Raw genomic sequence first — 45,902 nt, forward strand, 5'->3', positions numbered from 1 at the left:
GTCCGGGTTGGAATCTGGGTCCGGGTTGGAATCTGGGTCCGGGTTGGAATCTGGGTCCGGGTTGGAATCTGGGTCCGGGTTGGAATCTGGGTCCGGGTTGGAATCTGGGTCCGGATCCCCGTCCGGGTCCGCGTCTGGATTCCCGTCCGGGTCCGGGTCCGGGTCCGGGCCCGGGTCCGGGTCCGGGTCCGGGTCCGGGTCCGGGTCCGGGTCTGATTGGGGCACGGGATTCGGGTCTGGGCTGCGGTCCGGGTCTGGGCTGGGGTCAGAGTCTGGTTCCGCACTGGCGTCTTCATCTGAGCCGGCGTCCGGGTCAGGGCTGGGGTCGCGGTCCGGGTCTCGACCTGCGCAGCGACCTGCGCAGCGGTCTGGGTCTGCGTCTGCGTCTGGTTTCGGGGTCAGGTCCGACTCGGGGCTGGGGTCCGAGGCCGGGCTTGGGCTGGGGTCTGACTCTGGTTCCAGGTCTGTCGTTTCGGATTCGGAGTTTGCTTCGCAGCCTACGGGTGATCTTTCCGTGCCAGGCCAGCCTGGTCCGGGGTTGCCGGTGTCTCGTCCTGCTTCTGGGTTCGGTGGTGGTGCGGTGCCCTGGGGGTCGGCGGGCGTCGCACCCGTCGTGGTCGGTGACGCGGGGTTCGGGTCTCGGCGGCGGGAATCAGTGGCCGAATTCCCTGAGGCCGAGGTGTCGTTCGGCCTGCCTGACGTTGGGCGCGGGTTCGCTGATCGGGAGGACATCGCGGACGCCGGGCGGCATGCCGCCAGATCTTCCGCGACAGCTCCTCCGCCACGTTCTCCTTCTCGTCCCTCTCCTGTTGCGGGCGCGACTCCCCCAGACGCCGGGTCGGCTCCTCCAGTTGCCGAGTCAGCTCCGTCAGGCGCCGGATCAACTCCCCGCGCCGCAGAATCGACTCCGCCAGGCGCCGGATCCACTCCCCCCGCCGCAGAATCGACTCCCCCAGGCGCCGGGTCGGCTTTCGCAGCGCGGGAACTCGGTGACGATGACCACCCGCCGGCCGGTTCGTGGTTCGGCGGGGAGCACGACGAACCGAAGTGAGGCACTGCGTGCGGGCGGGCCTGCTCTCCCAGGCCCGCCCGCGCCCCACTCACCCGCTTCCGCTCACATCCTCGACACGCCCGGGTCTCCCACAGTCGCTTGGATTCGAGGCTCCCGCTTGCCCGCTCCGCTCACGACCAGCTCACCGATCCCCGGGCCGTAGCCGAAAGGCCGGGGCCGGGACTCGAGCCGGGCGGCCGTGGCCGGAGCCGAGAGGCCGGAGCCGAGAAGCCGGAGCCGGGGGCTGAAGCAAGGCGGCCGGGGCCGGAGCCGGAGCCGAGCGGCCAGGTGCTGGGGGCGGGGGTCGAGGCCGGGCCCCGCTGCCTCTCGCATCCTGCCTTCTCGGCGTCCGTTGCCTTCCTTGGTCCGCTTGCCGCGCATCCGCCTGGATCGGTCGCCACCGCGCGCTGCCGCTGACCGATCATTAGACCGGCCTGGTCATCACATCAGCCCGGTCATCAGATCGGCCCGGTCATTCGATCAGCCCGGTCAGCCGGTTCTGGCGAGGATCGCGGCGGTCAGCTGGTCGATACCGATCAGGTTGAACTCGTTGCCCAGCGATCGCATCATTGAGTTCTCGCTCGGCCTGTACACGCCGCGGTCGTAGTACGCGGCGCCCTCGAAGGTGCCGATCACGCCGCCGTCCGGGGTCGGTTTGCCCAGGTAGCTGAACCATTTGAGCCGCTGGGCGCGCATCGTCGCCTCGTTGGCCACCGAGGTGTTGGGGTCGCCCGGTTCGCCGTCGGGGTAGGCGGTCGGGTCGCCGCCGTACTCGTCTGCCAGGCCGCCGATCGAGTGGCCCAGCTCGTGCACCACGATGTCGCCGGAGAGTGTGTTGCCGCCGCTGGACACCGTCACGCTGCCGCCCGAGCCGCCGTAGGTGGTGCTGTTGACCAGGATGAGGGCCTGGTCGGCGCCCGGCGCCAGTTGGGCGTACTGCTCGGCCACCGTTTCGTCGACGCAGACCAACCGGTCCAGGCCTCCGCACCAGAACTCGCCGTCGAGGGCGGTGTCCTTCTCGACGCCGAGGGTCGGATCGTTGTCCGATCCGGACTGAGCGGAGATCGCGTTGACCTGCCACACGTTGAAGCTGCTCTTCAGCGTGCGGAACGGCTCCACCGCACTGAGCTGGGCCCAGCGGGTGAGGACCTGGCTGTGGAACAGCTCCTGCTCCGCGGCGGTGTAGCCGTCACCGACGAAGACGAGGTCATAACGGCTGCCCGGCGTGCCGGTCTGCTGAATGGTCACCACCTCGGCCGTGACGTCGACGGATTTGTTGGTCCGCGGGAGGTCGGCCACCCGGATGCTCTCCTTCCGGATCGAACCGTCAGGCGAGAACACCTCCCGCGCCTCCGTCCTGGTGTCCGCGGATGCTGGCAGCTGCACCACCCCGTAGATCACCGCGGTCATCGCGACGGCTGCCGCCACCAAAGCCGCCCTTCGGCTTCGCACTGGAATCACGGGCGCCTCCTCGATCTCGGCAACGGAGGACCAGGCTACATCTACCTTTATCTATACTTTGGGCCGGACCAGACCGCTCTCGTACGCAAGCACGACCGCCTGTACGCGGTCCCGCAGCTCGAGCTTTCCCAGGATTCGGCCGACATGTGTTTTCACGGTGGTCTCGGCGACGTGCAACCGCTCACTGATCTCGGCATTCGACCAGCCTTGAGCGACCAGCAGAAACACCTCCCGTTCGCGGTCAGTGAGGGTCGCCAGCCGCTTCGCGGAGCTGTGCACCGCCGGGACCGCGGGCACCAGTTGCCCGGCGAAGCGATCGAGCAGCCGCCGGGTGACCCGGGGCGCAACGATGGCATTGCCGGCGGCGATGGACCGGATCGCCGAGAGCAGCTCGACGGGTGGGGCGTTCTTCAGCAGGAAGCCGCTGGCCCCGGCCTGTAGCGCCGCGAAGGCGTTCTCGTCGGTGTCGAACGTGGTCAGCACGAGCACCCGAGCCCGGCTTCCCGACGCCACCAGCTCCTCGGTGGCGGCAACGCCGTCCATGACGGGCATCCAGATGTCCATCACCACGACATCCGCGTCGACATCCCGCAATATCCGCAAGGCCTCGGCCCCGTCGGCGGCTTCACCGACGACCTCCATGTCGTCCTGCGCGGACAGAATCGACCGGAAACCGCGCCGCACGAGCTCCTGGTCGTCGACGACAACGACTCTGATCACCCGCCACCGCCCCGGGCACTGCCTGCGCCGTCCACCGTGTCGCCCCCGTTCATGCTGTGCTCTTTGCCGTCATCGTTCCACTCGACGCCCGTGGGATGGTCGCCACCACGCTCCAGCCGCCGTCCGAACGTGGTCCGGCCTCCAAGGTGCCACCGTGCATGGCGGCCCGTTCCCGCATCCCGGCCAGGCCATGACCCGGCCGGGCCGTGACCGCCTCCGTGACTGGTTGCGTCCCGCCTCCGTCGTCGCTCACCTCGACGCGTAGAGAGTTGGGCGTGAAGGCAAGACGCAGGGTCACCGCGGCGTCGGATCCGGCGTGCCGCAATGTATTGGTCAGCGACTCCTGAATGATCCGGTACGCCGCGATCTCCTGCGCCCTGCTGAGGGGGCCCGGTGCGCCGGTGGTCTCGCGCACCACGCGCAGGCCGGACCGTGCCACAAGTCCGTCGATCTCCCTGAGCCCGATCGCTCTGCGCTCTGTCCCGTCGTCGTTCGCGCGATCCGCCTCGGCCAGCAAACCGTCGAATGCGGCGCCGGGACCTGTGGCATCCGGCCGACGCTCGAGCCTTCGAGCCAAGGCGGCCCACGATCGGTCACTCGAATACGCCACGGGCTCGACTGCTGCTTCGGGTGCCGGCAGCGACGCTCCTCGTAACAGCCGGATCACCCGGCCCATGTCGTCGAGTGCTTCGCGGCCGGTCGAGGCGATCGTCGCCAGGGCTTCGCGGGCAGGAGTCTCGGACGCTTCGAGCGTGAAGCCGGCGGCATCGGCCTGGACGATCATCACGCTGAGGCTGTGCGCCACGACGTCGTGGATCTCCCGGGCGATGGCTGCCCGTTCCTCGGCCACCGCGAGCAGGGCCAGGTGATCGCGCTCCCGTTCGAGGGTGGCAGCACGCTCCTCGAGCGTCTGCACGTAAAGCCGTCGGGTGCGTACCCCGTAGGCGGTGACCCACGTCGCCACCGTCACCGCGCCCACGACCCAGAACACCACCCAGAAGTTGCCGGAACGGTCGTTCTCCACGAGTGCGGCGACCAGCACCGCGACGCCCGCACCGGCGCCGGCAACCGCTCCCCAACGGAGTTCGGGCCGGTAGAGCACTACGGCGTACATGGCGATCAGTACAGCGATGTCGAACATCCGCACGTAGCTGCTCATCAACAGGTGCAGCGGCGCCAGCAGATAGACCACGGTCACCACGACCATCGGCAGGTGCCGCCGCCAGATCAGCGCGAGCGCCATGGCCAGACCGCAGATCTTGATCGGCCACGGCAGGCGGTACTCGATGATGGTCAGGGCAGCGACGAACGCCGCCACGGCTCCGTCGAACAGCCAGGGTCGGATCCACGCGCCGATGCGCCACACGACCACCACGATAGAAGGCCTCATGCGTCCGCCATGGCGCCGACGACGGAAGCTCGGGCCGCTCGGCGTGAAGGCAGCACCGCCGCACCAGCTCCGGCCACTGCTGCGATGACCACAAAGCTCAGGAGTTGGCCGCCCGGAACGGTCAGCAGTGCATCGGTGGGCCCGAAGGCCGCCTCCGATGCCAGCCAGCCGTAGAGCACACCGAACGCCACCCCGGCGACCGCGCCAGCTGCCGCCATCAGCAGGGCCTCGATGAGCAGTGTCGCGCGCAGCTGACCTCGGGTCAGTCCGAGTGCCCGGACAAGGGCCGACTCCCTGGTGCGTTCGAGGACGGAGAGAGACAGCGTGTTGGTGATGCCGACCAAGGCGATGACCAGTGCGAAGCCCAGCAGAACCGCGATGATTCCGACGATCTGGCGGATCGCGGCGCCGCGCTCGGCCCGGACCGAGGCGAGGTCGTCGACCTGCACCAGGGGATGCGCGGCCAGGGCGGCATCGATGCGTTGCCGCGCTGCCGGAGCATCGATGCCAGGTGAGGACCTGACCAGGATCAGGCTGTCGTCCCGCTGCGACGGGTAGAGCGCCGCGAAGTCGGTGGGCCACAGGATCACGTCGCCGACAAGGCTGGAGGACTGCACCAGCGCCGCGATGCGCACCGTCTGCTTCCGCCCTGCCGCCGTGACCGGCAGGTCGTCACCGACCTTGCCCTGTCCCGTCGCCACCAGCGCTGTCCCGGGTCCGAAGTCGGTCAGCCGTCCAGCTGTCACCTCAGGCCGGTACGCCGTACCGACCGTTGCGCTGTCCATGCCGGCAACTGTCACTGTGTCGCCGGCAACCCGCCCGTCGGACTGTTTGACCTCGGCGACGAGATCGAATGCCCGGTCACCGACGAGGCCCGCACCGACCGCCGGCGAGATCCCCCGCTGCCCGGCGGCCGGGGTGAGCAGATAGTCGACCGGGTACGCCTCGTTGAGCTGAGCCTCCGCCGTGCGGTCCACCGTGGCGGCGATGGTGCTTCCGCCGGCCATCAGCCCCACACCGACGAGCAGCGCAGCCGTGGTGGCGGCCGTACGACCGGGGTTGCGCCGGGCGTTGGCGACAGCCAGCCGTGCGGGCACCCCGAACAGGCGGCCCGGGAGCCACCCCAGCGCGGCGACGAGCCGGCCGATGACGAGGGGCGAGATCAGCAGCAAGGCCAGGAAGTTGCCGATGCCGCCGGCCACCACCAGGATCATCGCCGGTTCGGGCTGATCCAGTCGCAGCCCGGCCACCGTCGCCAGTGTGCCGGCCATCGCCACCAGAGCTGCCGCGACGATCAGCACGCGCCGCGATCGCCCTGGGGCCGGCGCCACCATCCGCAAGGCCGCGACCGGCGGGACGCGGGTTGCCCGTACCGCGGGAACCACAGCGGAGACCATGGTCACGATCGGCCCCAGGAGGAGCGACACGAGCACCGGGTAGGGCGTGAGGACGAGGCCGCCGGCCGGCAGCTGAGTGGCCAGAGCCGCCGAGCCCTCCAGCAGCCCCCACGCCACCGCGTATCCGAGCAGGATGCCCAGCACCGCCCCGGCGGTGCCCACCAGAGCAGAGTCGGCCAGCAGAGACCGCAGGATCTGACCTCGTCGCGCGCCGACACAACGCAGCAACGCCGTCTCGCGCTGCCGCTGGGCGACCAGAATTCCGAACGTGTTCGCGATGACGAATCCGGCCACCAGTACTGCCACTGCGGCGAACAGGTACAAGCCGATCGTCAGGCCGTTGATCTGAGCGAACGCCTGCTGGGCGAGATCGTGCCGGAACTGATCGCCGGAGCGGGCCGATCCCGCTGCGGGCACCGGCAGGCGATCGCGGACTGTCTTCGGATCGGCTCCGGTGCTGACGGTGGCCACCACGTTCCGGTAGCCGGTGGCGTCGGTGAGCCGGGTGAGCGCGGCACGGGTGACGACGGTGGTGGAGACGTCCCCGGTGATCGTGACGATGCCGACGATGCGCAGCGTGCGGCGCTGCTCTGAGGCGTCTACGACGACGGCGGCCTCACCGATCCGGTAGCCCGTGGTTTCAGCGGTCTTGCTGTCTATCGCCGCCTCATCGTCAGCGGCGGGCAGGGATCCCTCGGCGAGGTCGTACGACCGCAGGCCGGGATCGTCGCCGACATCGATGCCGTAGCCGGGAGTGCCGAAGGTAGCCACCAGGCGGCCATTGCGGTCGAGCAGTGGTAGCCGCTCCCGCATGCGGCCGGTGGCCGACGCAACGCCATCGGTGCGGCGCACGGCATCGAGATCGGCCGGGGTGAGCCGGCCGCCCGGCGTGGCGGAGACCACCACGTCGACGTTGCGCGCCGCCCGGGCGAACTGGTCGACCAGGGCGCTCTCGGCGCTGTCACTGAAGATCATCGTGCCGGCCACGAAGGCGACGGCGAGCACGATGGCCAGCCCGGTCGGCACCAGCCGGCGCGGGCGCGGTCCGGTCCGCCGCACGTCAGGCCCCCAGCCGCTGGAGCCGGTCGGCGACACCGTCCGGGGTGGGCGCCCGGAGGTCGTCGACGATGCGCCCGTCGGCCAGCACGACGACACGGTCCGCGTATCCGGCGGCCACCGGGTCGTGGGTCACCATCACGACGGTCTGACCCCATTCCCGGACGCTGCGTCGCAACAGATCGAGCACACCGGCGCCGGTCCGGGTGTCCAGGCTGCCGGTCGGCTCGTCAGCGAAAACCACGTCCGGACGGCTCATCAGGGCCCGCGCACAGGCGACCCGCTGCTGCTGGCCGCCGGACAGCTGGGCCGGGTAGTGGTGCAGCCGATCGGCCAGACCGAGGTCGGCCGCGACCTGCGCGAGGCGCTGACGCTCCGGGCGACGCCCGGCAAGCTCGCCGGGCAGCAGGATGTTCTGCTCCGCGGTCAGGGTCGGTAGCAGATTGAACGCCTGGAAGACGAACCCGATGCGGTCGCGGCGGAGCACCGTCAGGTCGCGGTCGGCCAGGCCGGTCAGCTCGACGCCGCCGATCAGGATCGAGCCGGACGTCGCGGTGTCGAGTCCCGCCAGCAGGTGCATCAGGGTGGACTTGCCGGAGCCCGACGGGCCCACGATCGCGGTGAACTGCCCCGCGGGGAACGTGACGTTCACCCGGTCGACGGCTGTCACCGCGGTCTCGCCCTCGCCGTACACCTTGACGAGTTCGTCCGCCCGCACGGCGTGCGTGGTGGTCATCTCGGCCTCCTGTTCCTGTGGTCGGAGGCGAATCTATGGACGAACGGGCATCGGCCGCGTCGTCAGCAGGAACGGTCTTGGCGTACTCCTCAAGGAGGACACGAGCGCTGCGCGTCCTCCTGAAGTCCACGGCGGGATCGTCGCGCGGGCGGACGACACGGGACGCGTACGAGTCGAAGCTGAGCGGGTGCAGTTGCCGCCGTCCGGCTGTCCGGGAGTGACATCTGTGCCGCATGAGGCCCAGCAGACTGAAACATTCTCGCTAATGAGGGAGAAATGACCGCTAGCCTGAGCGAATGGTGCAGCCCGGACAAATGGCGCCACCTGCAGAGGAGCCTGTGGGGGACAGCTCGCTCGTCTTCCGAGCCGGGCCGCTGCTCTGTGCCCTTCGCCTCGACGAGGTCATCGAGACCATGCGGCCTCTGGCCACCCATCCCCTCGCCGGCACTCCCGCGTTCGTGAAGGGCATCTGCATCATGCGGGGCATCCCCACTCTGGTGATCGATGTGGCCCGGCTGCTCGGCGGGACCGACGCCGAGGTGTCGCGTTTCGTCGCGGTGCGCACCGAGCGTGGACCGGTGGCGTTCGCGACCGGGGAGATCCACGGCGTACGGCCGGTCAGCGCGGGCACCGAAGGGCGCCATGAGGCTCTGCTCGGGGACGCGCCCGCTCGTCTCATCGCCGCGGTCGGCACGATCGACGCCGCGCCGGTGCTGCTGTTGCAGAGCATGCGGCTCGTGCCGGATGAGGTCTGGGCTGCCGCAGCTTCCCTGGCGGTGCCCTCATGACCGCTTCCGCTGAGGTGACCATGTTCCGCGGCCTGCTCGCCACGAAGCTCGGCTGGATGTTCGACGAGAACGACACGCCTCAGCTGGCCGAGGTGCTCGGCAAGCGGTCGGAGACGCACGGGCTCAGCCGCTCCCGGTATCTGGGCCGGCTGGCACGGGAGGACTGGGACGACGAGCTGACGACGCTGGCCGAGGACCTCACGATCAACGAGACCTACTTCTATCGCCACGGTGAGCAGTTCCGGGTCCTCGCCGAGGTGGCGCTGCCCGAGCGGATCGAGGCCCGCTCGACCCAGCGCGTGCTGCGGATGCTGTCGGTGGGCTGCTCCTCCGGCGAAGAGGCGTACACGATGGCGATCGTGGCGCGGGAGACGCAGCCGGGCCCGGACTGGATCATCTCGGTGCAGGGGCTGGACGCCAACGCCGCCGTGCTGCACCGGGCGCGGACCGGCCGGTATTCGGCCTGGTCGTTGCGCGAGACACCGGACGCGATCCGGCACCGCTACTTCCACGCGAACGACGGCGACTTCGAGCTGGACGCCGGCATCCGATCGGCCGTGCGCTTCCAGCAGCACAACGTCGCGAATGACGACGAGGTGCTGTGGCGGCCGGACCAGTACGACGTGGTGTTCTGCCGCAACCTGCTGATGTACCTGACACCGCAGGTGCGGGAGTCCCTGATTCAGCGGATGACCAGCGCGCTGTCGCCGGGCGGGTACCTGTTCCTCGGGCACACCGACTCGCTCGGCAGCCGCCCCGACGGGCTCGAACCGCAGCACACTCACCACACGTTCTACTACCGCCGGCGACAGCACTCGGCTCCCCTCGCCGGCACAATCCCGACGCTCGCCGCGCCGGCTCGCGCCCACGCGCCCGTGCCACCCAGGCCGGTCGAGTCCAGCGCCCATGACCGTGCGATGCGGTTGCTGCTCGACGAGCGCTTCACCGAGGCCCTGCAGCTGCTCGAGACCGAGCCGACGGACGGGCGCGCTCCGCGTGACGCCCTGCTGCACGGCGCGCTCCTGGCACACGCCGGCCGCCTCGAAGAAGCCGAGATGTCGTGCCGGCGCCTGCTCGACGTCGACGGGCTCTACGCGGACGCCCATCATCAGCTCGCGGTGTGCCTGGAGGGCGGGGCTGCCGTGGATGTGGCGATCGGCCACTACCGGCTCGCCGCATACCTGGATCCGGACTTCGCGATGCCCCGGCTACGGCTCGGTCTGCTCGCCCGGCGCCGGGGCGAGAACCGGATCGCCGTGGCCGAGCTGGACCGGGCGCTGGGGCTGCTCCGCCGGGAACGCGACGAACGGATCGCGCTGTTCGGCGGCGGATTCGGCCGGGTCGCCCTGACCACCCTCTGCCGTGCGGAACTCGACGCGTGCGGGGCGTACCGATGAGTCCCAGCGACGTGAAGAACCGGCTCGCCGCGTTGCGCGACGACTTCGACCGTTCCTTCACGGAGCCGGCGCGCCAGCACGACGCGGAGTACGCCGAGCTGCTGGCCGTCCGGGCCGGTGGCCGCCCGTACGCGTTGCGCCTCTCGCAGGCCTCCGGCGTGCACTCCGACCGGCCTATCACCCCGTTGCCAGGACCGCAGGCGGCGCTGCTGGGCGTCGCCGGGTTCAGTGGCGCGATAGTGCCCGTCTACGACCTCGCGGCCTTACTGGGGCATCCCGCGCCGGACCGTCCGCGGTGGCTCGTGGTCGCGGCCGGCGCACCGCCGCTCGCTCTGGCGTTCCACGATCTCGACGGTCACGTCCGGGTGCCGACCTCGATCATCGTCGACGAGGCCGACGGCGGCACCGGACGCGACGTGTTGCGCGGCATGGTCCCGCTGCCGGGCGGCATCCGGCCGATCGTGGACCTGCTGTCGGCCCGGGCGGCCGTTCATCAGCTGACCGGACACACCACGTACAACACCGAGGAGCGGTGACGGGCATGGCCAAACGTACATTCGGCAACAAGCTCGGGCTCGGATTCGGGCTGACCGTGGCTCTGACCCTGATCATGGGCGCGTCCTCGGTGGCCGCGCTGTCCATCGTCGTGGACGCGAAGGACGATGCGATCCGGGAAGCCGTCGACGATCTGGGCAGCGCCGAGCACCTGACGACCAAGGCGGAGAGCCGGATCAGCGACTATCGGGCGTACCTGCTCAACGCCAACCAGGAATACCTGGACATGACCAACCGCGACCGGGAGGAGTTCCTCGCCCTGGTGGTGAAGTTGCGCGGCACGCTCACCGACCCGGGCGCGAGGTCCTTGCTGGAGGCCGTGGCGACCGCCGAGGCCGAGCATGCGGCGGTCCTGCAGCCGGTGATCGAGAAGCGTAAGACGATCACCAACCTGGAGAACATCGGGCAGCTCAACGCCGCCGCGGTCGCGCCGGCCCGCAAGTCTCTGCAGGAGTCCATCGCCGCCCTGACCGTCAAGGTCCGCGCCGACGTGGAGAGCGCCCGCCGCGACTCCTCGGCCCGGGCCACCCAGGGCATCGTGCTGATCATCGTGCTGGGTCTGCTGGCCATGGCCTGCGGTTCCTACATCGCCTGGCGGCTCAATCGCGACCTGCGTCGTGAGGTCGGCGCCGCCGTCGGGCACATCCAGAGCTCGTCGGCCGAGCTCGAGGCCGCCGCCGCCCAGCAGGCGACCGGCGGGCGCGACCAGGCCAGCGCGATGAGTGAGATCACCACGACCATCAGCGAACTGCTCATCACGTCGCGGCAGATCGCCGAGAGCGCCCAGCGGGTGTCGAAGATCGCGGAGGACACGGCGGAGGCGGCGCAGACCGGCGACGCCACGATCGACCAGACCCGGGCCTCCATCTCCGCCATCCGCTCCCAGGTGGACCAGATCGTGCAGCACATGCTGGCGCTGGGTGAGAAGTCCCAGCAGATCGGCGGCGTCGTCGACCTGGTGTCCGAACTCGCCGAGCAGACCAACATCCTGGCCATCAACGCGACCATCGAGGCCAGCGGCGCCGGTGAGTGGGGGCGTCGGTTCGCCGTGGTGGCCGAGGAGATCCGCAAACTCGCGGACCGCACCGCCGGGTCGGCCAAGGAGATCCGCGCGCTGATCGACGATGTCCGCGGGGCGGTGAACACCACGGTGATGGCCACGGAGATCGGAGCCAAGAGCGTGGATGCGGGCTCGCGACAGTTCGACGACGCCACCAGCTCGTTCCGGCGCATCGCCCAGCTCGTCGCCACGACCAACGACGCGACCCGCGAGATCGAGCTGTCGACGAAGCAGCAGACCACGGCGGTCGAACAGGTCAATGTGGCTGCCTCGGACACCGCTCGGGTGACTCGGGAAACGGAGGCGAGTGCCGTGCAGACCAAGCAGACTGCCGCGCACTTGTCGAATCTGTCCGGTGACCTGCTCGACCTGGTCGGCACCGGTCGGCGCTGATGAGCCAGGATCCGCTGCGGTACTTCCGGGTCGAGGCCCGTGAACTGATCGATCAGATCAGCGCGGGCGTCCTCGACCTGGACCAGCAGCCCGGGCCGGACCTGGTCGCCCGGCTGCTGCGCTTCGCGCACACCCTGAAGGGCGCCGCCCGGGTGGTACGCCAGCAGGAGATCGCCGACCGGGCACATGCCTTCGAAGAAGTGCTCGTGCCCCACCGCAGCGCCGGCGAGCCACTGCCCGCGGACCAGATGCGGGAGCTGCTGCGCCTCAACGACGAGATCGAGGAACGAGTCGCCGCGCTGGAGCCGCAGCGACCTCAGGCGCAGCCGCCTTTGCGGTTCCCGCCGGGAATGACCCCAGGGGGAGCGAGCCCCTCCCCCAGCCTGCGAGGGCCCGGCGATCGGGGCACAGGACGGGATGACGGCGATCCAGGACGCCCGGTCGGAGGCCGAGCTGACGACACCGGGGTCGCCGGCCGCCTGGCGGACAAGGACGTCGGAGCGCTCAGCGGGTCACCACACGCCGGCGACCACCGGTCCGGTGAGGAGCCCGGAGTCCACCATGGACATGACCAACAGAGCGGCCCTTCGCAAGGCGACGCACCGCAGGCCGACAGTGGGCAAGCAGATCTCGACAGGTCTGAGGCCGAGAGCCGCCAGGCGGTCGATCTGGCCGGAGGCGGCGGCGAAGGCGGGATCAGCACGGCCACAGCGTCCGAATCACACCCCACGCCGGCCAACGGACCGGATGACCACCCGCCGAACGCAGGCGATGGCACCGCCTTCGCCGCGGAGGCCGGGCCGGCGACAGGCATTCCTGGCGGTGCCGGAGCCGAAGGAACGGCGAAGAGCGAGGAAGCCGCCAAGACCCCCTCGCATCCCGACGCCGCGCCGGCCGCCCGCGGTGCGACGGCCGATGTCGATGAGCTTCTCGATGCCGTCGGGGAGGCCCATGCTCGCTTCGCTCCGTTGCGTACCGGGGGGCATGCCCTTGATCAGTTGACCCGTTCCGCGGAGGCCCTGGCCGACCAGTTGCGCGTCGGTCGCACCGCCGCGCACACCGATGCCGCCCGGGTCGTCGCCGCCCGTCTCGCCGCGGACCTCGGTGCGCTCGGCAGGCGGATCACCGACACCGTCGAGCAGGTCGAGCGGGAGCTGGACGAGGTGCGGGGCCGGGCCGAGCGGCTACGGCTCGTGTCCGCCTCGAGCATCTTCACCGGTCTGCACCGCGCGGTTCGCGACGCCGCTGACGCCCAGGGCAAGCGTGTGCGGTTCGAGGGCCGGGGCGGTGACCTGCGGCTGGATCCGCAGGTGCTGACGCTGGCCAACAACGCTCTGCTGCACGTCGTTCGCAACTCGGTCGCGCACGGCATCGAGCCTGACGCGGACCGGCTGGCGGCCGGCAAACCCGTCGAGGGCCGGGTGGTCGTGGAGGTCGAGCGGCGCGGACGGTACGTGGCCTTCCGGTGCACAGACGACGGCCGCGGCTTTGATCTCGCGGCGGTCCGGCGCACCGCGGAGGCCCGAGGGCTGCTGATGCGCGGTGGTACGCCGCCCGACGAGCAGACGCTGGTCGAGCTGGTTCTGCGCGGCGGCATCAGCACCTCCCCGACGGTGACCGAGGTGGCCGGCCGGGGCATCGGGCTCGATGTCGCCCGGGACGTCGCCGACCAGCTCGGGGGCGATGTGACCGTACGGACGGAGGCAGGCCGGGGCGCCGCGGTCGAGTTGGTGCTGCCGCTCGCGCTGATGTCGATGCACGGGCTGATCCTGGAGGCGGCCGGAACCATCGCCACGGTGCCGCTCGACTCCGTACGCACATGCGTACGGTTGCTGCCGGAGCAGGCCACAGCCGCGGCCGTCACCGGGAAGATGGCGCACGACGGCGAGGCCGTGCCGTTCCTTCCGCTGGCCCGAGCGCTGTACGCAGGCACGACAGTGCCGGAGGGCGGCGGGCCCACCGTCGCCGTCATCGTGGGCACCGACGATCAGGCCGTGGCCGTCGGCGTCGACCGGCTCGCCGGCACCTCCACGCTGGTCGTACGGCCGCTGCCCGATCTCGCCCCCGCGGCACCGGTGATCGGCGGCGTGTCGATGGACCTCGACGGCAATCCGCGGCTCGTGCTGGACGCCCAGGGGCTCATCGCGGAGACCTACCGGCTCGGCGCGGGAGGCACCGCGCCTGCCGAGCCGGCCCGGCGGCTGCCGATTCTCGTCGTCGACGACTCCCTCACCACCCGGATGCTCGAACGCAGCATCCTGGAGTCGGCCGGGTACGAGGTCGACCTCGCCGCGTCCGGCGAGGAAGGCCTGGACATGGCCCGGTCCCGTCGTTACGGGCTTTACCTCACCGACATCGACATGCCGGGCATCGACGGGTTCACCTTCGTCGCCGAGACGCGCGCGGATCCGGAGCTGTCCGAGGTGCCCGCGATCCTGGTGAGTTCCCGGGCCAGCGCCGAGGACCGGCAGCACGGCGTTGCCGTCGGAGCCAGCGCGTACGTGGTCAAGGGCGAGTTCAACCAGGAGGAGCTGCTCGCGCACATCCGCCGGTTGGTGCCGGCATGAGCACGGCAACCCGGCGCGGGGACGGCCTCGGCCGGCGCACCGGGAGCAGGGACATTCGTCGGCGGGCCATGCGAAAGGGGAGCCACGCATGATCCGCGTTCTGGTGGTCGAGGATTCGTCGACCATGCGCCACGCTCTGCGCGAGGCGCTCGCCACCGATCCCGACCTGCAGGTGGTCGGCGAGGCCCTCGACGGCGGCCAGGCCGTCGAACTGGTCGGGCGCCTACGGCCCGACGTGGTCACCATGGACATGATGCTGCCCACGATGAGCGGGCTCGTCGCCACCGAGCACATCATGGCCGAGTTCCCCACGCCGATCCTGGTCGTCTCCTCCGCCGACCGGCAGGAGCTGTTCAGCACCTACAACGCGCTCGCCGCAGGCGCGGTGGACGTCCTGGAGAAGCCGCGCGGGGACGATTCCGACGCCGGGTGGGCACGGCGGCTGTGCTCGACCGTACGGCTGGTGTCACGGATCCGCGTCATCACGCACCCGCGGGCGCGCCTCGACGGTCGCAGCCGTACCGCACCTGAGCCGGCCGTGCGCCCGCCGACCGCTCCCCCGCTGCTCACCGCCGATGAGCCGCGCATCAAAGTGGTCGCTCTCGGGGCCTCTACCGGCGGTCCCGGGGCCCTGACCGAGTTGCTCCGCACGCTGCCGGCCGGTTTCGCGCCGCCGGTGCTGTGCGTGCAGCACATCGCGGCCAGTGAGCCGTTCGCCGTGGCTTTCTCCGACTGGCTCGCCGGGCAGACCGGGCGCAACGTCAGCTATGCCGTGAACGGGATGTCCATGCGGGCGCTCAACGGACGGATCCTGCTGGCGCCACCGGACCGGCACCTGCTGGTCCGCGATGGTCACTTGTGGCTCAGCGAGGGGCCACCCCGGCACTCCTGCCGGCCGTCGGTCGACGTGCTTTTCGAGTCCGTTGCCGCCGAGTTCGGCGCGACCGCGGCCGGCTGTCTGCTCACCGGCATGGGAAGGGACGGCGCCCTCGGCCTCCTGCAGATGCGCGCGCGGGGCGGGCACACGTTCGCCCAGGACGAGGGCAGCTGCGTGGTCTACGGCATGCCGCGGGAGGCAGCGCTGCTCGGCGCGGCCGGCTTCATCATGCCGCCCTCGCGGATAGCCGGGCGCCTCGGCGAGCTGTCGTCCGACGTGGGGGTGCGGCGATGAGCCATCCGACCCACGAGGCGGCCGGCCGGCTCGCCCAGCCGTCCACGTCCGCAACCACCGTTCATCAAGCCGATCGCAGCACTGAAGTGCGCCGCGAGACCGGCATCGGGCCGCCGGTGGACAAGCACACGGTGCTGATTGTCGATGACAGTCTCACCGTACGGATGGATCTGCACGAGGCTTTCGAAGCCGACGGCTTCCGGTCGATTCTGTGCGCCAACGGCGCCGAGGCGCGGGCGGCGTTCGCCGGCGCGCATTTTGATGTCGCGGTGCTCGATGTGCTGCTGCCCGATGCCGACGGGGTCGAGCTGCTGCGGGAGTTGCGCGCCCATCCCGGCCGGGAAGGCACGGTCACCGTGCTGCTCTCCAGCGAGGCCGAGGTCGCCGACCGGCTGCACGGGCTGCGGACCGGGGCTGACGAGTACGTCGGCAAGCCCTACGACGCCGGCTATGTCGTGGCGCGGGCCCGGCAGTTGCTCGGCGAGGACCCGTTCCGCATCGACGACCGCACAACGGTGCTGGTCATCGACGACAGCATCACCTTCCGGGAGAAGTTGCGGGAGCTCCTGGAGCCCGAGGGGTACGCCGTCATCACCGCCAACTCCGGTGAGGAGGGCCTGCGCACGGCGGCCGACCGCAGGCCGCAGGCTGTCATCGTGGACGGGGTCATGCCGGGCATCGACGGCGCGACCGTGATCCGGAGGCTGCGGCTCGATCCGGCGCTGCGGGACATTCCGTGCCTGTTGATGACGGCCTCGGACGACTACGCGACCGAGGTGCAGATGCTGGAGGCGGGCGCCGACGCGTTCGTCCGCAAGCAGCAGGACCTCGCCGTCGTGCTCGCCAAGCTCGCCGCCGTGCTGCGGACGAGCGCCGAGCAGCTGCCCATCGAGGTCACCGGCAGCCTGCACGGGCCGGGCAAGGTCCTCACCGTGACATCGGACCGGCAGCGACTGCCCGCGCTGGGCGACGCGCTGCGCGACGACGGGTACGACGTGGTGCCCGCCGGCACCGCCGACGATGCGCTGGATCTGCTGGCGGCGCAACCGGTCGACTGCATCGTGCTGGGTCTCGACGGCACCGGTGCCGACGCCCGCGAGATCTGCCGCCGCATCAAGGAGGTACCGCAGATCGGCGACACCCCCGTCATCATGATCGGGGACCACGACGACGCCATGCTCGACTGCCTGGCCGCGGGGGCCGACGACTACGTGCGGTCCGCCGACGGGCCGGAGACGTTGCGGGCCCACGTACGCGGGCAGATCCGCCGCAAGCAGTCCCTCGACGAGAGCCGGCGTATCCGCGAGGAGTTGATGCGCCGCGAACTCGACGCGGCCGGGGAACGGGCTGCCCGGCAGCTCGCGGAGACCAGGGCCGCGCTGGTCGAGGAGCTGGAGTGGCGCAACCGCGAGCTGGAGGCGTTCAGCGGATCGGTCTCCCACGACCTGCGCGGCCCGTTGCAGGTGATCAGCAGTTTCGCGGAGACCATCCTGGACGAGGACGACGAGCCGCTGACCGAGCAGGTCCGCCACCGGGTGCAACGCATCCACGCCGCGGCCGGACGGATGGCGGACCTGGTCGAATCGCTGCTGATCCTGGCCCGGGCCAGCCGTGGCGAGCTGCGCCGGGAACGCTTCGATCTGACTGCGACGGCCTGGCAGGTGATCGGCGAAGTCACGGCCAGGGAACCGGGCCGGGAGATCCGGTTCACGGTCGCGGACGACATGATCGCCGACGGCGACGAGGGTCTGGTCCGGGTCATCCTGGAAAACTTGATCAACAACGCCTGCAAGTTCACCCGGCGGGTGACCGAGCCCGTGATCGAGGTCGGCTGGAGCGGGCCGGGTGACAACCCGAGTTACCACATTCGCGACAACGGGGCGGGCTTCCCGGCCGGGAAGGCGATCGAGCTGTTCCGGCCGTTCGCCCGGCTGCACACCGCGGCCGAGTTCCCGGGCACCGGCATCGGACTGACGACCGTGCACCGGGCCGTGGAACGCCACGGCGGCGAGATCCACGCCGAGGGAGAGAACGGGCGGGGCGCGACGTTCTGGTTCACCCTCCCGCCGGCCCACCGATGAGAGTGCCGGCCCGCCGATGAAGCGTCAGTCCGCCGATGAGGGCGCTGGCCCGCTGATGAGGCGCTGGCCCGCCGGATAGAGGCGCTGGCCCGCCGATGAGGCGCTGGCCCGCCGATGAGGCGCTGGCCCGCCGGATAGAGGCGCTGGCCCGCCGATGAGTTCAGCTCAGGCCGAACCAGGGCAGGCAGGGCGGGAGCCCGTCGACGGTCACCTCGGGCCGGGCGCGCGAGTGGGCTGCCGCGGGCGAGCTGCCGGGTCGCGCGACCCGCCAAGTGTCCACGGTGAGCCGGAAGTTCCGCAGCTCGGCCACCTCGCCGCCGGGGACGACGATGAGCCCGACCCCGTTCTCGGCGTAGCCGATGCGGCGCGACACCCCCAGCGACGCCGCGTTGCCGGCCACCGCCGACGACACCGCCGCGACCGCGCCCAGGTGGTCGAAGGCCAGGCCGAGCACCGCCGTCCGCATCGCCACCCCGAGTCCACGCCCGCGCACGCCCGGGACGAGCCACGACGCTGAATCCACGGTCCGTAGCGCGGGGAAGTTGTCGGCCTCCAACGTCTGCACCCCGACAAGCTCGTTCCGGTACGTGACCGCGAAATGCAGTACCCAGGCCGAGGGTGACCACGTGCCGAGGGACTTCCAGTAGCCCTGGTAGAAGAGCCGGCGCTGGTTCGCCTCGGCGCTCAGGCCCGGGAAGAGCTCGAGGCGCGGGTCCTGGTCGAAGTCGGGGGGCAGGATCGCGGCGAGCGCCGGCAGGTCCGCCTCGCGGACGGGCCGCAAGGAGACCTCGCGGCAGCTCAGCCGCAGCTCGGCAAGTGGCCAGTCACTCACGCCGACCCCACTCCATTCATCAAGCATCCAGCAGACGCCAACGCCGTGGTTCCAATCGAGCCAGGACCACCCAGCCGAGCCGGGACCGCCCAGCCAAGCTAGGACACCGAGCCGGGCCAGGACCACCCGGCCGAGCCGGGGCTTCCCGGCCTGGCCACCACCTCGCCCGGCCTCGCGGCGATCCCAGCCGGAAAGCAACACGAAGACCACGTTTCAGGTTAGTGCGCACTGGCGTCGACCCGGCCCGCCGCTACCACCCGCCGCAGCCGGCCGGCTCAGCCGACGCTCCCACACCGGGCTGTGGCCGCTCCCGAACGACGCCGCCCACTCCTCCCGGAGCCGGAAGGCCGGAAGCCGAGCACCTACGACCCAGCGCACCTCTGCGTTCCGCGCAGCTCGGCCGCCACGACGGACGTGTCCAAGTAGCCACTGACGCGACGACGCCCAGCAATCGCAGATCGGCCCAGAACCCCGCCCGGCGCGTCGCTCACGGCGTCAATCCGGTGTGGCGGACCACCTCCGCCTGACACTCACTCAAGGGCAGGGTCGTATCGACGATCAGCCGCTCATCGGTACGCCGCTCATAGGCGTCCGGCGTCAGCGGAACAAGCACATCCGCCTCCCGTTCGGCGATCCGGTCGAGCCGGGCCAGGTCCGGGCAGGTCGTCTCGATCACAACGTGCCGGGCCCGCACCGACCGAGCCAGGTCACGCCAGCCGCGGCGGGCCGCGTCCACCGGGTTCACCGCGTCCGCGATCACCGTGAGCCCGCGCCGGAGGTGGCTTGCCGCCACGTCGTGGGCGACCGAGTACGCCGCCACCCCGGTCTGGTCCGCCGTCAGCCCGTTGCGCCGCATCGCGCCCTCGATCTCGTCGATGCGCAGCCATACCGCGCCGCTGCGGTCCGCGAGGTGAGCGGCCAGTGTGGACTTGCCGGTACCCGGGAGCCCGCCGAACTCGATCAGCGTTCCATTCGTCATACAGCGTGTATAGTGACTCGCTATACACGGCGTCAAGCAATCGGGGGTTCGACGATGCGGCGAGCTGCTGCCACCGCGGCGACCCGGCAGGCGGTCATCGCCGCTGCCCGCGAATTGCTCGCCACTGTGCCCTGGCGGGAGTTCACCCTCGAGGCCGTCGCCACCCGGGCCGGGGTCACCCGGGTCACCGTCTACAACCAGGTGCGCAACAAGGCCGGGCTGCTCGACGCGGTGCTCACCGAGCTGACCAGCCGGGCCGGCATGGATCAGCTGCTGACGGCGTCGCGTGAGCTGGGCCCCGGCGAGGCGCTGGCCTTTGTCGTGGAGCAGACCTGTCGCTTCTGGCACGGCGAACGCGCGGTGCTGCGGCCGCTCTTCGGGCTGGCCGTTGTCGACGGCGGCATCGCCGCGCATCTGGCCGGGCGCGAGGACCGGCGGCGCGAGCAGTTCCGGCGGTTGCTGCCCGGGCAGAGCGAGGCCGTGCTGGCCGGGGTGGTGGCGGCGACGTCGTTCCCGGCGTACGACGCGCTCGGGGTGGTGGGTGACGATCCGGCGCAGGCCGCGGGGCTGGTCCTGCGAATGGTGCACGGCCTAGTGTCGAACGGGTGATCGCACGCATGTGGCGTGGCTGGGTCGCCACCGACCGGGCCGCCGAATACGTCGCCTACATCGAGGAGACCGGCATGGCCGCCTACCGCGGCACGCCGGGCAACGTCGACGCGCAGATGTGGACCCGGGACCTGGGTGACGGCCGCACCGAGGTCGTCACGCTGAGCTGGTGGGAGTCCATCGAGGTGATCCAGGGCTTCGCGGGGTCGGACATCTCCCGGGCCGTCTTCTATCCCGAGGACGACGACTTCCTGATCGGCCGCGAGGACACGGTCGCCCACTACACGGTGGCCTAGGGACCCGGCCGCAGGATGCGCTGCAGCCATCCGACCCGCGCGGCCCGGGCCTCGCGGGAGAGCTGCGCCTCCGGGACCAGGTGGTCGAACGCGTGGAACCCGCCCGCCCACACGTGCAGGTCGGCCCGGCCTCCGGACGCCCAGATCCGCTGGGCGAAAGCGACGTCCTCGCCCAGGAATATGTCGGCCGTGCCCACGTCGATGAAGGCCGGAGGCAGGCCCGACAGATCGCTCGCGCGCGCCGGCGCCGCATAGGGCGAGACGTCGGGACCGCCACGGGCGGTCCCGAGCAGGGCGGTCCAGCCGGTCAGGTTCGAGACCGAGCTCCACGTGTCGTACGGGCGCACCGGCGCGTCCACCCTCCGGTCGTCCAGCATCGGGCACATCAGCAGCAGCCCAGCCAGCTCCGCACCGCCACGGTCGCGGTGCAACAGCGCTGTCCCGGCCGCCAGTCCCCCACCGGCGCTGGTGCCGGCCAGCACCACTCGGCGGTCGATGCCGAGCTCGTCGCGGTGGGCCATCGTCCAGGTGAGCGCGGCGTGGCAATCCTCGACGCCGGCCGGGTACGGGTGCTCGGGCGCCAGCCGATACGCCACGGAGACGAGCACGACGCCGGCCTGCTCGACCCAGTCCAGGACGCCGGGCAGGTCACTCCGCTCATCTCCGGCGATCATCCCGCCGCCGTGCAGGTAGACGACCCCGGGCAGCGGCCCCTGCGCACCGGCGGGCCGGGCGATCAGGACGCTGGTCTCCCCCGCTTGCCGGGTCTCCAGCGTGATCCGGCCCTCCCGCGACAACAACTCGTCGGTGGGCCGCAGCTCGGCGCCGAGCGCCCGCCGGGCCGGCAACACGTCGAGGGTCAACGGCCGCGGAGCCGCTGCCATGATCGTCGGCAGCGGCTCACGCAGCTCGGGATCCACCGCCGCAAGATCCCCACCGAGGCCCTGGAAACCGCCGGCCGGGGAGGTAGTGGCGGCCGCGCGATCAAGCGGCACAGTTGCGGCGGGAAGCTCCGCGGGCTGATCGGTCACGCCAGAAATCTATCCGCCGGGTACGACGAGAACGATGCCACGAACGCCCGAAGACCGGCCGATGAAGCGGACCGGCGCAGCGGGAGGGAGGGAGGGAGGCCAGGACGAGGGCCACCCCCGGCGTCAACCACCGCCGGGAGCGACCCCTCATCCCACCGGCTCAGCCGTCGGTCGCCAGCGCAGCGACCGGACTGACCCGCGAAGCCCGCCGAGCCGGCAGCACCCCCGCCAGCGCCGTGAACACCACCAGCGTCACGAACACCGCCGCCAGCTGCCACACCGGCAGGGCCAGCGGCGCGTTCACCCCCAGCGCCTTGATCGACAGCCAGGCGTACGGCACGCCCAGGACCAGACCGATCGTCGCGCCGATCACTCCGTAGAGGCTTGATTCCGCGGTGAGCATCGCTCGCAGGCCGCCGCGGGACAGGCCCACCGCCCGCAGCAGACCCGATTCGCGGACCCGTTCCACCACCGACAGCGCCGTTGTCGTGCCCACGCCGACCACCGCGATCAGCACCGTCAGCCCGACCAGGCCGATCGCCACCGCCAGCACGCCGTTCAGGATCAGGTTGAACTGGTCCCGCTGGTCGGCCAGGACCGTGACGCCGAGACCCGTCCGGCCCTGGACCAGCTGCTGCATGGCCTTCTGCCCGGCGGTACGCCCGTCCTCGCCCGTTTTCGCCGCGTCGGCGAGCAGTCCGGAGTAGGTCGCCGGCGCTCCGAGCTTGCTCAGGTCGGCCGGGTCCAGCAGCAGGTACGACTGCAGCGGCCCGGTGTCCGGCAGGATCGCCGCGACCGTCACCTGGAGCTTCTTCTTGCCGCTGGTCAGCGTCGTGGTGTCGCCGACCGCCAGTCCGGACATGTCCGTGACGAAGCCGGAGATCGCCACCGCGCCTGGCTTGATACCGGCCAGCGTGCCGGCCGACACGTCGATGTCCTTCAGCGTCGGCAACGCGTCCATGTCGAGGTCGGTGGCCTCCAGCTGAGACTCCGTACCGCCGATCTTGACCGAGTCGAGGCGCCGGTACGGCGTCACGTGGGCCAGGTCGGGGCTGGCTTTCGCCTGCTCGACCAGGGCAGCCGGGACCCGCTCGTCGGCGCTGGCCGCGAGTTCGTAGTCGGCGGGTACGGCCGAGGCCATCTCGCGGTCGGCGAGCACCCGGACCGAGGCCCCGGTCACGACGACACCGGCGATCAGGGTGACGCCGAGTGCCACCACGACCGACACCGCTGCCGCCCGCCGGGGCGCTCCACCCACTCCACCGACCGCGAGCCGGCCGACAGCGCCGAGCCGGCGCAGGGGCCAGCCCACCGTGGCCAGTACCGGGCGGACCAGGACCGGGCCCAGCGCCATCAGGGCGAAGAAGGCCAGCGCGCCGGAGATGACGACGGTCAGCAGCATCGGCTCCGGCGTGTAGTTCTTCGCGTCGCGGTCCGGCAGGTTGGTGATCACGTACGCCGCCGCGCCGGCCGCCATCAGCGTCAGCAGCAGCCCGAACGCCCAGCGCAGCTTGCCGATGTCGCGCCGGCCGCCGGTGGTGCTCGCCGAGCGCAGCGCCTCCAGCGGGGCGACCTTCGCGGCCGAGAACGCCGGGGCCAGCACGGCCAGCACGGTGATCAGCACGGACAGCACGATCACCCCGGCCGCGGGCAGCACTGGGACACCGGGCGAGGACACGGCGACGTCGAAGCCGCGCAGCACCGGCGGCAGAATGTGGCCGACGGCCAGGGCGCCCAGCACGCCGACCAGGCCGGCGACGAATCCGGTGAGGGCACCTTCGGCGGCCAGCGCCCGGCTGATCGAGCCGCGCCCGGCGCCGACCGCCCGCAGCAGGGCCAGCTGGCGCATCCGCTGGGCGAACACGATGCGGAACGTGGAGGTGGCGACCAGCCCGGCGGCGACCACGGCGATGGCCACGAACATCCCGACCACGGCGAACAGCTCGTTGAGGTCGGAGGCCGCCCGGTTCGCCTCGTCGGCGCGCACGTCCGCGCCGGCGCGGACCAGCGCGCGTTCGGCGCCCTCCGGCGGCGCCGGCATGCTCTGCACGATCCGGTCGAGCTCCGTACGGACGGCGGTGGCGTCGGTTCCCGGGGCCAGGCGCAGGTCCACCTTGAACAAGGTGGCGTCGGGGCTCAGCGCCAGGATGGTGGCCGTCGGGGCGTACGCGGTGAAGCCGTAGTCGTCGCGGGCGTCGGCCAGACCGGTGACCGTGAGCCGCACGGGCTTGCCGGGTTTGCCGTCGTCGTCCCAGCTGGTGATCAGCGAGACGGTGCTGCCCACGGGCAGGCCCATCCGGTCCGCCGTGCGCGGGGTCACCGCGATCTCGCCCGGTGCGGACGGGTACCGGCCCTGGGTGACGTGGGCGACGGCCAGGGGTCCGCTGCCCGGGTCGGCCGTGATGTTGAGGTAGTCGCTGCCGGTCTGGCCGCCGAACTCCGTCCGCCCGGCCGCCTCGGCGACGCCGGGCACCGCCTGGAGCCGGGCCAGGTCGGCGCGGGTGATGGTCGGCAGGTTGCCGGTGCCGGATTCCCCGCCGACGACGAGGTCGACGGCGGCGGGCGTGCCGCTGAGACCGTCGAGCATGGTGCGCTCGGTGATCTGCTGGGCCAGCACGGTGGCGTAGACCACGAAGGACGCCACGAGCATGGCCAGGCCGGTGAGCAGCAGCCGGGCCGGGCGCCGGGAGACGCCGGCCAGCTGGGTACGGAGCACGTTCATCGGTACGTCCCCAGGTGCTGCAGGGCGTCGGCGATCGAGGCGCGGTCGGGGCGGTCCAGTTCGCCGGCCACCTTGCCGTCGGCGAGCAGCACGACCCGGTCGGCGTACGCGGCGGCGCCCGGATCGTGGGTGACCATGACGATGGTCTGACCGAGTTCGCGCACGGAGTTGCGCAGGAACGACAGCACCTCGGCGCCGGAGCGGGAGTCCAGGTTGCCGGTCGGCTCGTCGGCGAAGACGACCTCGGGGCGCGAGACCAGCGCCCGGGCCAGCGCGACCCGCTGCTGCTGTCCGCCGGAGAGTTCGCTGGGCCGGTGGGTGAGCCGCCCGTTGAGCCCCAGCACGTCGGCGAGGTGGGCGAACAGCCCGGATTCGGCCCGCCGGCCGGCCAGGTCCAGCGGCAGGGTGATGTTCTGCTCGGCGGTGAGCTGCGGGAGCAGGTTGAAGGACTGGAAGACGAAGCCGATCCGCTCGCGGCGGACCCGGGTGAGAACCTTGTCGCTGAGCACGGTCAGGTCGGTGCCGCCCAGCAGCGCCCGGCCCGAGGTGGCCGTGTCGAGCCCGGCCAGGCAGTGCATCAGCGTGGACTTGCCGGAGCCGGACGGTCCCATGATGGCGGTGAACTGGGCACGGGCGAAGCCGACCGTCACACCGTCGAGCGCGCGGACGGCCGTCTCCCCGCTGCCGTACACCTTGACCAGGTCCACGGCCGCGACGGCGGTCATGCCGTCGCCCGGGCCGGCCATCGATGTCGTCGGCGCGGCGGCCGGGGAGTGCGTTCTCATCAGGGATCCTCCAGGGGTTAATGAAGCTGGGAGCAGCCTGAGGGTCGGCGGGCACCGCGCACATCAGCCCGCAGCGGGGATCGGCGGCCGCGGCGGATCTGTCTTTCGGCCGATGGAGACGCGTTGAGCAGCGGTTACGCTGGGTCACGATGTTGACGCGACCGAACCTGATCCGCCGGGGCGCCCAGCTCGCCACCCTGCTGCTGATGGCGATGCTCGGGCTGATCGACCTGGCCACCGGCGTGTCCGAGGGCGGGCCGGTCCTGGGCCTCGTGCTGTTCATCGGCGCCGTGTCGACGGCCTCCGTCTGGCTGCCCGCCCACCGGCAGGGCTCGGCCCGGCTGCCCAAGGCGGCCATGCTGCTGGCCGGGTTCTCCCTGCTGCTGACGATCGGGATCGGGGGTGCGTCCGGCGGGGTCGGGGGCAGCTTCGGCCTGGCCGAGTCGGTCGGGCTGCTCGCGGTCCTGTTCGTGGTGTGCCGCCGGGGCGACAGCCGGTGGGCGGTCGGCGCGGTGCTGCTGCTCGGCATGGCCATCGGGTTCATGCCGCTGCGGGCCGGCACCGACGCCGACTACGTCATCGCCGGTCTGGCCCTGGGACTGGTCGCGACCGCGGTCATCGCCCTGGCGGTCTATCTGCGCATCATCGAGTCGACCCGGGTACGCGCGATGGACTCGGTCCGCGCCGAGCAGCGCGCCGAGTTCGCCCGGGACCTGCACGACTTCATCGCCCACCACGTCACCGGCATCGTCGTGCAGGCGCAGGGCGCGCGGTTCATCGCCGAGCAGGACCCCAAGCGGGTGCTGCTGGCGCTGGAGCAGATCGAGGCGGCCGGCGCCGAGACGATGGCCTCGATGCGCCGCATGGTCGGGGTGCTGCGCGATCCGCACGCCCGGCCGGACGCGCCGCTGGCGCCGCTGGCCGGGGTGGACGAGCTGGCGCCGCTGCTGGATCAGTTCAGCAACGCGGGTGAGGTGCTCGCCCGGTTGCACGTGGACGGCAGCACGGCGGGGCTCCCGGTGGAGGTGTCCACGTCGGCGTACCGGGTGGTGATGGAGGCGCTGACCAACATCCGCCGGCACGCCAAGGACGCGCGGGTCGCGGACGTGTGGGTGCGCCGTACCCCCGACTGGTTGCTCGTCCGGGTGGCGAACGACGGCGCGGCGCCGCGTGCCGCGATGCCGCGCGAGGCGCCGGGGTACGGTCTCGTGGGCCTGACCGAACGGGTCCGCGCGGTCGGCGGGCGCATCACCGCCGGGCCGGGCATCGACGGCGGCTGGGTCGTCGACGCGGCCCTGCCGCTCGACCAGGAGGTGACGCGGTGATCCGCGTGATGATCGCCGACGACCAGGCGATGGTACGGACCGGCTTCGGCATGATCATCGGCGCGCAGCCCGACATGGAGCTGATCGGCGAGGCCGCGGACGGCGTCGAGGCGGTGGCGATGGCCCGCCGGCTCAAGCCCGACGTGGCGCTCTTCGACATCCGGATGCCCCGGATGGACGGTCTGGAGGCCCTGCGGCTGCTGGCCGGCCCGGGCGTCGCGGATCCGATCAAGGTGGTCGTCGTGACGACCTTCGACCTCGACGAGTACGTGCACCAGGCGCTGCGCAACGGCGCGGCCGGCTTCCTGCTGAAGGACTCGGGACCGGCGCTGCTGGTGGAGGCGGTGCGCGCGGCGGTGTCCGGGGACGCGCTGATCAGCCCGTCGATCACCGTACGGCTGCTGGAGCACCTGTCCCCGCCCGCCCCGACCGGCGACGACGGCGGGCTGTCCCCGCGCGAGCTGGACGTGGTCAAGCTGGCCGCCCGCGGGCTGACCAATGCCGAGATCGCGACGCAGCTGTTCATCTCGGTCGGCACCGTCAAGACGCACCTGGGCAGCGTGCAGACCAAGCTGGGGGCGCGCAACCGGGTGGAGATCGCCGCCTGGGCGTGGGAACGCCGCCTGGTCGGCTGAGCGGCCCTACGCCACCACCTGCCGCACCAGTGTCTCGACGAAGTCCGCGGTGACCGGCTGCCCGGTGACCAGCACGCGGTAGTAGACGGGGCCGACGAGGCGATCGACGGCCGCGTCGAGGTCCGTGTCCGCGGGCAGCTCACCGCGGGCGATCGCGCGTTCCAGCGGGCGGCGGTCGCGCGCCCGCTGGTGGGTGAGGTGCTCGGCGCGCAGCCGGGCCGCCAGTCCGGGGTCGTGCATCGCCTGCCCGGTGAGCGCCCGGAAGACCGCGCCGGCGTCCGAGTGGGTCAGGTAGTGCGCGAGGTTCTCCAGGTGCGCGCGCAGGTCAGCGGCCAGGTCGCCGGTGTCCGCCGGTTCCAGGTCCTGCGCGGCGTCGGCGGCGAACGCGTCGAACAGCACGTCGGTCTTCGAGGGCCACCAGCGGTAGATGGTCTGTTTGGCCACGCCGGCGCGGGCCGCGATCCCCTCGATGGTGAGCTGGGCGAAGCCCTTCTCGGCGAGCAGGTCGTCCGCTGCCTGCAGGACGCTCAGCCGAGCCTCCTCGACCCGCCCCGCCACGGTGGTCGAGTTCGGCACCTCCTACGGGGTGTCCACGATCTACCTGGCCGCCGGGGTCACCGACAACGGCAGCGGGCACGTTTTCAGCACCGAGCTGAGCGCCACCAAGGTGGCGGCGGCCCGGGCCAACCTGGCCGAGGCCGGGCTCGAGCGGGCCGTGACGATCCTGCGTGGCGACGCCCTCCAGACGCTGGCCGCGGTGCCCGGTCAGGTCGGCTTCCTGCTGCTGGACGGCTGGAAGGACCTCTGCCTGCCGGTGCTGCGGCTGCTCGAGCCACGGCTCGCTCCGGGCGCTTCGGTGGTCGCCGACGACACCACGATGACCAGCATGGCGCCCTATCTGGCCTACGTCCGCGACCCGGCGAACGGCTACGCGACCGTGGGCTTCCCGGTCGAGGACGGGATGGAGCTCAGCTGCCGGACGTGGTGATCCAGTAGCGGCGCAGCCGGCCGATCTCGGTGTCGCGGATGTCCTCCAGCTCGCCGCCGTTGCGTTCGATCGTGCGGCGGGAACCCTCGTTGGCCACGTTGCAGGTGACCAGGACGCGGGTCAGGCCGAGCTTGGCCGCGTGCGGCAGGACCTCGCCCAGTGCGAACGACGCCAGGCCGCGGCGGCGCGCCGACGGCCGTACGCCGTAGCCGATGTGCCCGCCGGCCCGCCGCAGGAAGTCGTTGAGCTCGTGGCGCAGGGCGATCGCGCCGAGCACCTCGTCGTCCTCGACGATCCACCAGTACGTGCAGTGGACCAGGCCCTCCGGCTGGGCCACGGCCGGGTCGGAGTCGCGCAGCAGCCGGCGCACCCAGGCGGCGAAGCCGTCCGGGGTGTCCACGTCGTCCTCCGGCCGCAGGCCCGCACCGTCCTGGTGGGCGCCGCCCCACTCGTCGCGCGAGCGCAGCCACGATTCGCGGAGCCGGGCGGTGGGTGCGATGAGTTCGGCCATGCCGGCGACAGTATCGGCCGGGCGCTCAGGCCGGAAAGGCATTACGGGCGTCGCCCGGCTCCAGGCGCTCGAGCAGCCGCCGGGCCATGGCGCCGAGCTGGTCCAGCTCCTCCGCCGTCAGCGCGTCGAGCACCAGCGTGCGGACGGCTTCCACGTGTCCCGGCGCGCTGGCCAGCACCTTCTCCCAGCCGGCGTCGGTGAGCACCGCGTTGGTGTAGCGGCCGTCCGACGGGCAAGCCTTGCGCTCGATCCAGCCGCGGGCCTCCAGGCGCTTGACCACGTGCGAGAGCCGGGACAGCGAGCCGTTGGCCAGCGCGGCCAGGGCGCTCATCCGGCGGGTCCGCCCGGGGGCCTCGGAGAGGTTGGCCAGCACGAGGTATTCGAAGTGGCTCAGGCCTGAGTCGCGTTGCATCTGGGCGTCCAGGGCGGCGGGGAGCTTCAGCAGCAGGCCACCCACGGGCAGCCAGGCTCGCAGCTCGTCGGGGCTGAGCCAGCGCGGCGGTTCGGCGGTCACCGGCCCATCGTACTGCTGATTTGAAGCTTCAATCAGGGCCGGACAGCACACCTAGGCGGCCAGGGCGAGCATCGCTTGGATCTGCGGCTGACGCCGGGTGGTCATCGTCTCGGCGAGGGCCTTGGCCGGCGGGTACTGCCCACCGGTCACTTCCATCCGGGTCACCTCGACGCAGTTGTGCAGGTGACCCAGGAGCAGGCTGACCGCCGTACGGTCGAAGTCGGCGCCGCGGGCCGCGGTGAGCTCGGCGATGTCGGTGGGCCGCAGCGAATGCAGGTCGCCGTGCCCGGCGTGGGCGCCGGCGGCCGGGTCGGCCGACGGCGGCTGCTGCCAGCCGGTCAGCCAGCGGCCCATGGTGGCCGCCTCGCTCTGCCACTGGCCGCCCAGTTCGTTGATCAGCGTGCGCACCTCGGGGTTCGTCGCCCGCGGCCCGGCCAGCGCGACGACCTGCTCGCCCTGGCGGATGTAGTCGAGGCTCATCTGCAGGAACATCACGTCGGTGCTGTTGAACGCCGGCGGTGGCGGCTGGGCCGGATCGGCGGCACAGCCGGCCAGCGTGATCAGCATCAGCAGGGCGGTGGCCAGACGACGCATGGGGACACCTCCTCCGGTGCCGGACGGACGGGTCCACGCCGGTGGCCGTGGACCCGTCCGCGGGGCGTGGATCAGATGCGGGACCAGAGAGCCGGTACGTTCGGCGGCTCCCAGCCGGCCAGCGCGGTGTGCGCCTGCCGGCAGCTGTACGACGCCCCGCCGTAGGTGACGACGTTGCCGGGCGAGTACGCCGTGCCGGCCCGCCAGGTGCCACCGGCCGGCGGCTGGGTCGTCGGCGGCGGCGTGGTGGGCTGGGTGGGCGGCGGCGTGGTCGGCGGCGGCGTGGTGGGCGGCGGGTTGCCGCCTCCGCCACCGATGTTCACGTCCACACAGGAGTAGAACGCGTTGACCGTGTCGGCGATGTTCCACCGGGCCAGCACGGTCTGCCGGCCGGTGAAGCCGCCCATGCTGACGGTGTGCGACTTGGTGGCGCCGGGCTGCGCGCCGCCGTCGTTGAAGGAGGCCAGCCGGGTGCCGCCGATGAAGTACTCCCACGTGCTGGTGGAGTGCCGGGCGGTGAGCACCCAGTTGAACGTCACGGACGAGCCGACGCTGGCGGCCGGCCAGTTGCGGCTGTTGTCGTTGAGAACGGCGAAGCGGCTGCCACCGCCGTTGCACTGCGTCGAGCCCTTGGGCGCCTCGACGCTCTGCGGCTCGTAGACGATGTCACCGCAGTTGGCCACCGCGCCGCGGGCGCAGTTGGCCTGGCGGCTGGGCGGTGAGGAGATGTAGCCGTGCGCCGAGGCCGGTGCGACGGCGACGAACAGTGAGGCGCCGACCGTGGCGACGGTCAGCAGCGGCAGAGTGGTTCTTCTTCTCATGAAGCGCTCCTCTTCATGGGGGGCGGCAGGCCGGAGTTTGGGGGAACCCGGCCTGCCGCGGGCACGCCGGTACCGCGCCGGAGAACCCGGTCGGTATCGACATTGCCCGATGGATGGAAGCTCCGTCGGCGATACGCCCAACGTAATTTAAAGCTTGTTAACAGTAAAGAGAGCCAACGAAGTTTTTCGATACCCATCTATGTGGGAGCGCTCTCCGGCCGTCAGCCGGCGCGCGCGATGCAGATCCGGGCCTGCAGACGCGGCCCGGCCTCGTAGAACATGTACGGCGTCCCGCCGTCGGTGCCGAACGACGGCGCGGCGGCGCGGCCGTTGTCCGAGGCGACCGGGCTGTAGAAGACCCCCAGATGGTTCTCCCGGTCGAAGGCGTCGCCGACCTCCGTGATCCGCATCCTGCCGTCGTTGCCGTGGTACGCCACGTACGTCGTGTCGTTGCGCTTGACCAGGGCCGGCGCGGCGATGTCGGTGAGGCCGTCGCCCTCCGGGTTGACCAGCGGCGCGGGACTGAACTGCCACTGGTCCCAGCCGTTGGGTGACCAGCCGTAGAAGATCCGCCGCCCGCTCTTGACGCCCATGAACACCATGACGTACTTGTTGCCACGCCCGGGCAGGGTGTGCTCGAAGACCCGGGCGTACGAGGTCTCCGACGTGCCCGGCACCAGCCGCGTGCTCAGGATCGGCGTCTCGTCCCGGAAATTGATGCCGTCCGCGGAACGGGCCACCCGGGTGGTGGTGTTCTCGCCGTGGAAGTAGCAGAAGAACTGCCGGGTGGCGGCGTCCCAGATGACGTGCGGGGACGACACATGGCTGACCGTGGTACCGGGCAGGACATTGTCGATCAACGGGTTGGCGGAGTATTCGGTGAACGGCCCGGCGAGCGAGTTCGCGTACGCGACACAGATGCCGCCCGGCTTCTCGTGCGGCGCGTAATAGAGGTAGTACCGCGCCCGCGCGCCGCTGATCTTGTCGTAGACCCCACGGATGCAGGGGAAGATGAACTCGCCCGTCGGGTTGTAGTTCAGCGGCAACGTCAGCGCGTCACGAAGGTAGGTGTAGGTGGGCATGCCGGCGGGCAGGGCGGCCCGGGCCGCGGCGGGGGCGACGGCGGTGCCCGCCAGCCCGGCAGCGGCACCTTTCAACAGCGTGCGTCGATTCATGTCCGTGACGCTAAGCGGCGATCGACTGCTAATAGAACCACTGATAGTCAGGTAATTCGTATCAGCATCGATCCAACTCCTCAGACATCCGCCCGGGCCGCCGATGTCGAAGACGTGCGGAACATCCATGACGTCATCGACGGCCGCGCCGTTACCCCGGTCTTCCAGCCGCTGGTGGACATCGCCACCCGGCGGGTGCTCGGCTACGAGGCCCTCAGCCGTGGCCCGGCCGGCAGCCCCTGGGAGTCGCCGGTCACCCTGTTCGCCGCGGCCCGGGCGGCCGGACGCGACAACGAGCTCGACTGGGTGTGCCGGGCGTCGGCGTACCGGGCCGCGCTGGACGCCGGCCTGGCGCAGACCCTGTTCGTCAACATGGAACCGACGGCGTGGCACACGCCCTGCCCCGACGACCTGGCCCCGGTGGTGGCCCGGGCGCAGAGCCGGTTGCGGGTGGTCACCGAGATGACCGAGCGGGCGATCGCGGCGGACCCGGCCGGGCTGCTGTCCGCCACGGCGAGCTGCCGGGCGGCGGGCTGGGGCGTGGCCCTGGACGACGTGGGCGCCGACCCGATGTCGCTGGCGCTGATGCCGTTCGTGCATCCGGACGTCGTCAAGCTGGACATGAGCCTGCTGCACGCTCCGCGGGATCCGCACACCTCGCACGTGGTGGCCGCCGTCGCGGCGTACGCCGAGGCCAGCGGGGCCACCATCCTGGCCGAGGGGGTGGAGACGGCGGAGCACGAGGCGATCGCCCGCACGATGGGCGCGACCGTCGGCCAGGGCTGGCTGTACGGGCGTCCCGGTCGCCTGCCACCGGTCCCCGCGCCGCCGGGCGCCCACCTGCCGTTGCTGCGGCCGGTGACGACCGGCTCGACCGGCGCGACGCCGTACGAGATCGTCGCGGCCCAGCGCCCCACCGTGGTCTCGACCAAGTCGACACTGATGCCGATGAGCAAGCACATGGAGGCCCTGGCCCGCGACAGCCACCAGCCGCCCGTGCTGCTCGCCTGCTTCCAGGAGGCCCGGCACTTCACCCGCGCGACCGCCCGCCGGTACGCGGCGATCGCCGAGCGCAGCCCGATGGTCGCGGCGCTGGGCACCGGCCTGAGCGACGAACCGGCGCCCGGCGTCCGCGGCGCCCACTTCGCCGCCGGTGACGCGCTGCACGGCGAGTGGAACGTGCTGGTGGTCGGCCCGCACCAGGCGGCGGCGCTGGTCGCCCGGGACCTCGGTGACACCGGGCCCGAGGCGGACCGGCGGTTCGTGTTCGCCACGACGTACGACCGGGCGCTGGTGATCGCGGCGGCACGCTCGCTGCTGCACCTGCTGGCCCCGACCGACCCGAGCCTTATCCCCCACCTGCTGACGGTCTGACCAGCTGTGATGCCGTGTCCGCAACGTTCGGGTCACCGTGCGCGGTTGCGGGCGTTCTCTAGCTTGCCCATGTGATCTTGCCGATGTCCCGCCGAGCCCTCGCCACCGCTGTCGTCTGTCTGCTGGGCCTGCCCCTGGCTGCCTGTTCGGCCGGCTCCGGCGCGCCGGAGGCGCCGCCCTCGGCCTCGCCCCCGGCCGAACACCTGATCACGGCGCCGGCGACACCGACGAGCAGACCCGCGGCGCCGACCGGGGGCAAAGGCTGGACCTCCGCCGACATACCCGTCTTCCCACCGGCACCGCCACCCGAGCCGATCACCCTGCCGGCAGCGGGCACTGTGCCGTACCTGTCGCGGATCCCGACGCAGCAGCCGGTCGCCTTCCTCACCATCGACGACGGCTACCTGAAGCTGCCGGAGGTGCCGGGGTTGCTGGCGGCGGCCGGCATCCCGGTCACGCTGTTCCTGACCACCGACGCCATCCACGACGACGAGGCGTACTTCGCGCGCCTGCAGGAGCACGGCGCGGTCATCGAGGCGCACACGATCACCCACACCGAGCTGCGCGGCAAGTCGTACGCGTTCCAGCACCGGGAGATCTGCGGCTCGGCGGACCGGCTGGGTCACCGCTACCACCGCCGGCCCGTGCTGTTCCGCCCGCCGTTCGGCACCAAGGACGCCACCACGCTGCGGGCGGCGCGCGACTGCGGGATCAAGGCCGCGTTCATGTGGAAGGAGACGGTCCACAAGGGCAAGGTGCGTTACCAGGAGGGTCACCGGGTCCAGCCGGGCGACATCATCCTGATGCACTTCCGGCCGGCCTTCGTGCGGGATTTCCTGGCGGCGCTGCGCGCGATCCACAAGGCCGGACTGACGCCGGCCCTCCTGGAGGATTACATCCCGGGCTGAACACGAGCGGATCAACGACTCAACGCGCGGGAAACCCGCCGGACGTGCGCATAGTGATCACGAGGAGATGGTCGCTATGAGGTCCGGTGTGATCCGTCTGCCCAGGGGCCGGCGGTGGCTGCGACGGCACTTGGCGGTGGTGGCCGGGTCGGGCAGCCGTACGGCGGTGGTGACCGCACGGACCACGGCGGCGGAGATCGCCATCTCCGTGCGCCGGCACCCCGCGGCGGGCCGGACGACGATCGAGGAGGCGGGATCGTGACCGGCCACCTGCGCGACTTCCTCGGCGCCGACGACGCGACGCTGACCCGGCAGCTCACCGAGGGTGGCCCGGTCGAGTCCGCGCTCGGAGCGATCCCCGGCCGCCTCTCCGGACCGGCCAGGGCAGCGCTGGCCGCGGAGCTCTCCGCCGCGGCCGGTGGTCTGCTCGAGGAGGACCTCGGCTCGATCCTGCTCTCCGGGGTGATGGGCTACCACTGCCTGGTCACCGCCGCGCGGGAGACGGCCGCCGACGCCGACGTCACCCGGCTGGTCACGCTGGACGACCATCTGGTCCGGGTCACCTACGACCCGCACCTCGACGTGCTGGTCGACGGGGAACGCGTGTACGAGCTGCGGTTGTGCCTGTCCGTCGCGTTCACCGTGCAGGGCCTGGCGGCCACCGTCCGGGCCGGCCGCCTGGCCCATGTCCGGGTGGCGCGCTGCTCGGCCGACGTCCGGCTGTCGTGGGAGGAGCACACCCTGCTGGAGCACAGCGACCTCGTCGACGCTCCCCTGGTGATCCGGCTCGGCGCCGGGATACCCGTCCCCCTGGCGACCGTCCTGGACCACGCGCGGGGGACCGCCCGCGTCACCCAGCGCCGCGCCTGAGCATGGTCCGGCTCAACAGGGTCGCATGAGGATCGGCGGCCGGGGCTCGACAGCCGCCGGTCGCAGGGCCGACGCGACCAGCATCGTGAGCACGATCCCGGCCGCGACGGTCAGGACCGCCGCGCGGATGCCGTGCTGGGCGACGAGGACCAGGACGGCCAGGCCGAGCGCGGCGCCGACCCCGGATCCGGTGGAGGCGAGCCCCGAAGCGATGCCCTGCTCCCGGTCGCTGACACCGGTGGCCGCGGCGATGAACATGGCGGTGAACACCACCCCGTCACCGATGCTGAGGGCGACCAGTCCGGGCAGCAGGGCCGCGTACGAGCTGTCCCCGGTCATCGCCAGACCCAGCGCCGCGGCACCCGCCGCGCCCACCGCCAGCGCCGCGACGAGGGTGCGGCGCAGGCCGAAGCGGGTCACCACCTGACCGGCCACCGCCGAGCCGGTCACGACCACGGCGGTGGGCACCAGGAAGGCCAGGCCGGTGCGCAGGGAGTCGTAGCCGCGGACGTCCTGGAAGTAGATCGACAGGAAGTACAGCACCGAGCCGAAGGTCGCCGCGAACATCGCCGCGAGCCCGACCGCCGCGACGACGTTGCGGTTGCGCAGCAGCCCGCGCGGCACCAGCGGGTCGGCGGCCCGCCGCTCGATCACGACCAGCGCGACCAGCAGCGCCAGCCCGGCCGCCGCCGGGCCGAGCACGACCGGCGAGTCCCAGCCGGCCTCCGGGCCCCTCACCAGAGCGAAGACCAGCAGCGTGATGCCGCCGGTCGCACTGAGCGCACCCAGCAGGTCGAACGACCGCCCCTCGGCGCGCCGGGCATCGGCCGGCAGCAGGGGGAACGCCAGCAGCAGCGCCGCGGCCGCCAGGGGTGCGTTGATGAGGAACACCGCCGGCCACCCGAACGCGCGCGTGAGGACGCCGCCGAGCAGGACGCCGAGGACCAGGCCGGCCGCGCCCGCACCGCCCCACACGCCCAGCGCGCGGTTGCGGGCCCGGCCCTCCGGAAAGGTGACGTTGACCAGGGCCAGCGTCGTCGGGAAGACCAGGGCGCCGCCCAGGCCCTGGACCGCGCGAGCGCTCAACAGCATCTCCGGGCTGCGGGCGAGACCGCCGGCCAGGGCCGCGGCCGCGTACAGCGCGAGGCCGGTGACCAGGACCCGGCGCCGGCCGAGCAGGTCGGCGGCCCGGCCGCCGAGCAGCAGGAAGCCGCTGGACGCGACGGCGTAGGCGGTGACCACGGCCTGCAGGGTCTGGGCGGAGAAGCCCAGGTCACGCCGGATGTCCGGGAGCGCGACCACCACGATGTACTGATCCAGCGAGACGATCAGCATGGCGAAGGCCAGCAGCGCCAGCGCGGCCCGGCGACGCCCGGGGCCGGTCATCGCCGGCCCGGTTGACAGAGTCATGGTCGTTCCCCGTTCCTGGATATTGGGGGTCCAGGATAGGCATCAGATCCTGGACATGTAAAGTCCAGGACTATGCGGATGAGTCAGGGCGTCGAATGGGCCCTCCACACGTGCCTCAACCTCGGCTGGCTCGACACCCCGGTCCCGACCGCCACCCTCGCGGCGTTCTACGAGCTGCCGCCCGCGTACCTGAACAAGCAGCTGCAGGCCCTGGTCCGGGCCGGGATCCTGGCGTCGGTCTCGGGTCCGCGCGGCGGTTTCCGGCTGGCCCGGGACCCGGGGGCGGTCTCGCTGCTGGACATCGTGGCCGCCATCGAGGGGCCGGAGGAGTTGTTCCGCTGCGACCAGATCCTGCGCAAAGGCCCGGGCGAGCACACGGGCGTCGACTACCGGCAGTCGTGCACCCTTTCCCAGGCGATGCTCGGGGCCGAGCTGGCCTGGCGGCGGGAACTGGCCGGGCGGACCCTGGCCCACATCCGGGCCGATGTCGAGCGCCTGCACCCCGATTCCCCGGCGGACACCAGGGCCAGGATCGCCGCGCTGCGCTAGGAAGGAAGCGCGTCCGTGATCGCACCGCTCTTTCGCGTCTATCGCAAGCCGCTGGACCGGCCCTGACGGCGTCGGACCGTCCGCACCACGAGGACGATCGCGCCGATGACGAGCAGGACGCCCAGCCCTTGCAGGCCCGGGGAGTCGTCGCCTTCGCCGTACACGATTGCGGCGGCGCCGAGCAGGACGGCGAGGGCGGCCAGGGCGTACTTCATGGGGTCTCCTTCCGGGGCGGCGAGTGCCGACGATGCGATCTCATCACCGGCCCGGCCCGCCGGAAACCGCCCGGGCCGACTCCGCACAGGATCTCCACACAACGCACACGAATGCGGCGCCCAGCCGCCGTCAGCGGGCGCGACGCTGCAGGAACTCGTAGACGTCCTGGGCGTCGACGCCCGGGAAGGTGCCGGGCGGCAGGGCGGCCAGCAGGTGCGAGTGCACCCGGGCACTGGGCCAGGCCTGCCCGGCCCAGCGGTCCACCAGCTCCGCGGGCGGCCGGCGGCAGCACGTCGGGTCCGGGCAGGTCGACACCGTACGGCGGGTGGTGTCACCGCCGCGGAACCAGCGGGCATGCTGGTACGGCGTCCCGACCGTCACCGAGAACTCGCCCGACCGGGTCGACTCCACGTGCACCGTGCACCAGTACGTGCCCTTGCCGGTGTCGGTGAACTGGTAGAACGACGAGTACGGGTCCTCGGCAGCGAACACCGTGCGTGACGCCCATTTGCGGCACACCGGCTGGCCCTCGATCGCGCCGGTCACGTCGGTCGGGAAGCGCACGTCGTCGTTCTCGTAGGCCTTGTAGACCGTGCCGCTCTCGTGCACCCGGGCGAAGTGCACCGGGATGCCGAAGTGGTGGGTGACCAGGTTGGTGAAGCGGTGTGCCGCGGTCTCGTAGGAGACCCCGAACGCGTCGCGGAAGTCGTCGATGGCCAGCGCCCGGTCGGCCTTGGCCTCGCGGAGGAAGTCGGTGGCGAACTTCTCCGGCATCAGCAGCGCCGCGGCGAAGTAGTTGACCTCGACCCGCTGGCGCAGGAAGTCGCCGTAGTCGGCCGGGTCGTGGTGGCCGAGCACGAAGTGCCCGAGCGTCTGCAGCACCACCGCGCGCGGGTCGTGGCCCTTGCCGCTGGCCACCTGCGGCAGATAGATCTTGTGGTTCTTCAGGTCGGTCACCGAGCGGGCCGAGCCGGGCAGGTCGTTGACGTAGTGCAGCGAGAAGCCGAGGTGGGCGGCGATGTCGAGGATGCCGCGCTGGGACAGCGGGCCGGTGGTGTGCCGCACCGACTCCAGCACCTTGGCCGCGGCCTGCTCGATGTAGTCGAAGTAGTTGTCGCGCTCGCGCATCTCGACGCGCAGCTGCTGGTTGGCCCGGCGGGCCACCTCGGGGGTGGCGCTCTGCTCGGTGAGCAGCCGGGTCAGCTCGCGGTGCAGGCCGATCAGCGATTCCAGGGCGTCGGCGGGCAGGCGCCGGCCACCGCGGACGACCGGCAGGCCCAGGGCCGTGTAGGCCGGTTCCCGCTGGAAATGGGCCAGCTCGATCTCCAGCCCGGCGCGCCGGCTCGGCGCTTCCGGCCGCAGCAGCTCCTGCATCGGTACGCCCAGAGCACCCGCGATCGCCTGCAGCACGCTGAGCTTCGGCTCCCGCTTGCCGTTCTCGATCAGTGAGAGCTGCGAGGGCGCCCGGCCGACGGCGGCGCTGAGCTGGTCGAGGGTCATGCCCTTGGCCCGGCGCTGGTGCCGCAGCCGCTGCCCGAGGGTCACGAGGTCCACGGTCGCGTCGGTCGGTGAAGCCGTCATGCGTTTTGACGCTAGCAGAAGATTCGCGCTTCTTCTCCTCGCAAATATCTTCAGGAGGGGTTGTGGACTCGATCAGAGTGAAGTTCTGCCGTAACGGAAGGGCTTAACACCATGACTGATCAGCTGACCGAAGTCAGGGCCAAGTACAGCGGGCGCAGCACCGCCGTGGAACTCACTCGGGCGTGGGCCGGCGATCCCCGTTGGCTGGGCGTGACCCGCAGCTACACGGCGCACGACGTCGTCAAGCTGCGCGGCAGTGTCCAGGAGCAGCACACCCTGGCCGAGCGGGGCGCCCGCCGGCTGTGGGACCTGCTGCACGACGAGGAGTACATCAACGCGCTCGGCGCCATGACCGGCGGCCAGGCCGTGCAGCAGGTGCGGGCCGGGCTCAAGGCGATCTACCTGTCCGGCTGGCAGGTGGCCGCCGACGCCAACCTGTCCGGGCACACGTACCCGGACCAGAGCCTCTACCCGGCGAACTCGGTGCCGGCGGTGGTGCGCCGGATCAACAACGCGCTGCTGCGGGCCGACCAGATCGACACCGCCGCGGGCAAGCACGACCGCGACTGGCTGGCTCCCATCGTCGCCGACGCGGAGGCCGGTTTCGGCGGGCCGCTGAACGCGTTCGAGCTGATGAAGGCCATGATCGCGGCGGGTGCGGCCGGTGTGCACTGGGAGGACCAGCTCGCCTCGGAGAAGAAGTGCGGCCACCTCGGTGGCAAGGTGCTGATCCCGACCGCCCAGCACATCCGCACGCTCAACGCGGCCCGGCTCGCGGCCGACGTGGCCGGGGTGCCCAGCCTGATCATCGCCCGTACCGACGCGCTGGCCGCCGACCTGCTCACCACCGACGTGGACGAGCGCGACAAGCCGTTCCTCACCGGTGAGCGGACCGCGGAGGGCTTCTTCCGCGTGCGCAGCGGTCCGGAGGCGGCGATCGCCCGCGGCGTCGCGTACGCCGACTACGCCGACCTGATCTGGTGCGAGACCGGCAAGCCCGACCTGGAGTTCGCCCGCTCGTTCGCCGAGGCCGTGCACAAGGTGCACCCGGACAAGATGCTGGCGTACAACTGCTCGCCGTCGTTCAACTGGAAGCGCAACCTCGACGACGCCACCATCGCCCGGTTCCAGAAGGAGCTCGGTGCGATGGGCTACAAGTTCCAGTTCGTCACGCTGGCCGGCTTCCACGCGCTGAACCACTCGATGTTCGAGCTGTCCCAGGGCTACGCCACCGAGGGCATGAGCGCGTACGTGCGGCTGCAGGAGGCCGAGTTCGCGGCCGAGGCCAACGGTTACACGGCGACCAAGCACCAGGCCGAGGTCGGCACCGGCTACTTCGACGCCGTCTCGACGGCGCTGAACCCGGAGAGCTCCACCACCGCGCTGTCCGGCTCGACCGAAGCGGAGCAGTTCTGATGGAAGAAGTCACCGTCACCGGGTCCGAGTTCTCCGACGTCCTGACCCCCGAGGCGATCGAGTTCGTGGTGGCGCTGGACCGGGAGTTCGGCGCCCGCCGGGTCCAGCTGCTGGACCGCCGCCGGCGCCGCCGGGCCACCCGGACCACCGAGCTGGACTTCCTGTCCTCCACCCGGCAGATCCGCATCGACGAGACGTGGACCGTGGCGCCCCCGGCCGAGGACCTGATGGACCGCCGGGTGGAGATCACCGGGCCGCCGGAACGCAAGATGACGATCAACGCGCTGAACTCCGGCGCCAAGGTCTGGATGGCCGACTTCGAGGACGCCACCGCGCCGACCTGGGACAACGTCGTCTCAGGCCAGCGCAACCTGCGGGCCGCGCTGGACGGCACGCTGGACTTCACCGCACCGGACGGCCGGGAGTACCGGATCGGCACGGAGCTGCCGACCATCATGGTCCGGCCCCGCGGCTGGCACCTGCCGGAGTGCCACGTGCGCATCGGCGGGCGGGCGGTCTCGGCGTCGCTGTTCGACTTCGGCCTGTACCTGTTCCACTGTGGGCGCAAGCAGATCGAGCGCGGCAGCGGCCCGTACTTCTACCTGCCCAAGCTGGAGAGCCACCTCGAGGCGCGGCTGTGGAACGACGTCTTCGTCTTCGCGCAGAACCTGCTGGGCATCCCCCGCGGCACGATCCGCGCGACGGTGCTGATCGAGACGATCACGGCGGCCTTCGAGATGGAGGAGATCCTGTACGAGCTGCGCGAGCACTCGGCGGGACTCAACGCCGGCCGCTGGGACTACCTGTTCAGCATGATCAAGAACCGGCCGGACGTGGTGCTGCCGGAGCGCTCGCAGGTGACGATGACGGCGCCGTTCATGCGGGCGTACACGGAATTGCTGGTCAAGACCTGTCACCGGCGCGGCGCCCACGCGATCGGCGGCATGGCCGCCGTCGTGCCCAGCCGGGACCCGGTGGCCGCCAAGCGGGCGCTCAACCAGGTCCGCCAGGACAAGCGGCGCGAGGTCGGCGACGGCTTCGACGGCTCCTGGGTGGCCCACCCGGGCCTGGTCGAGACCTGCCGGGAGGTCTTCGACCAGTGGCTCGGCTTCGAGCCGCACCAGATCGTGCGCAAGCGCGAGGACGTGCGGGTCACCGCCAAGGAGCTGCTGGACGTCAAGTCCAGCGCGGTCACGGTCAGCGAGGTCGCGCTGCGCACCAACGTCAGCGTGGCGCTGCGGTACGTCGCGGCGTGGCTGGGCGGGCGCGGCGCGGTGGCGCTCGGCGGGCTGATGGAGGACGCGGCGACGGCGGAGATCTGCCGGACCCAGCTGTGGCAGTGGATCTCGACGGGCACCCCGACCGACTACGGCGTGCCGGTGACCGCGGGCCTGGTGACCCGGATGCTGCGCGAGGAGCTGGACGTGCTCGCCGAGACCGGGGCCCTGGACGAGGAGTCGGGCCGGTGCTTCGGTCAGGCCCGGACCCTGCTGACCGTGCTGCTCTCCGAGCGGACCTGCCCGGAATTCTTCACTCTGCCCGCGTACCTGCGGCACATGACCGGTGGCGGCCTCAAGCCGGCGGCGGCTCTGCCGGTCTGACCGGGAGCAACGGGACGGCCCGGTGGCGATCCGCCGCCGGGCCGTGCCCGTTTGCGCGGCGCGTGTGCCCGTGTTGACGGACGGTGAGAAAGCTGCTGCCGCGCCGGGCCCGGCAACGGGCCTCCCGGGATGCCATGCTGGGGCTCCGAGCCCGTCAGAGCAGCGCTGGGAGGACATGCCGATGCTGCCCCTCAATGCCCAGAACTTGTCGTCCCTGCCCGCCGAGCTGCCGGTCCCGTCCTACGACCGCGGCGCGCTGCGGACCGGGATCGTGCACTTCGGCGTCGGTGGCTTCCACCGGGCGCACGAGGCGATGTACCTCGACCGGCTGATGACCGCGGGCCGGGCGCTGGACTGGGCGATCTGCGGGGTGGGTGTGATGCCGGCCGACCGGCGCATGGCCGAGGTGATGCACGCCCAGGACGGCCTCTACACGCTGGTCGTCAAGGCGCCGGACGGCACCCTCGAGGCCCGGGTCGTCGGTGCGATCAAGGAATACCTCTTCGCGCCGGACGACCCCGAGGCCGTCATCGAGAAGATGGCCGGCCCCGAGGTGCGCATCGTCTCGCTGACCATCACCGAGGGCGGCTACAACTTCAACGCCGTGACCGGCGACTTCGTCGCCGACAACCCGGACGTGCGGCACGACCTGACCCCGGGCAACCCGCCGCGCACCACCTTCGGGCTGATCACCGCGGCGCTGGCCCGGCGGCGCGAGCGCGGGGTGCCCCCGTTCACGATCATGAGCTGCGACAACATCCAGGGCAACGGGCACGCCGCCCGGCGCAGCTTCGTCGCCTTCGCCACGCTGCGGGACCCGGAGCTCGGCGCGTGGGTGCAGCAGCACGTCGCCTTCCCCAACAGCATGGTCGACCGGATCACCCCGGTGACCACGGACGACGACCGCGCGGAGGTCCGCAAGCGGTTCGGCGTGGACGACGCGTGGCCGGTGGTGTGCGAGCCGTTCACCCAGTGGGCCCTGGAGGACGCCTTCCCGCTGGGCCGGCCCCCGTTCGAGGGGGCCGGGGTGCAGGTGGTCGCCGACGTCGAGCCGTACGAGCTGATGAAGCTGCGCCTGCTCAACGCCAGCCACCAGGCGCTCTGCTACTTCGGTTACCTGGCCGGCTACCGGCTCGTGCACGACGTGGCCCAGGATCCGCTGTTCGCCGACTTCCTGCTGGCGTACATGGACCGCGAGGCCACCCCGACCCTGGAGCCGGTGCCCGGTATCGACCTGGACGAGTACAAGCACCAGCTCATCGACCGCTTCTCCAACGCCCAGGTGCGCGACACCGTGGCCCGGCTCTGCGCCGAGAGCTCCGACCGCATCCCCAAGTGGCTGCTGCCGGTGATCCGGCACAACCTCGAGACCGGCGGCGAGATCCTGCGGTCCACCGCCGTGGTGGCCAGCTGGGCCCGGTACGCCGAGGGCGTCGACGAGCAGGGCAACCCGATCGAGGTGGTGGACCGGCTCAAGGACACCCTGACCGCGGCCGCCCGGCGTCAGAGTGCGGACCCACTGGCGTTCATCGCCGACCGGGACCTGTTCGGGGATCTGATCGACAACGAGCGGTTCGTCTCGGCGTACCGGTCGGTGTCGTCCTCGCTGCACCTCAAGGGAGCGCGGGCGACACTCGAGGAGCTGGCCGGCGCCTCCTGAGCAGCACGGCGCCGAGTCCGCCGGCCAGCAACTGGCTGGCCGCGACGGCCAGCAGCAGGACGGTCGTGCCGTGGCCGGTGGCCAGGCCCGCGAGGGCGACACCGGCCGCGGCGGCGGTCACCTTGAGCCCGGCCCCGATGGTGAAGACCTGGGTCCGCGCCTCCGGCGGGGCCTCCCGGTCCCGCACGACCAGCAGGGACGCGAACAGCGGGCCGTTGATCAGGCCGGCGACCACGAACAGGGCCAGGGTCGGCCAGCGCCCGCCGACCAGCGGCAGCACCGCGAACGGCAGGCTCATGGCGACCAGCCCGGCCAGCATGAGCCGCTCGGGCCGCAGCCGGCGCACCGGCAGCCGGGCGTAGGCCAGCGAACTGACCAGGTTGCCGGCCGCGAACGCCGACAGCGTCAGGCCGGTCATGGCCGGATCGTGCAGGCCCGCGGCGAGCAACGCCGCGACGATCGGCAGCGCGCCGAAGCCGAGCTGGCTGACGGTGCTGGCCGCCGTGACAGCGGCCAGCGGAGGCTCCCGCCACAGCGCCGTCAGCGCCCGCCCCCGCCGTCGCGGGATGCTCGGCCGGGTCCGGTCCGGCACCGGCAGCGACACCACGATGGCCGCGGCGAGCGCACACGAGACCGCCAGAACGGCCACCGCCCACAGTGCCCCCGCCCAGCCGGCGACGACCGCGGCCAGGGCCGGGCCGACGATGCCGGCCAGGCTGTAGGAGGTCGCGTCGAGACCGAAGGCCCGCGGCAGCCGGTCGCCGGCGAGCTCGCCGAGCAGACTCGACAGACCACCGATCAGCAGCGGCGCGCAGCAGCCGGCCAGCACGGCAGCCACGAACGCGGCCGCCGGAGCCGGATCGGCCAGCAGCGCCGCGCCGGTGAAGCCGGCCGCGAAGCCGAGCAACCCGCCGACGTAGAGCAGCCGGCGCCGGCGGACAGCGTCGGCGAGCGCCCCCACCAGGGGTGCCGCCAGCACATGGGGCACCATCAGCGCGCCGATCAGCAGGCCGCCGAACGCCGCGCCCCGCCCCACTGCGAGGACATGCAGCAGCAGAGCCACCCGGCTGCCCTCGTCGGCGAGCCGCGCCAGGGCGGCGGCGGTCGTGTATCGGGTCAGGACGCCGGGCACAGCCATGCCCCTCGCCTACCCGCGGAGCCGGCGAAGAAATCTTGCGGTGCGGGGCAACCTCCCGGGGGCCATCGGCCACTGCACGGGTATGGAAACGTCCTCCCCCACCTCCCCCGAGGCTCCCCCCGGCCGGTTCCGGCGCTGGCGGGGCACTGCCATCGCAGCCGTCCTGGCCTGCGGTCTCGGCGTCACCGCGGTCGCCTTCACCCAGAACGCCTCGGCCGCCACGGCCTGGCCGTCCGCCCAGGGCCTGGTCAAGGTCAGCGCGACGACCAACGTGTCGGGCACCTTCGACGGTGGCCTCAAGCGGTACTTCGGCATCGGCGACGGCGGGCAGGACGAGAGCCAGGACCCGATGTTCAAACTGGCCGACGGCGCCACCCTCAAGAACGTCATCATCGGCGCCCCGGCCGGTGACGGCGTGCACTGCAGCGGCTCGTGCACCCTGGTCAACGTCTGGTGGGAGGACGTCGGCGAGGACGCCGCCACGTTCAAGGGCGGCACCTCGGCCCGGTACACCGTCGAGGGCGGCGGCGCCCGCTCGGCCTCGGACAAGGTCTTCCAGCACAACGGCGGCGGCACGCTGACCGTCCGCAACTTCCAGGTCAGCGACTTCGGCAAGCTCTACCGCTCGTGCGGCAACTGCAAGACGCAGTTCAAGCGGAACGTGGTGCTGCAGAACATCACCGCGAGCGCGCCGGGCAAGGCCCTGGCCGGCATCAACACCAACTTCGGGGACACGGCGACGTTCTCCGGCATCACGATCGTCGGGGACAGCAAGAAGAAGATCGCGATCTGCGACCGGTTCACCGGCAACAACACCGGCGCGGAGCCGCCGAAGACCGGTTCCGGCGCCGACGGCAAGAACTGTTTCTTCAGCGCCTCGGACATCACCTACAAATAACCGTACCGCACCGGATCAGCCGGGTCGGCGCCTCCCCGCGCCGGCCCGGCCCCTGGCTTTCCCCGGCCGTCTGCCGCATTATCGGCAGGCGGCCTTTTCCGTGGCCCCACCTGCGGCTTCGACCTTTATTTCTCCTTAAAAGCGTGTCGCCACCAGCCGTTCCCGAGTCGTAATTCCACCATTCTTTTTGCTCCGGGAATGGCTCGGGGGTTGATATTGAGGGATTCGCATGGCAGCATTCTGAGCGCGCATCGGGAGGGCCCCCGTGCCCTTTGTCGCCGACGGCGGCCCTCCCTTTCTCCGCGACATCCCTTTCCCGAGAGGCACGTTATGACAGCGTCTGTTCATCCACCCGCCCATCGTCGAGCCCCGCGCCGGCGGATCGTGCTGGTGGCGGCAGGCATCGCCGGCCTGGTCGCCGCCGGACTGGGGGTCGTCTACACCCAGTCGGCCGACGCCGCCACCACGCTGGGCGCTTCCGCGGCGGCCAGGGGTCGTTATTTCGGTGCGGCGATCGCGGCCGGCCGGCTGGGTGATGGGACCTATACCCGGATCCTGAACAGCGAGTTCAACGCGGTCACCCCTGAGAACGAGATGAAGTGGGACGCCACCGAACCGGCCCGGGGCAGCTTCACCTACAG

At 71.6% G+C, this 45,902-nt stretch carries 42 protein-coding genes; 21 read left to right on the forward strand and 21 right to left on the reverse strand.

Annotation, left to right across the window (positions count from 1 at the left end; translation table 11 throughout):
• Positions 1–1,540: 1,540 nt before the first annotated feature.
• From ACWEOZ_RS39020 to ACWEOZ_RS39040, 5 genes are all read right to left on the reverse strand, one after another.
• On the reverse strand, positions 1,541–2,479 hold the full coding sequence (locus tag ACWEOZ_RS39020; RefSeq protein WP_451915708.1) for a M64 family metallopeptidase: 939 nt from the start codon (positions 2,477–2,479) through the stop codon (positions 1,541–1,543).
• 84 nt (positions 2,480–2,563) lie between these two features.
• Entirely contained in the window at positions 2,564–3,232 is a 669-nt protein-coding gene (locus tag ACWEOZ_RS39025; RefSeq protein ID WP_451915709.1) for a response regulator, read from the reverse strand.
• Positions 3,233–3,281: 49 nt separating this feature from the next.
• Positions 3,282–4,598, reverse strand: a complete 1,317-nt coding sequence (locus tag ACWEOZ_RS39030) for a sensor histidine kinase (protein ID WP_451915710.1) — start codon at positions 4,596–4,598, stop codon at positions 3,282–3,284.
• Between the two features lie 20 nt (positions 4,599–4,618).
• Positions 4,619–7,078 (reverse strand): ABC transporter permease, encoded by a 2,460-nt coding sequence (locus ACWEOZ_RS39035; RefSeq protein ID WP_451915711.1) that lies wholly within the window; start codon positions 7,076–7,078, stop codon positions 4,619–4,621.
• A gap of 1 nt (position 7,079) precedes the next feature.
• Positions 7,080–7,811 carry an ABC transporter ATP-binding protein gene (locus ACWEOZ_RS39040; RefSeq protein ID WP_451915712.1) on the reverse strand — a complete coding sequence of 244 codons (732 nt, stop codon included), beginning with the start codon at positions 7,809–7,811 and terminating at the stop codon, positions 7,080–7,082.
• Between the two features lie 338 nt (positions 7,812–8,149).
• On the opposite strand from ACWEOZ_RS39040, the gene ACWEOZ_RS39045 reads away from it, so the two are divergent.
• The 7 genes from ACWEOZ_RS39045 (at position 8,150) to ACWEOZ_RS39075 (ending at position 17,823) form a co-directional block, all read left to right on the forward strand.
• On the forward strand, positions 8,150–8,599 hold the full coding sequence (locus tag ACWEOZ_RS39045; protein WP_451915713.1) for a chemotaxis protein CheW: 450 nt from the start codon (positions 8,150–8,152) through the stop codon (positions 8,597–8,599).
• Positions 8,596–9,996, forward strand: coding sequence for a CheR family methyltransferase (locus ACWEOZ_RS39050; RefSeq protein WP_451915714.1), 1,401 nt, complete (start codon positions 8,596–8,598; stop codon positions 9,994–9,996). Before ACWEOZ_RS39045 ends, ACWEOZ_RS39050 begins: the two co-directional genes overlap by 4 nt.
• Positions 9,993–10,532: a chemotaxis protein CheW gene (locus tag ACWEOZ_RS39055; protein ID WP_451915715.1), complete on the forward strand. Its 540-nt coding sequence runs from the start codon at positions 9,993–9,995 to the stop codon at positions 10,530–10,532. Before ACWEOZ_RS39050 ends, ACWEOZ_RS39055 begins: the two co-directional genes overlap by 4 nt.
• A gap of 5 nt (positions 10,533–10,537) precedes the next feature.
• Positions 10,538–12,004 carry a HAMP domain-containing methyl-accepting chemotaxis protein gene (locus tag ACWEOZ_RS39060; RefSeq protein ID WP_451915716.1) on the forward strand — a complete coding sequence of 489 codons (1,467 nt, stop codon included), beginning with the start codon at positions 10,538–10,540 and terminating at the stop codon, positions 12,002–12,004.
• Entirely contained in the window at positions 12,004–14,571 is a 2,568-nt protein-coding gene (locus tag ACWEOZ_RS39065) for a hybrid sensor histidine kinase/response regulator (RefSeq protein WP_451915717.1), read from the forward strand. Before ACWEOZ_RS39060 ends, ACWEOZ_RS39065 begins: the two co-directional genes overlap by 1 nt.
• A gap of 88 nt (positions 14,572–14,659) precedes the next feature.
• Positions 14,660–15,742, forward strand: a complete 1,083-nt coding sequence (gene cheB, locus ACWEOZ_RS39070) for a chemotaxis-specific protein-glutamate methyltransferase CheB (protein WP_451915718.1) — start codon at positions 14,660–14,662, stop codon at positions 15,740–15,742.
• A complete protein-coding gene (locus tag ACWEOZ_RS39075) occupies positions 15,739–17,823 on the forward strand; it encodes a response regulator (protein ID WP_451915719.1) in 2,085 nt (694 codons plus the stop codon). Before cheB ends, ACWEOZ_RS39075 begins: the two co-directional genes overlap by 4 nt.
• A 160-nt stretch (positions 17,824–17,983) precedes the next feature.
• Here ACWEOZ_RS39075 and ACWEOZ_RS39080 read toward each other — a convergent pair whose 3' ends face one another.
• Both ACWEOZ_RS39080 and ACWEOZ_RS39085 read right to left on the reverse strand, forming a co-directional pair.
• On the reverse strand, positions 17,984–18,655 hold the full coding sequence (locus ACWEOZ_RS39080; RefSeq protein ID WP_451915720.1) for a GNAT family N-acetyltransferase: 672 nt from the start codon (positions 18,653–18,655) through the stop codon (positions 17,984–17,986).
• A gap of 487 nt (positions 18,656–19,142) precedes the next feature.
• Positions 19,143–19,634 (reverse strand): AAA family ATPase, encoded by a 492-nt coding sequence (locus ACWEOZ_RS39085; RefSeq protein ID WP_451915721.1) that lies wholly within the window; start codon positions 19,632–19,634, stop codon positions 19,143–19,145.
• 54 nt (positions 19,635–19,688) lie between these two features.
• Here ACWEOZ_RS39085 and ACWEOZ_RS39090 point away from each other — a divergent pair, with 54 nt between their 5' ends.
• Positions 19,689–20,243 (forward strand): TetR/AcrR family transcriptional regulator, encoded by a 555-nt coding sequence (locus ACWEOZ_RS39090; protein ID WP_451915722.1) that lies wholly within the window; start codon positions 19,689–19,691, stop codon positions 20,241–20,243.
• Positions 20,240–20,539 carry an antibiotic biosynthesis monooxygenase family protein gene (locus ACWEOZ_RS39095; RefSeq protein WP_451915723.1) on the forward strand — a complete coding sequence of 100 codons (300 nt, stop codon included), beginning with the start codon at positions 20,240–20,242 and terminating at the stop codon, positions 20,537–20,539. The genes ACWEOZ_RS39090 and ACWEOZ_RS39095 overlap by 4 nt, the downstream gene beginning before the upstream one ends.
• On the opposite strand, the gene ACWEOZ_RS39100 is transcribed toward ACWEOZ_RS39095, so the two are convergent.
• The 3 genes from ACWEOZ_RS39100 to ACWEOZ_RS39110 form a co-directional block, all read right to left on the reverse strand.
• Entirely contained in the window at positions 20,536–21,570 is a 1,035-nt protein-coding gene (locus ACWEOZ_RS39100) for an alpha/beta hydrolase (RefSeq protein ID WP_451915724.1), read from the reverse strand. The two genes, ACWEOZ_RS39095 and ACWEOZ_RS39100, sit on opposite strands and share 4 nt — an antisense overlap.
• 160 nt (positions 21,571–21,730) lie before the next feature.
• Positions 21,731–24,292 (reverse strand): ABC transporter permease, encoded by a 2,562-nt coding sequence (locus ACWEOZ_RS39105; protein WP_451915725.1) that lies wholly within the window; start codon positions 24,290–24,292, stop codon positions 21,731–21,733.
• Complete coding sequence (locus ACWEOZ_RS39110) at positions 24,289–25,077, reverse strand: ABC transporter ATP-binding protein (protein WP_451915726.1); 789 nt, start codon at positions 25,075–25,077, stop codon at positions 24,289–24,291. The genes ACWEOZ_RS39105 and ACWEOZ_RS39110 overlap by 4 nt, the downstream gene beginning before the upstream one ends.
• A gap of 149 nt (positions 25,078–25,226) precedes the next feature.
• Between ACWEOZ_RS39110 and ACWEOZ_RS39115 the strand changes: the two genes are divergently transcribed.
• Both ACWEOZ_RS39115 and ACWEOZ_RS39120 read left to right on the forward strand, forming a co-directional pair.
• The gene (locus tag ACWEOZ_RS39115) at positions 25,227–26,402 is read left to right on the forward strand and encodes a sensor histidine kinase (protein WP_451915727.1); all 1,176 of its coding nucleotides are present in this window, start codon (positions 25,227–25,229) and stop codon (positions 26,400–26,402) included.
• Positions 26,399–27,037 (forward strand): response regulator, encoded by a 639-nt coding sequence (locus ACWEOZ_RS39120; RefSeq protein ID WP_396087019.1) that lies wholly within the window; start codon positions 26,399–26,401, stop codon positions 27,035–27,037. The genes ACWEOZ_RS39115 and ACWEOZ_RS39120 overlap by 4 nt, the downstream gene beginning before the upstream one ends.
• A 6-nt stretch (positions 27,038–27,043) precedes the next feature.
• Here ACWEOZ_RS39120 and ACWEOZ_RS39125 read toward each other — a convergent pair whose 3' ends face one another.
• Complete coding sequence (locus tag ACWEOZ_RS39125) at positions 27,044–27,613, reverse strand: TetR/AcrR family transcriptional regulator (protein ID WP_451915728.1); 570 nt, start codon at positions 27,611–27,613, stop codon at positions 27,044–27,046.
• Between the two features lie 10 nt (positions 27,614–27,623).
• On the opposite strand from ACWEOZ_RS39125, the gene ACWEOZ_RS39130 reads away from it, so the two are divergent.
• Positions 27,624–28,025, forward strand: a complete 402-nt coding sequence (locus ACWEOZ_RS39130; RefSeq protein WP_451915729.1) for an O-methyltransferase — start codon at positions 27,624–27,626, stop codon at positions 28,023–28,025.
• On the opposite strand, the gene ACWEOZ_RS39135 is transcribed toward ACWEOZ_RS39130, so the two are convergent.
• From ACWEOZ_RS39135 to ACWEOZ_RS39155, 5 genes are all read right to left on the reverse strand, one after another.
• Positions 28,006–28,536, reverse strand: a complete 531-nt coding sequence (locus tag ACWEOZ_RS39135; RefSeq protein ID WP_451915730.1) for a GNAT family N-acetyltransferase — start codon at positions 28,534–28,536, stop codon at positions 28,006–28,008. The two genes, ACWEOZ_RS39130 and ACWEOZ_RS39135, sit on opposite strands and share 20 nt — an antisense overlap.
• Before the next feature lie 25 nt (positions 28,537–28,561).
• Positions 28,562–29,050: a MarR family winged helix-turn-helix transcriptional regulator gene (locus tag ACWEOZ_RS39140; protein ID WP_451915731.1), complete on the reverse strand. Its 489-nt coding sequence runs from the start codon at positions 29,048–29,050 to the stop codon at positions 28,562–28,564.
• A 51-nt stretch (positions 29,051–29,101) separates the two neighbouring features.
• Positions 29,102–29,644, reverse strand: coding sequence for a DUF305 domain-containing protein (locus tag ACWEOZ_RS39145; protein ID WP_451915732.1), 543 nt, complete (start codon positions 29,642–29,644; stop codon positions 29,102–29,104).
• 71 nt (positions 29,645–29,715) lie between these two features.
• Entirely contained in the window at positions 29,716–30,465 is a 750-nt protein-coding gene (locus ACWEOZ_RS39150) for a lytic polysaccharide monooxygenase (RefSeq protein WP_451915733.1), read from the reverse strand.
• A gap of 221 nt (positions 30,466–30,686) precedes the next feature.
• Positions 30,687–31,640 carry a hypothetical protein gene (locus ACWEOZ_RS39155; RefSeq protein ID WP_451915734.1) on the reverse strand — a complete coding sequence of 318 codons (954 nt, stop codon included), beginning with the start codon at positions 31,638–31,640 and terminating at the stop codon, positions 30,687–30,689.
• 114 nt (positions 31,641–31,754) lie between these two features.
• On the opposite strand from ACWEOZ_RS39155, the gene ACWEOZ_RS39160 reads away from it, so the two are divergent.
• Complete coding sequence (locus tag ACWEOZ_RS39160) at positions 31,755–33,014, forward strand: sensor domain-containing phosphodiesterase (protein ID WP_451915735.1); 1,260 nt, start codon at positions 31,755–31,757, stop codon at positions 33,012–33,014.
• A gap of 83 nt (positions 33,015–33,097) precedes the next feature.
• Entirely contained in the window at positions 33,098–33,922 is an 825-nt protein-coding gene (locus ACWEOZ_RS39165) for a polysaccharide deacetylase family protein (RefSeq protein ID WP_451915736.1), read from the forward strand.
• Between the two features lie 57 nt (positions 33,923–33,979).
• Here ACWEOZ_RS39165 and ACWEOZ_RS39170 read toward each other — a convergent pair whose 3' ends face one another.
• Complete coding sequence (locus ACWEOZ_RS39170; protein ID WP_451915737.1) at positions 33,980–34,192, reverse strand: hypothetical protein; 213 nt, start codon at positions 34,190–34,192, stop codon at positions 33,980–33,982.
• On the opposite strand from ACWEOZ_RS39170, the gene ACWEOZ_RS39175 reads away from it, so the two are divergent.
• Complete coding sequence (locus tag ACWEOZ_RS39175; RefSeq protein WP_451915738.1) at positions 34,181–34,792, forward strand: hypothetical protein; 612 nt, start codon at positions 34,181–34,183, stop codon at positions 34,790–34,792. The genes ACWEOZ_RS39170 and ACWEOZ_RS39175 overlap by 12 nt on opposite strands.
• Positions 34,793–34,804: 12 nt before the next feature.
• On the opposite strand, the gene ACWEOZ_RS39180 is transcribed toward ACWEOZ_RS39175, so the two are convergent.
• Entirely contained in the window at positions 34,805–36,202 is a 1,398-nt protein-coding gene (locus tag ACWEOZ_RS39180) for an MFS transporter (RefSeq protein WP_451915739.1), read from the reverse strand.
• A gap of 72 nt (positions 36,203–36,274) precedes the next feature.
• Between ACWEOZ_RS39180 and ACWEOZ_RS39185 the strand changes: the two genes are divergently transcribed.
• Positions 36,275–36,751 carry an RrF2 family transcriptional regulator gene (locus tag ACWEOZ_RS39185; RefSeq protein WP_451915740.1) on the forward strand — a complete coding sequence of 159 codons (477 nt, stop codon included), beginning with the start codon at positions 36,275–36,277 and terminating at the stop codon, positions 36,749–36,751.
• 38 nt (positions 36,752–36,789) lie between these two features.
• Here the strand turns inward: ACWEOZ_RS39185 and ACWEOZ_RS39190 are convergent, their stop codons facing one another.
• Positions 36,790–36,966 carry a hypothetical protein gene (locus tag ACWEOZ_RS39190; RefSeq protein ID WP_451915741.1) on the reverse strand — a complete coding sequence of 59 codons (177 nt, stop codon included), beginning with the start codon at positions 36,964–36,966 and terminating at the stop codon, positions 36,790–36,792.
• Between the two features lie 130 nt (positions 36,967–37,096).
• Positions 37,097–38,548 carry a helix-turn-helix domain-containing protein gene (locus tag ACWEOZ_RS39195; RefSeq protein ID WP_451915742.1) on the reverse strand — a complete coding sequence of 484 codons (1,452 nt, stop codon included), beginning with the start codon at positions 38,546–38,548 and terminating at the stop codon, positions 37,097–37,099.
• Between the two features lie 111 nt (positions 38,549–38,659).
• On the opposite strand from ACWEOZ_RS39195, the gene aceA reads away from it, so the two are divergent.
• The 3 genes from aceA to ACWEOZ_RS39210 all read left to right on the forward strand — a co-directional run bounded on the left by aceA (position 38,660) and on the right by ACWEOZ_RS39210 (position 43,225).
• Positions 38,660–39,964 (forward strand): isocitrate lyase, encoded by a 1,305-nt coding sequence (gene aceA, locus ACWEOZ_RS39200; RefSeq protein ID WP_451915743.1) that lies wholly within the window; start codon positions 38,660–38,662, stop codon positions 39,962–39,964.
• The gene (gene aceB / locus ACWEOZ_RS39205) at positions 39,964–41,565 is read left to right on the forward strand and encodes a malate synthase A (RefSeq protein ID WP_451915744.1); all 1,602 of its coding nucleotides are present in this window, start codon (positions 39,964–39,966) and stop codon (positions 41,563–41,565) included. Before aceA ends, aceB begins: the two co-directional genes overlap by 1 nt.
• A gap of 181 nt (positions 41,566–41,746) precedes the next feature.
• Positions 41,747–43,225 carry a mannitol dehydrogenase family protein gene (locus ACWEOZ_RS39210; protein WP_451915745.1) on the forward strand — a complete coding sequence of 493 codons (1,479 nt, stop codon included), beginning with the start codon at positions 41,747–41,749 and terminating at the stop codon, positions 43,223–43,225.
• On the opposite strand, the gene ACWEOZ_RS39215 is transcribed toward ACWEOZ_RS39210, so the two are convergent.
• Positions 43,179–44,363 (reverse strand): MFS transporter, encoded by a 1,185-nt coding sequence (locus tag ACWEOZ_RS39215; protein ID WP_451915746.1) that lies wholly within the window; start codon positions 44,361–44,363, stop codon positions 43,179–43,181. The genes ACWEOZ_RS39210 and ACWEOZ_RS39215 overlap by 47 nt on opposite strands.
• Before the next feature lie 82 nt (positions 44,364–44,445).
• On the opposite strand from ACWEOZ_RS39215, the gene ACWEOZ_RS39220 reads away from it, so the two are divergent.
• Together ACWEOZ_RS39220 and ACWEOZ_RS39225 are read left to right on the forward strand one after the other, a co-directional pair.
• Positions 44,446–45,261, forward strand: coding sequence for a pectate lyase (locus tag ACWEOZ_RS39220; protein ID WP_451915747.1), 816 nt, complete (start codon positions 44,446–44,448; stop codon positions 45,259–45,261).
• A 390-nt stretch (positions 45,262–45,651) separates the two neighbouring features.
• Positions 45,652–45,902 (forward strand): endo-1,4-beta-xylanase (locus ACWEOZ_RS39225; RefSeq protein ID WP_451915748.1); only part of this gene is annotated, 251 nt, incomplete at its 3' end.

The organism is Actinoplanes sp. NPDC004185, assembly GCF_053603475.1.

Excerpts from the sequence above, each read along its gene's own strand:
- ACWEOZ_RS39040 (WP_451915712.1), bottom strand. The coding sequence starts at position 7,811 with ATGACCACCACGCACGCCGTGCGGGCGGACGAACTCGTCAAGGTGTAC.
- ACWEOZ_RS39050 (WP_451915714.1), top strand. The coding sequence starts at position 8,596 with ATGACCGCTTCCGCTGAGGTGACCATGTTCCGCGGCCTGCTCGCCACG.
- ACWEOZ_RS39055 (WP_451915715.1), top strand. The coding sequence starts at position 9,993 with ATGAGTCCCAGCGACGTGAAGAACCGGCTCGCCGCGTTGCGCGACGAC.
- ACWEOZ_RS39060 (WP_451915716.1), top strand. The coding sequence starts at position 10,538 with ATGGCCAAACGTACATTCGGCAACAAGCTCGGGCTCGGATTCGGGCTG.
- ACWEOZ_RS39065 (WP_451915717.1), top strand. The coding sequence starts at position 12,004 with ATGAGCCAGGATCCGCTGCGGTACTTCCGGGTCGAGGCCCGTGAACTG.
- cheB (WP_451915718.1), top strand. The coding sequence starts at position 14,660 with ATGATCCGCGTTCTGGTGGTCGAGGATTCGTCGACCATGCGCCACGCT.
- ACWEOZ_RS39075 (WP_451915719.1), top strand. The coding sequence starts at position 15,739 with ATGAGCCATCCGACCCACGAGGCGGCCGGCCGGCTCGCCCAGCCGTCC.
- ACWEOZ_RS39085 (WP_451915721.1), bottom strand. The coding sequence starts at position 19,634 with ATGACGAATGGAACGCTGATCGAGTTCGGCGGGCTCCCGGGTACCGGC.
- ACWEOZ_RS39090 (WP_451915722.1), top strand. The coding sequence starts at position 19,689 with ATGCGGCGAGCTGCTGCCACCGCGGCGACCCGGCAGGCGGTCATCGCC.
- ACWEOZ_RS39105 (WP_451915725.1), bottom strand. The coding sequence starts at position 24,292 with ATGAACGTGCTCCGTACCCAGCTGGCCGGCGTCTCCCGGCGCCCGGCC.
- ACWEOZ_RS39110 (WP_451915726.1), bottom strand. The coding sequence starts at position 25,077 with ATGAGAACGCACTCCCCGGCCGCCGCGCCGACGACATCGATGGCCGGC.
- ACWEOZ_RS39115 (WP_451915727.1), top strand. The coding sequence starts at position 25,227 with ATGTTGACGCGACCGAACCTGATCCGCCGGGGCGCCCAGCTCGCCACC.
- ACWEOZ_RS39135 (WP_451915730.1), bottom strand. The coding sequence starts at position 28,536 with ATGGCCGAACTCATCGCACCCACCGCCCGGCTCCGCGAATCGTGGCTG.
- ACWEOZ_RS39145 (WP_451915732.1), bottom strand. The coding sequence starts at position 29,644 with ATGCGTCGTCTGGCCACCGCCCTGCTGATGCTGATCACGCTGGCCGGC.
- ACWEOZ_RS39150 (WP_451915733.1), bottom strand. The coding sequence starts at position 30,465 with ATGAGAAGAAGAACCACTCTGCCGCTGCTGACCGTCGCCACGGTCGGC.
- ACWEOZ_RS39155 (WP_451915734.1), bottom strand. The coding sequence starts at position 31,640 with ATGAATCGACGCACGCTGTTGAAAGGTGCCGCTGCCGGGCTGGCGGGC.
- ACWEOZ_RS39165 (WP_451915736.1), top strand. The coding sequence starts at position 33,098 with ATGTCCCGCCGAGCCCTCGCCACCGCTGTCGTCTGTCTGCTGGGCCTG.
- ACWEOZ_RS39180 (WP_451915739.1), bottom strand. The coding sequence starts at position 36,202 with ATGACTCTGTCAACCGGGCCGGCGATGACCGGCCCCGGGCGTCGCCGG.
- ACWEOZ_RS39185 (WP_451915740.1), top strand. The coding sequence starts at position 36,275 with ATGCGGATGAGTCAGGGCGTCGAATGGGCCCTCCACACGTGCCTCAAC.
- ACWEOZ_RS39190 (WP_451915741.1), bottom strand. The coding sequence starts at position 36,966 with ATGAAGTACGCCCTGGCCGCCCTCGCCGTCCTGCTCGGCGCCGCCGCA.
- ACWEOZ_RS39195 (WP_451915742.1), bottom strand. The coding sequence starts at position 38,548 with ATGACGGCTTCACCGACCGACGCGACCGTGGACCTCGTGACCCTCGGG.
- aceA (WP_451915743.1), top strand. The coding sequence starts at position 38,660 with ATGACTGATCAGCTGACCGAAGTCAGGGCCAAGTACAGCGGGCGCAGC.
- aceB (WP_451915744.1), top strand. The coding sequence starts at position 39,964 with ATGGAAGAAGTCACCGTCACCGGGTCCGAGTTCTCCGACGTCCTGACC.
- ACWEOZ_RS39210 (WP_451915745.1), top strand. The coding sequence starts at position 41,747 with ATGCTGCCCCTCAATGCCCAGAACTTGTCGTCCCTGCCCGCCGAGCTG.
- ACWEOZ_RS39215 (WP_451915746.1), bottom strand. The coding sequence starts at position 44,363 with ATGGCTGTGCCCGGCGTCCTGACCCGATACACGACCGCCGCCGCCCTG.
- ACWEOZ_RS39220 (WP_451915747.1), top strand. The coding sequence starts at position 44,446 with ATGGAAACGTCCTCCCCCACCTCCCCCGAGGCTCCCCCCGGCCGGTTC.